Genomic DNA, 57,671 nt, shown 5'->3' with positions numbered 1-57,671 from the left:
TGAAATGCCTTCTGATAACTACCATCCTAACATGACGCTTTATTATGGAGTTGAAACTAAAAATGGAATTGGCGATGTTAACTGGTTATTAGGAGATTCTCTTGGGTATGATGACACAATATCTTATGATAGTATTATTTATTGTGATACAGTATATTACACTTCTCAAGAATTTGATACGTTATATGCTCCATTTCCACCAAACTGGCAAAATAACTACCCTAACCTAGATCCTAACATGCTATGGTACGATGTTGATTCTACCAACAATAATGGAGTCTTTGATACAATCTCGGTGACATTTGCAACAGGAAACACTTCTACATCTTTCTACTTAGACTGTAACAACCAAACGCAAACACCAGACGAAGGATATGATTTTGACTTTGGTAGTTTAGGATGGATTAACTGTGATTTCTTATACTTACCAACTGGTAACACTTATGGTTTAGATGTTATTACTCCTACTGATTTTACTGGAGCTAACACTGAAATTTACTTACATTTCTCATCAATTAACTCTGTAGCAGAAATGGAATACAGTGGTAGCAACTTATTTGAAACACATTATAGTGGAATACCAGTTGGAATGCAATTAACTATTGTTGCAATATCTGAATTGAATGGTACTTATTATTCATCGTTCACTCCAATAACAATGAGTGCTAACCATTCTGAAACAATAACAATGAATGCAACCACCATAGCCGATATTCAAAATGCAATTAACAATTTATAAATTATAATCATTTATAAACGTTAAGTTAATAATCAAAAAAAGGGGAATGAATTATCATTCCCCTTTTATTTTACCTCATTTTCGTTTTATTAAGCCATTGAGTGATAAACATTCTGAACATCTTCGTCTTCTTCAAATTTTTCAATCAACTTTTCGATTTCTTCAGTTTGTTCTTCGTTTAACTCTACCGTGTTCATTGGTATTCTTTCATAGCCAGATTCAACAACTTCAATTCCCATGGCATCTAAACCTTTTTGAATATTACCAAATTCAGTAAAGTCTCCATAAATCATGATGTGCTCATCTTCAACAAAGATCTCTTCAATACCATAATCTATCATTTCTAACTCCAATTCCTCTACATCATGTTCTCCTTTATCTATTTTAAAATGACATTTTCGTTCAAATAAAAACTCAACAGATCCACTGGTTCCTAAATTTCCTCCATTCCTATTAAAGTACATTCTTATGTTAGCAACAGTTCTCGTATTATTATCTGTTGCACATTCTACAAAAATTGCAATTCCGTAAGGTCCATACCCTTCAAAAGTCACTTCTTTGTAATCGGAAGTATCTTTATCTGTTGCTTTCTTTATTGCTCTTTCAATATTCTCTTTAGGAACACTGGCAGCTTTAGCATTCTGAAGTGCCATTCTTAAACGAAGGTTATTGTCTGGACTAGCTCCGCCTTCTTTGACTGCCATTGTGATTTCCTTACCTATCTTAGTAAATGTTTTGGCCATTTGAGCCCAACGCTTCATTTTACGACCTTTTCTAAATTCAAATGCTCTTCCCATATTTTATTCGTTTAATACCTCAAAAGTATATAATATTGTACTTTTCTACAAGTGAAACTTTAAGAGGTGTTCTACAATAGTTTTTTATAGATTTTAATGTATTCCTTTGCCGCAATATTCCAATCAAAACGTTTAGCGCTCTCCATTAAAGTTCTTCTCTTTATTAAGTCATGATTATTAATTGTCATTTTTACAATTTCAGCCATCTTGTTGGCATCAAATGATTCAAAATAACTAGCTACTTCTCCTCCTATTTCGGGTAGTGAAGTTAAAGGCGCTAATACTAAAGGCTTTCCAAAATTCATCGCTTCAACGACAGGTAAACCAAACCCCTCATTTTTTGAGGGAAAAACAAATGCTGCACAATTTTTATACAACCATATTTTTTCTGACTCATCAATTTCTCCACATAAAAAAATGCGTTCTCCCAGACCAAATTCATGAATTAATTTCGAGATTTTATCGGCATAAGCTGTTGTTTTCTTTCCACAGATATATAACTTCAGCTCTGGAAGGTGTTGCATCATCTCAACCAAAACATGAAAATTTTTCTTTTCTCCTACAATTCCTATGGTAAATAAAAATGGGGAATCATCTTTTATCCAAGCTGGTCGAACAGCCGTTTGTTCAAGAGCGATAGCTACACCATTATAAATGACTTCGGTAATACAATTCTTAGGAATTTTTAAATATTTCTCAGCTACTTCCTTGGTATAATTAGAGATATATGCCACAGCATCTGATTGTTGAACATGTTTTTGAAGTCGCTGCAGCATCTTCTCCCTCTTTCTTCCTTGGTATTGATCTAAAAAGTTTAAATCGTGGATGGTTAGCACCCTTTTTATGTTTTTATCTTTAGGAAAATAAACGGCTTCTTGATGGAAAGAATGCCATATAGTAGTCTTTACTGCAACTTTTGTTAGCTTATGAATAGATTTCCACTCAATTTTTTCTACTTGCTGATATTCAGGGTACAACGCTTTTGGCAAATAAACTCCTATAAAACCATGTTCTGTCTGAGCTAGTAAACTCCTACTGAGATGCATACAGAATTGTCCCAAGCCACTATTGGGCCTCTTCAGTTTTTCTAAATCTAAAAATATTTTAGCCATACTTTCACTAAAAATAACTAAGCTAAACGACAAAATTAATTCCTTTCCTTTTTTTTATCCCCAATAGAATATGAATAAACCATAAGATTTTATATTTTTGTAAGTATCATTTTTTTTAGAAAAGGTGTAACCTTATTTTTATTCATGCGTATTGCTACTCCGCCATATTAAAAATTGATTTGAAAGCAATTGAAGAACATATATTTGAATTACTACACAAACATGATTGTGTAACACTTCCAAATTTTGGAGGTTTTGTTGGGCAATATACTGGAGCTCAATTTGAAGAAAGTAGCAATACTTTTCTCCCTCCTTCTAAACAAATCAGGTTTAACAAGCACTTAACAAATGATGATGGGCTATTAACCCATGACGTCGCCAATCATAGAGCGATCAATTATGCTAATGCGAGTGAGTCTATTAAAAACTACATTGAAACGCTAAAAAAGAAATTAGCTACAGCTCAACGAGTTGAAATTCCTAAATTGGGGGTTTTGTACATTGACCATGATCAAAGTATCAAGTTTGTAGCTGATGGGCATAATTTTTCAACTCATCATTTTGGTTTACCGGCAATCAAGCCAACAACGATTCAGAAAGAAACAATTAAGGTTGTTGAGTTAACCCCTGAGACGACAGAAAATAAGGAAGCTGAAGCGACTCCTATTGTTCCGATTTCTAAAGCACCACGTAAAGGGAATTATTGGTGGGCTGCTACCATTTTACTTCCTATTTTATTCTATAGTGCTTGGATTCCAATGAAAACTGATTTATTAAAAGACCATAATCAATTTCATTATTCTGATTTAAATCCTTTTACTTTTCAAAAGAACAAAAAATATAAAGTTCAAGAGATACAAGCAGTTGAGTCAAACACTACGGAAACAAAAAACTTTTATACCCCAACTATACAAAAAGTTAATCTTGATGATTCAACCTATTTATGGGTAGATAATAGACCTGAAGTTCCAGCTGCTAAAAGAGAAACGACTTATGTGGAACCTCCCAAAGTAGAAGAAACAAAAAATGTAAAATTGGTTGTTAGTTACCACCTTATTGGCGGTTGTTTTGGAAAAGAAGAAAATGCAAGAAACCTCGTTAACCAGATGAAAGAGCTGGGGTATCAAGCACAAATATTAGATCAGAACAAAGGATTATTTAGAGTTTCCATAGGTCAATTTAGTAAAAGAAAAACGGCCAAAAAGCAAAAGGAAGTGTTAAAATCCAACTTTGATATCAGCTCTTGGATTTTAAAGAAATAAGCTTTTGATCAATTCGCCTTATTATCAAATTATGATTCCATTTTCACCACCAAGAATAGACGATAAAACAATAGCAAGCGTTACTGAAGCTTTAAAGAGCGGATGGATAACAACAGGACCCAAAACCAAAAAGTTTGAAGAAGAAATAGCTCAATATGTTGGAGGAGATGCTGTGGTTGCTTTAAATTCGGCTACTGCTGGCTTACAACTTATCTTACACTGGTTAGGAATAAAAGAAGGAGATGAAGTAATTGTTCCTGCATACACTTATTGTGCTACAGCAAATGTCGTTAAACATACCGGAGCTACTCCAGTTATGGTTGATGTTAACACTTCTGATTTCAATATTAACGTTGAAGCTGTAAAGAAAGCCATTACTCCTAGAACCAAAGCTATTATTCCGGTTGATATTGGTGGTTTACCAGTTGATTATGATGCACTTTTTGCAGTTGTAAAAAGTAAAGAAATCAACCAATTATTTACACCATCTTCTCCTACTCAACAACAGATGGGAAGAATTACAATCGTTTCTGATTCAGCGCACTCTATAGGAGCAAGTTATAAAAATAAAAAAGCTGGAATGTTAGCTGACCTTTCCTCTTTTTCTTTTCATGCCGTTAAAAACCTAACAACTGCCGAGGGTGGAGCTGTTGTTTTTAATGTTGCTGATAAATTTAACCATAGTGACTTACAAAAAAAGTTTAAAACCAGTTCATTACATGGTCAAACTAAGGATGCTTTCAGTAAAATGCAAGTTGGAGCTTGGCGCTATGATATTGTAGAAGCAGGGTTTAAATGTAACATGACCGATTTACAGGCTGCTATTGGTCTTGTTGAATTAGGACGATATGAAGAGACGTTAGCCAAAAGGAAATACATTTTTGATTATTATTCCAACCGTTTTAAGCACTATCAATGGGCTAATATTCCTGTTTATGAGACTGATGATAAAATAAGTTCATACCATTTATATTTATTAAGAATAATTGATTGTAGTGAAACACAAAGAAATGAAATCATTCAAAAAATAAGTGAGAAAGAAGTGGCTGTAAATGTACATTACCTTCCTTTACCTATGCTTTCTTTTTATAAAAACCTTAATTATAAAATAGAAAATTACCCAAATGCTTACAATAACTATAAAGGAGAAATCTCTCTTCCTGTTTGGTATAATTTAACCGACGAACAATTGGATATTGTAGCAACAACAGTAATCAATGCTGTGGAAGAAGTTCTTGCGATCTAATTGATATTCATTTTGAAGAACATGATCAAATAAATTTTTATTCTATTCAAAAAACGTATCTTTCCATCATGATAAATTCATCTATTCAACATCAGACCCCTTTACTTCCATCAGAGTTAATTTTAAATCCCGATGGTAGTATTTACCACTTAAATTTAAGACCTGAGGATATCGCAGATGATATTATTGTGGTTGGAGATCAACATAGAGTTAAGAGAATTTCAAGCTTTTTTGACAAAATTGATGTTATCAAAGAAAAAAGAGAGTTTGTTACTCACACTGGATGGTACAAAGGTAAAAGGATTACAGCTTTATCAACAGGAATTGGATGCGATAATATTGATATTGTAATTAATGAACTAGATGCAATTGTTAACATTGATTTGGAAACAAGAATCATAAAAGAAAACCCACGTAAACTAAATATAATCCGTTTAGGAACGAGTGGTGCATTACAAGCAGATATCCCTGTAGATTCATTTGTAATCTCTTCATACGGACTTGGATTTGACGGATTAGCTCAATTCTATGCTACTAACTTTGAAAAAGATGAAATTGCTTTACAACAAGCTTTTATTGAACAAGTACAATGGAAAGATGAATTAAATCAACCCTACTTTGCTAAAGCTAATAGCGAACTTGTTGAACGCATAGAAGAAGGGATGATTAAAGGAATAACAGCCACAGCCAATGGTTTTTATGGACCTCAAGGGAGAAGCTTACGTTTAACTCCTAACGTTCCTGACTTAAATGAGCGTTTAAACCAATTTAGTTTTGAAGGGCATCGAATTACAAATTTCGAGATGGAAACGTCGGCTTTATATGCTCTTGGCGGAATGTTAGGTCACAACACAGCAACTGTATGTGCTATTATTGCTAATAGGTTTACGAAAACATTTAGTGAAGACTATAAACAAACTGTAGACCGATTAATTCAGGTTTTATTGGATCGATTAAGTTAAAGGCCCAATGGTATTCAACTCAATAGAATTTCTATTATTTGCTATACTCTTTTTTTTGTTATGGCCTGTATTTAGAAAAAAGGATCATAGTAGGTGGTTTTTTATTACAGCTGCTAGTTTTTTATTTTATGGCTGGTGGGATTGGAGGTTTTTATTTTTGATCATAGGTAGTGGATTAATTGATTTTGTTTTAGGATACTTTATTACTCAAAAGCCTCAATCAAAAAAAACTTTTCTCTTTTTATCTGTTTTTGGAAATTTATTATCCCTTTCTGTTTTTAAATACTCACACTTTTTTGCTCAGGTAATAGAGGATTTTATATCTATTTTTAATTTTGACATTGATCTAATTGCTAAAATCCCTGACTTTGCGTTAATTACTCCGGTTGGAATTAGCTTCTATACTTTTCAATCCTTAAGCTATACTGTAGACATTTATAGAGGCCGACTAAAACCGACCAAAAACCTACTCCATTTTTTCAGTTACTTATCAATGTTCCCTCAACTTGTAGCCGGACCAATTGTTAGAGCAAAAGATTTCCTTTATCAACTAAAATCATATCGAATTCCTACTGAAATTGAAAAGTGGAATGCCATGAAACTCATCTGCTTTGGTTTATTTCAAAAAATGGTCATTGCAGATAACTTATCCTTTTTTATTGACTCAGCTTATGAGGGAAAAAGCAGCTATGATAATGCCATTTATTGGTGGACAGTAAGTATAGCCTTTGCTTTTCAAATTTATTCAGACTTTAGTGGTTATAGTTTAATAGCTAGAGGTTTAGCCAAATTAATGGGGTATCATTTTAAAGCCAACTTTAATCATCCTTATCTGGCTAAAAGCCTTAAAGAATTTTGGTCGAAATGGCATATTTCATTATCAACATGGTTTCGTGACTATGTCTATATTCCTATGGGTGGATCTCGTAATGGAATGAAAAATGCGTTGATAGCACTTACTACAACAATGTTATTATCTGGGATATGGCATGGAGCAAACTATACCTTTATTGTATGGGCCCTGATTCATATTCTTTTTTTAACACTAGAGCGCCTAACCAAATGGAATAAAAAATGGATTACTAACCCTACAATTTTACTATTTCTTACCTTTATACAAGTTACCATAGCCTGGGTATATTTTAGGTCTGATAATATTTCTCAAGCGAATAGTATTATTATGAAACTCTTTCGTTTTGACTCATTTGATCTTAGATTTTTTAATGCCTATTTTGATAACCTTATTTTTTTATTTCTAGCTATAATTATTGAGTTTTTCATCAAACTAAAACAATCTAATTACACCATAAAAAAACTATACTATCAAAATAATCTCGATGTTATTTCAGTAACTTTAGCTATTTTAGCCATACTCTTATTTAGAGGTGCTGGCCAACAATTTATATATTTCCAATTTTGATTAATTTTCTAAAAAATAAAATTTTTATTGCTTTAAGCTTAAGTTTATTGATGTATGTAGGTCTAAAAATGATCCTACCTCAACCTTTTAATAATAAAGAATTAATCAAAGCTTTTTGGATTAATAAAACACACGCTAGTGTTTCCCACAATATTGTTGTAGCAGGAGACTCTAGAATCTACCGAGGTGTTTCTATTGCTAAAATTACGGAAAACACTAATCAAGACCTAACAGGAGTTAACTTAGGCTATTCAAGTGGCGGTTTTAGTCAAGAGTACATTCAGTTTATTACATCAAGACTAAAGTCTGAAGCAGATGCTCCAAAATTTTTAATACTTGGTATAACCCCTGTATCCCTTACAGAAGAATTTGCTAAAAATAAAAGTTACAACAGTTATAAAAACATTTCTGCCTTAGAACGCTACAAATATCTCTATTTTGACCAACTTTTCTCTTATACTGCTACCTATAGTCCATTAGAATTGGTGAGTTCTAAAGAAAAATTAAAAGATGTTCAAAACTATCAAGAAACCTACAAAAAATCTGGATGGGTTAAATCATACAAACTAAAAGCTGATTCTACTCATGCCATTCCGAGTTATACTAAAACATTTACTAAATATACTGTTAGCAACGCAATTACGGATAATCTTTTTCAAGAATTAGATTCATTACAACAAACTGGAATCAATATCATCGCTTTCAGACCACCTACTTCTCAAGGAATCCACCAGCTTGAAGACTCTTTGAGTGGCTATGATGAAAAACACATTAAAACATTGTGTCAAAAGTATAACATTCATTGGTTGGAACTTAACCGCTCTGATTATATTAGCTATGATGGTAGTCATTTACATTACCTATCCGCTGAAAAACTATCTGAACAAATAGCAGTTGAAATTAACCAAATTTTAAATATAAAGGCCATATGAAGCAGCTATTCTACTTAATTATAATATTAACCACCAATTTAACTGCTCAAAATTCCATTGAAAGATCCATCAGTCAATTAGTGAACGATCCTGCATTAAAGCATGCTTCTATCAGCTTTTTAGTAAAAGATATTGATAAAGATACGGTAATTGCATCACACAACCCTAGCAACAGTTTGGTTCCGGCTTCTACGATGAAAATAGTTACAACCGCTACTGCACTTCAACTTTTAGGTTCATATAATCGTTTTAAAACTTATTTACAATACGATGGTTTTATCGATTCAAATTGTACGCTACATGGTAACATTTATATAAAAGGTGGCGGAGATCCAACTTTAGGAAGTCGATTTGTGAAAAACAACTATTTAATTGAAGAGTGGAGTCACGCAATTGCTAACCTTGGTATTACCAAGATTGATGGAAAGGTTATAGGAGACGCATCCTATTTTAGTTATGAATATGTGCCTTCTACCTGGAGTTGGGGTGATATGGGAAACTATTATGGAACTGGAATATCAGGCTTAAGTATTTTTGACAATACAACACATTTTTATTTTAATTCAGGTGAAAATAAGGGAGATTCTACAACCATTGATTGTGTAGAACCTTATACGCCAGATTTAGAAATAAAAAATACTGTTAGATCATGGACGACCAAAAAAGATGAAGCCTACATTTATGGAGCTCCTTATGATGGGCTACGCATTGTTAAAGGAAATATCCCTTTAAATAAAGAAAACTTTGATGTAAGAGGATCTATGCATGAACCAGCATATACAGCTGCTTTCGAACTTGAATCGAGTTTGTGGAGAAATGGAATTCCAGTGCTTCAACCTGCAACAACAACAAGAAGAATGGCGTTTAATAATGAATTAATTAATAAAGAACGGACCTATTTTGACACCCTAAAATCTCCTAGCGTTTCAAAAATTGTTTATTGGACCAACCTAATTAGTAATAATTTATTTGCCGAGCATCTTTTGAAACACATTGGTGTAAAAAAATATAAGAATGGTAGTGTCTATTCTTCTACATTGGCTGTAACTAACTATTGGAAAAGAAAAGGAATTTTAACTACAGGGTTTTACATGAATGACGGAAGTGGTTTGTCTCGCTATAACGCCGTTTCTGCTGAACATTTAGTGGGGATTCTGACTTACATGAAAAAGAAAAGTAAATTTAGCAAAAGCTTTTATAGCTCTCTACCAATAGCTGGGAAAACAGGCACTTTAAAATCAATTGGAAGAAAAACAAAAATACAAGGCAACTTAAGGGCCAAAAGTGGTACAATGACCCGTGTTAAAAGTTATGCAGGCTATGTAAAAAGTGCTTCAGGGAAAAATTTATGCTTCGCTATTATTGTTAACAACCACACTTGTAATGGCTTTCAAATCAAGAAAAAAATGGAAAAAATAATGGTTTCTTTAGGAAATTATTATTAACCCTCCCCCCCTATTCAATATTTTGTTACGTATAGGTTAATAAGACGAGTTATTATAACAACTAAAACTTATTATTATGAAAATCTTTACACTAACCGCAACACTCTTTTTGAGTTTAATTACATTTACCTTATGGGGTCAGTGTAATGCCAGCTTTAATGCAAATTTAGATAGTAACGGAATTGTTACTGTTGTTAACACATCAAATATGGGGGCGACTTTTGACTTTGGGGCAAATACACTTCCTATATATGTTCCAACTGGAAATAGTGCTAGTTTTACCTATACTGCTAATGGTTTATATCATATTTGTGCTACTGTTGTAGATTCCAATCAAACTCCAGCTTGTTTTGATACCTATTGTGACTCTATTCAAGTAACAACTTTAGGAAACCCTTGTAATATATCAAGTAACTTTAATTACAGCATTTCACCAATTACACAACCACTTAGCTATGACTTTTCTCCTGTGAACTCTACGGGGATCGTTGCTTACTCTTGGTCTTTTGGTGACGGTTCTGTTGGATCTACTTCTAGTTCTCCTGTACATACTTATGCACAACCTGGAACATATACGGTATGCTTAATTGCTACTGCTGCGAATGGATGTTTAGACACTACCTGTTTAAGTGTTCCTGTAAGCAATAACCCATGTAATGTAAGTGCTGCTTTTAATGCAACAATGTCAAACAATGATTCCTTATCTTATACTTTTAATCTGATAGATTCAATTTCTGGATGTAATATTTCTTGGGATTTTGGAGATGGCGCTACTGGACAAGGTGACTTGGTTACTCATACTTTCTCTCAAGCTGGTACATATACTGTATGTGCAACAATATGGAACTGTACCAATAACTGCTCAGACACTGTATGCCAAGCTATAATTGTAAATGGAAACGGTAATACACCATGTAATCTTAATGCTTATTTCCAATGGTATCAATTGTATGACTCATTAAATGGAAGTTGGTTAAATACAGTATATGTAGTTAATTATTCTTCTGTAAACTCAAACATTAACTATTTATGGGATTTTGGAGATGGTGCTACTTCAACAGCAACATACCCATCTCATACGTACAACAACGTAGGAACTTATACTGTTTGTGTTACCATCACTGAAACACAAGGTGGAATGACTTGTACCGAAACTCATTGCGACACTATTGTAGTTCAGACAAAAGCAAGTGGTTTTACGCTTAATGTCATTGCTCAAGATGCAGTTGGAATTGAAGAAGAGCACAGTAGCATTGAATTAGGAAGTATTTACCCTAATCCAACAGCTGACAATGCTTCAATTACGATAAAAGCTTCAGAAAATTCTAATCTTTCAATTAGTATAGTGGACCTATCTGGTAAGATTATTTCTCAAGAAATGGTTAACATTAGTGCAGGAGAGCATACGATTCAACTCAATACAACGAACTTAACTCAAGGAATGTACTTTGTCTCTATTTCAAATGAAGATAATGCAAAAACAAATCTTAGGTTAATAAAAAAATAAAGATTAAGCTTTGAAAATTCATTAAAAGAGGCAACTTTTGTTGCCTCTTTCATAAAGCCTTTGAAGAACGAAAAGCTCATAAAATCCGTAATAAAAAAAAAACGAAAAGCTCAATTAGAGTTTTATCGTTTGTATTTTGGGTACTTAATGAGTGTAGCTTTTAAATATTATAAAAACGAAGAAGATGCTGCTGCATCTGTCAATACGGCTTTCTTAAAAATTTTTGATAACTTAGATAAATATAATTTTTCAACGCCTATTGAAGCTTGGATGAGAAGAATTACCATCAATCACATTATTGATGAGTTTAGAAAAAATAAAAAACATAAGGAAACCTTTACAGAAGAGCAAGAAGGCAGCTACAGGCAAGAAACCATTGAAATTAATGAAATAGAACAAGAAATAGAACAAGAAGTTGTCGAACAAATACTTCAACAACTTCCTAATGCAACCAAACATGTCTTCTGCTTATATGCTATTGACGGATATAGTCATAAAGAAATTACAACACTACTAAACATTTCTTATGAGACCTCAAAATGGCATGTTAAAGCAGCTAGAAAAAAACTAAAAGAATTATTAAGTAAACACCATAGTTTAATTGGGTGAAAGAACAAAACGACATAGATCAACTTTTTAAAAGTAAACTTAATCAAAAGTCTTTTGAACTTAAGGATAGCTATTTAGCTGACTTTGAGCAAAAACTTGACGCACATAATAAAAAAGGAAAAGGTGCTTTCTGGTTTATTTTTGGAGCTTTGGTAGCTTTTACATGTCTTTATGATTTTTCTATTTTACCACAATTTAATCACCAATCGCACTATATTGTTGAAGAACTCAAAGAAATCGACTTTCAAACAGTTGAACATGAAAGTACAACGCTTTCTATTATTACTGCATCTAAACATTTAGAAACTTCAACAACCTCTACTAATGAATTAAACACCGCAAAGGAAACTGTTGTCAAAAAGACTCCATCTCCTTATCAAACAACGGCTCTAAACAATGGCTCTAACAGCACTACCCAACGAACTAAAAAACACCTGCTCAACAAAAAGGCGGAAAAAGTAACATCCAAAAAATCTATAATGTCAGATGGGCTTTCTAATTCTGTAACTAAAAAAGAAAATGCCAATGGAATTTCAACCACTGCTTTAGACACCTTACCTATTTTGCATAAAAGTATCACCCCAGCTACTTCAACTCCAGATGTTTATTTAGATGACACTATTCGAAGACAAGTAGTTATTATAGACACCATTGTAAAAAGAGATACGGTTGTAATTAATGATACAATTAAGCACAGAATTAGACTCTTTAAAAAAAAAAGATAAACTTTAATGGAGGCATCCATTACTCTACTAAAAGCTTAAACAGTGCAAACACTAACTACCTGAATATAAGGAAACAACAAGAAAACCCTATATTTACACCTAATATTAACTTCTTATACAGTCATTATTTAGACCAAAATTTTAACCTTTCTTCTGGTTTATCATTCCATCAATTTGGTGAACAAACAGATTATAGCCTAATACATAAATTTGATGTTGATACCACGCTTACTTTTGTTTCAGATTCAGTGAGGATTTTATCATGGGATTCTATCAACCACGTTGTTTATGTTACCTACGACACTTACTCAATAGACACTACTTTAGTTGATAGTACTCTTCTTGAAGCTCAATTAAAAAACAGACATTCTTATATAACACTCCCTCTCTTAATAGGGTATGATTTTATATTAAAAAAATGGAATATTAATCTGCAAACAGGTATTGGAGTTAGTTTTTTAGTAAAAAGTAAAGCCAGTTATATCAATTATGAACTATCTAATTTCATAAACACACCGCCTAAAAAAGTACTTTTTAACTATTTCTTCTCTCCTAATATTGGTTATCAAATCGCTGATAGATTACAGCTCAACTTCAATCCTCAACTGGTCATTAACACCCAAAATAGCATCAACTATAAAGATAGTCGACAACGCTATACTAACTGGGGAATCAACTTTGGAATTTGTTATTCATTCCATGAACACTAAACCTTAAAACTTGGTTATTAACAAGATATAAACCAATAAACAGAATTCTGTTTATAAGTGTTCTAAATAGTTCCTCATATTTTTAACGAAAGCAATTAACTTTGTTGTTTAGTTTCAATTAAATTATTGTTATACCACATCAAATAAAAGCTCATGGAAATCACCTATTTTGGACATGCTTGTTTTCAGATTGACATAAATGGAACAAAAATTCTTTTTGACCCATTTATTTCTCCAAACGAACTTGCTAAAGATATCGTCATCGATTCAATTAATCCTGATTATATTTTGGTCTCCCATGGTCATGAAGACCATGTCGCTGATGTGGAAAAAATAGCCCAACAATCGGGTGCGACTGTAGTTTCCAACTTTGAAATAACAACATGGTTCAATCAAAAAGGGATTGAAAAAACACATCCCATGAATCATGGGGGGAGTTGGGAGTTCCCTTTTGGAAAAGTTAAATACGTTGCTGCTGTACACAGTAGTACACTTCCCGATGGTAGTAATGGAGGCAATGCAGGAGGTTTTGTAATAGAAACTAAAGCTGGTAATTTTTATTATGCTGGCGATACTGCCTTAACTATGGATATGAAATTAATTCCTTTATTTACGGAGTTAGATTTTGCCATTTTACCTATTGGAGACAATTTTACAATGGGCGTTGATGAAGCTGTGATGGCTGCTAATTTTATTTCATGTGATAAAATTATTGGAATGCACTATGACACTTTTGGGTATATAAAAATTGATCATGAAAAGGCCAAAGAAAAATTCCATCACAACGATAGTGAATTAATTTTATTAGAAATCGGACAAACAAAAGAGATATAATGGGAAAAGTAATTGCAATTGCCAATCAAAAAGGAGGAGTAGGAAAAACAACTACATCAATCAATTTAGCTGCCAGTCTTGGAGTACTTGATAAGAAAACCTTAATTATCGATGCTGATCCTCAAGCCAACTCTACATCAGGTGTTGGGTTTGACCCGCAAACAATTGAAAACAGTATCTATCACTCTCTTGTAAATGGTAGTGAGCCTAATATTTTAGAGACCAACAATCCCAATCTTTATATTTTACCAGCTCATATTGATTTAGTTGGGGCTGAAATAGAAATGATTAATTTAGATGATAGAGAATTCATCATGAAAAATATCATTGATCAATTTAAAGATCAATTCGATTATATTATCATTGACTGTTCCCCTTCTCTAGGATTAATTACATTAAATGCTTTGACAGCTTCTGATTCTGTAATTATTCCTATTCAATGCGAATACTTTGCTTTAGAAGGTCTAGGAAAACTACTCAATACCATTAAAATTGTACAACAACGTTTAAATACAGCTTTAGAGATTGAAGGTTTATTATTGACCATGTACGACTCTAGGTTAAACTTATCTAACCAAGTTGTAGAAGATGTTAATTTACACTTCCAGCAGTTAGTGTTTAAAACCATTATACATAGAAATATTAAATTAAGTGAAGCTCCTAGCTTTGGCGCAACAGTTATCATGCATGATGCCAGCAGTAAAGGAGCTATAAACTATTTAAATTTAGCGCAAGAAGTTATTGAAAAAAATGAAGTAACTACAGCAATAGAAGAATAATAGATTCCAATTCTATAGATAAAAATTATGGCAGCAAAAAAGTCAGCACTAGGGAAAGGGTTAAGCGCCTTATTAGACAATACAACACCACCTTCAGCGGGTGAAAAACCAACACAAAAACCTCCTGTTGCAAAAGAAGTAAAACCCATTGTAGGCGGAATTGCAAAAATACCTATATCACAGATTGAAGCTAACCCTTTTCAGCCTCGAACCAACTTCGATAAAGAGGCTATAGAAGAATTAGCAGCCTCTATTAAAGAACATGGAATTATTCAACCAATTACTGTTAGAAAATTAGGAGCCAATAAGTATCAAATAATTTCTGGAGAAAGGAGATTTAGAGCTTCTCAAATAGCAGGATTAGAACAAGTTCCTGTTTATGTTCGTATTGCTAATGACCAAACTCTTTTAGAGATGGCTATTATCGAGAACATTCAACGAGAGGATTTAAACGCCCTAGAAATAGCTATCAGCTACCAACGACTGATTGACGAATGTGAGATTACTCAGGAAAAAGTTGGTGAACGTGTTGGAAAAAGTAGAGCTTCTGTTACCAATTATTTACGTTTGCTCAACTTACCTACAGAAATTCAAATTGGAGTTAGGGATAAGCAAATCAGTATGGGACATGCCCGTGCTTTATTAAGTTTTGAAGCTGATGAAGAAAAAATAAAAGTCTATCGTCAAATAATCGACCATAAACTTTCGGTTAGAGCCGTTGAAGAAATAGCTAAAAATAAAAAAGATGCCATTTCTTATGCTCAAAAACCTAAGAAAAACAAATTGACATTAAGAGAGAAAAGACTACAAGAAGATTTAAGTTTTCACTTTAACAGTAAGATTAAAATTGCCAAAAAAGAAGATGGTAAAGGGGTCATTTCTATTCCTTTTACAAATGAGGAACATCTTGAAAAAATATTAGCACTATTAGACAAGTAAAACGATATATCGTCATTGCAGTATGCTTTCTATTCATAATTTCTGCTTATAGTCAAGAAAAAAAAGAGGATCGTCTAGAAACAACTCTAGAAATAGAGCATATTGATTCACTGCATTCTCCAAAAAAAGCAACAATTTTATCAAGCATACTGCCTGGTAGTGGGCAGCTGTATAACAATAAATATCGTCAACAAGGCAAACGATCTAAATTATGGTGGAAACTTCCAATTATATATGGAGGATTAGGAGCTAGTATCTACTCAACGATTCAATATCACAGCTTTTTTAAAGAGATTTTAGATGAACGAAAAGCAAGATTAGACCCTAATTATACCTTTCAAGTACTTCCTAACTATACCAGCACTCAACTTTATTCTATACAAGAAAGTTATAGAAAAAATAGAGATTACTCCATTATTGGCGGACTAGCAATCTATGTCTTAAATATTATTGATGCTAATGTAGAAGGACACCTTATTCACTTTGACGCAAGTGACAAACTCTCTTTAAATATTCTTCCCAATTATTCTATCGCCAATAATACAACTCAATTTGGAGCAAAGATCACACTAAGGTTAAAATAAGTCGGCCTTTTCTATGCCTGACTATAAAAGTCCCTCTATTGAGTAACTTATCAACCGTTTTCATTAGAATTGTAAATAAAAAAGCTTCTTTTCTCCGTTTCTTTTCAATTTAGTTTCAATATCTTTGCCTATTAGCTCGTAAGTAAATCTATGAAAGAAAACTTTGATAAAGAAAATTACAATCAGGAACTCATTCGAAAAGCAGAACAAATGCTTAATGAGAAAGATGCAGTATTTCACGATATCGAGGAATTTGAAGAAGTAGCTGAGTTTTATTTGGAAGATTTACAATTAGAGCAAACGTTTGCAATTGTAAAAAAAGGATTGGAGCAGTATCCTAACTCCCCTAACCTTTTAATGATATTGTGTGAGTATGAATTTTTAAGTGGTCGTCAAGACAAAGCGTTAAAAACGATGAAAAATATTATCGAAGTTCACCCATACAATATTGATTACTTGCTTGAATACGCTAATCTAAACGCAAGAAGTGGCAACTCTAATGAAGCCATTCGATTATATGAGCAATCATTAAAACATGACTTAGAAGATCGAGAGTCGGTTTTAATGGACATTGTTTTTGAATGTCAAAGAATTCAAGATTTTCAAAAAGCGCTCAACTATTTAAAAGAAGCACTTGAGTTATCTCCTGATAATGAAATGATTTTATTTGAAATGGGAATTTCATATAGTGAATTAAGTCTAGAGGAAGAGGCCATTCAATTTTTCAAAGATTATTTGGATTACAACCCCTATTCTTACGTCGCTTGGTTTAATTTAGGGAGCATGTATGCTAAACAAGGGAAGAATAAAAAAGCTTTATTTGCCTTTGATTATAGTATTGTTACCAACGAACATTTTCCTGCTTCTTACTATGGAAAAGCTAATGCCTATATTCAACTAACGGAATATAAAAAGGCAATAAAAGTATTAAACAGTACCTTTGTATTAGAACAACCGCATGCTTTTGTTTATTGTATGATTGGTGAATGTCATGAAAAATTAGAGGACTATACCAAAGCGCTTACTTTTTACGAAAAAAGCTTAGAACTTGACAATGACTTTGCTGATGCATGGATGGGAATTGGCGTTGTAAAAGACTTAACGGATAAAAGTAAAGAGGCCATAAAGTTTATGGAAAAAGGAATTGAAAAAGATCCCACCAACTCTGAATTTTGGTACCTATATGCTGAACTTTTAAGTAAATTAGACTTAAAAGATGATGCTAAATTAGCGTTTACCAAAGTCACGGAATTGGATCCTAACAATACTGATGCATGGTTAGATTATAGCAATTTACTTTACGAAAACCAATTGGTGAATGAAGCCACTTCGATTATTGAGAAAGCGCTAAAAGAAAACTCAAACAATGAAGATTTACGTTACCGTCTAGTAGCTTATTTAGTTCAAAAAGGAGATTTAGAAAATGCAAAGAAAAATCTAATTTTAGCACTGAAAGAAAATTACGAAGCACATAAACAACTATTAGAATTCTACCCTGAGATTAACAAAATAAATGAAATTATAGAGCTAATACAACAACATAAATAATTAGTTCTTCTGTAAAAACACGACTATGAATTTTAATTTACCAAATATCCCAGATAGAGGAGAAAAGCCAAGAGAAGCTGGTGTTACCATGATGATGGATAAAGGACTAAGCTTAAGAGAAACAGAGGATTTTATTTCTAGTTCTGGTCATATAACAGATATTGTTAAGTTTGGTTTTGGAACATCTTATGTTACCAACGACTTACAAGAAAAGATTAAATTATATCAAGAAGCAAATATTCGCCCTTACTTTGGAGGTACGCTATTTGAAGCTTTTATCGCAAGAGATATGTTTGACGACTATAGAAGGCTAATTGACAAGTATGGCTTAAGTCTAATGGAAGTTTCCGACGGTTCTATCGTTATTCCTCATGAAGAGAAATGCGAATACATCAACACCTTAACCAAACAAGGTACGGTAATGAGTGAAGTTGGCTCTAAAGAAGCTGGTATTATTATTAGTCCAGCTAAATGGATCAAAATGATGACCAACGAATTAGAAGCTGGTTCATGGAAAGTAATTGCTGAAGGGAGAGAAAGTGGCTCTGTTGGTATTTTTAGACCAAATGGGCAACCCCATACGCGTTTAATTAATAAAATTATCGCTAAGGTAAAACCAGAGCAAATTCTTTGGGAAGCTCCGGCAAAAAAGCAACAAGTTTGGTTCATTAAATTGTTTGGTCCAAATGTAAACTTAGGAAACATTGCCTATAATGAAATGATTCCTTTGGAGTGTTTACGTTTAGGATTAAGAGGAGATACATTCTTTGATTATTTACCAAAAGAAATTGTTGAAGCTCGAAAACAACCAGATGAGGCTTACCAAACAGCTAAAGCTTAATATTTTTAAAACCCACTATGATAAGAGCAGCATTTTAGATTCATTTTAAATGCTGCTTTTTTTATTTATTTTTTTTACTTACATGATGTTCTTCCTTTGGTTAACCGCATTAATCTTCCTGTTCTTAGTTATCTTTTCTTTAGGTTACTTAAAATTTAAACGACTAGTTCAACAAGAAACAACAATGCTGCTCAATCATAACATCACTATTGATCATATCATATCTGAACATGACCTTAAACAACTTCCAGTACCTATCAAAAATTGGTTAAGGACCTCTGGTACTGTTGGTTCTAAACATATTAATAAAGGTAAGATAACTCAAAAAATAAAAATGAGAATGCGCCCAGAACAAAAAGAATGGGTTTTAGGTAAGGCGATTCAATATACAATGATCAATTCCCCAAGTTTTATTTGGAATGTGACTGTTAAACTTAACAAAATTCTAGGCTTTCAAGGCCGCGACAAGTTTGAAAATGGAAAAGGAGAAATGTTGATAAAAATTAATTCGCTCGTCAATGTTGTAAATGAGCAGGGAGAAAAAATAAATGAAGGAGCTTTACAACGTTATTTAGGTGAAATGGTATGGTTTCCATCTCTAGCACTTAGTCCATTTATCAGTTGGCAAACAATTGATCATTATACCGCTAAGGCGACAATGAGCTATAAAGGTGTTACAGGTTCTGGCACGTTTTATTTTAATCAAGACTATCAAGTGACTCAATTTAAAGCTTTGCGTTTCAAAGACAACACCAATGATGCCCAAAGAATCGAATGGTTAATTGATGTTCAGAATTATCATACTTTTGATGCGGGTATTGAAGTTCCATCTACAATCAGCTCAACTTGGAAGTTAAATGAACAAAATTGGACATGGCTACACCTGGAAGTTACCGATTTAAAGTATAATTAGGGATTGTTAAATAACTAAACCAGCAATCAAAACATCATCAATTTGATCTCCATCCCCCATCCAATTCATAAACGTTTGATTTAAAATCTGGTATTGTTCTTTCTCAGACTTAGCGTGAATATCAATTAATAAAGGTTTCAGTCTTTTAGACATGAACTTTTTGTAGCGCTCTCCACCAAATTGATCGACATAACCATCTGTTGTTAAGTAGATCGCATCCTCTTTTTGCAATTGAACATTATGTTGGGTAAAAGGCTTTAATTGATGTAAATAGCCAATAGGCTGTTTGTCTGCTCTTATTTCTGTTAAAGTATACGCTCCCGAAGTGATGTTTTTATATTCTTTAAGTTGCTCACTTTGCGCTGTTGTTTTCCTAATAATATAAAGGGGATTATTAGCTCCAGACCATTGCATTTCTAAAGTCTCTAAGTTAATTCGAAGTAAAGTAATATCCATCCCCTCTTTCATTGCAAACTCATCTGTTTCATGAACAAGTTCATGAATAACTTTGGTTCGTAACTTACCTAAAAGTTCATTAGTCTCTATTTCAGGATGATCTAGCATAATCTCATCTAAAAATGCAACGCCTAACATACTCAACATCGCTCCTGGAACCCCATGACCTGTGCAATCCCCTACTGCTAGGTAAATAAAATTTTGATTTTTACTTCCCCAATAAAAGTCACCACTTACAATATCTCTTGGTTTATCCAACATCACAGTTGTCTTAAAGAGACTTCTCCATTCGGCATAATCATCTTTAAAAACAAATGCTCTTTGAATCCTTTTGGCATATTTTATACTGTCATCAATTTCACGATTTTTTAATTCTAGTATTTTCTTTTGATTAACAACTTTTTCATTAACATTTAATAACGCCTCATTTTTTTGCTCGACTAACCTATTAGCTTTAGACAATTCTAATGTTCTCCTTTGAACTTTTAATTCTAAAACTCGCATTAGCTTTATTCTTCTTGCGTTGATCCAATAGACAGTTCCTACAAATAATGTTATAATTAATAAAACAAAAATTATGAGTGCGGAAGATGTTTTCCAAAACGGTTTTTTGACAATAATTTTAATTTTAATTTCTTTTTCACTGCAAGAGTCTTCCAGACAGACTTTAAGCCTAAAAACATAATTACCATCTATAATTGATTGATACCTCGCTAACAATTTATCGTAAGCAACAGTATTCCAATGTTTATCAAACCCCTCTAATTTATACTGATAGGTTACCTCTTTAGGATTAGTCAAATAAATAGACTGAAACTTAAACTCTAATTGATAATCTGAATAGGGTAACTCAATAATAGAATCATAAGCAATAATGCTATCATCAATAGCCATACCTTTATAAATTACAGGTGGAAATTGTTTTTGAGTGGATAATACTCCATTGTCTATTTTTATTAAGCCATTCTCTGTCCCTATCCATAATTTATTATCTGCAGAGAGTTGATACGCTGTTGTATTCACCCCTTTTAACAACGGATTGTCTTTTTTGTTGAATTGATCAAAGGTTTTATTTTCTAAATTCAATCGAGATAAACCATCTTTATGCCCCATCCAAATCTGATGATTAATATCTTCTACGACAAAATAAACATAATTAGAGAGTATCCCCGAGTTCTGAGTTCTGTATTGATTAAACTCCCCATTTTTTAAGATAAAAATACCATCCCCCATTGTCGAAAAAATAATTTCCTTATCTGCCGTTTCAAATATTTGAGATAACTCGAAGCTTTCGAATCCTTCTAAATCTTTATACAAAGTAAACTCACCATCCTTGTATGAATAGATGGGACTAACTGGAGAATCAAACCAAAAACGACCTTTAGAGTCTAAATAAATATATTCAATAACATTATGAACTAAACCTTCATTTGTTCCTATATGCAACTCTTTTCCATCTGTAAAAGATTTGATATACAAACCTGTATTGGTTCCTAAGTACAATTTATCATTGGTGTTTAAAATATAGTTAATAGACTTTGGAACGAACTGTTGATCATCAAAGTTAAATGCAGTTAATACTCCATTTTCAAGGTAAAATAAGCCATGACTCTCGGTTCCGATCCATAAACGGTTGTCTTTCGCCAAAATAGACTTTACCCGATCATTATAAAAACCAGTGTTCTCATTATAATTGATAATTGTATCAACTCTTATAATTGAAAAACCTTTATCGGTTCCCACAACCAAATCTCCTTTATAGTTGGTTACACATAAAATATTTTCATTGGTAAGGCCAGTAGACTCATCATACCATAATGTTTTTTTAGAGGTAAACACAGAAATTCCATCTCCATAATAACCAATCCAAAGGTTTTGCTCATGATCATAAAACAAACTTTGTATAAAATTACTGAGCAAACCATTTTGAACATTATAATTGATAAAATTATAGGCTTGTAATCGTTGATCAATAAATTTAATCTCAAACAGCCCTTGCCCTAAAGTGGAAATTACAAGCTTATCTTTCACAAAGGCTAAATCTGTAATTTTTGTAGTGATTCCTATTTTGTTTAAATCAACAGTGTTGACTAAACGTAATTTATCATTGAGTTGGTAGATGTATAACTTTCCATTCAATTCGAAAACAAAGTTATTAGAGGTTGGGTTGGTCTTTAATAGTTTAATGTACTCGAATTCGGTTTCAGGAAGCAGTTGAAATCTCTTGTTATTTTTAAAATAAATTCCATCTTGAGAAAGGTATATAATTTTTCCATTCTTTAATTTTACTCGCTCCCTTAACTTTAATTCAGACAATTCATTGATTGAGTATTCAAAAGAGTTGGAAGTAGAATCATAATATCCTTCTTTGAATTCAGTCGTTAAAATCGAAAGACCATCTTTATTTTCAAAGATCGAAGACACAACATCGGTATCATAATGTTCAGCTTCAAGTCCTTTAAAGCTTTTTTTTAACTTGGTTAAGCCATTTTCATAATAAGTTAGCCATATTTCGTTATTAGCTGCGATATGTATTTTGGATACAAAATTATCCTTTAACAAAGAATACTTATCCAACAACCTAAAGCTTACCCCATCATAAATCAACAATCCTTTTGATGTTGCCGCATACAATACTCCATCAGCATCTTGGGCAAAGTCATAAATATACTTTGCTTTTACCTTTTCTTTTTCAAAGTTTCTGAAATTATATTTCTGCCCCAAAAAAGAATAAGAGTACAATAATAATATGATAACTAAGCCATATCTCACTAATCAAATTTATAATTTACATCAATTTTATATTTGTATTTAGGTACTCCTCCTATCGGCGTTGAAAAAAACGGAACTGCTTCTTCATATTGATTTAAGAAAAATATGACCATATCGTTGTAATCTTCCGTCTTTTTGATGAGTTGAAAATCTATACTAGTATTTTTTTCTCCCTCATCAATTTTATGTAAACTTTTCATCCAACCTCCATTTCCACTTTCTTTCACATAATGCAATTTCTTGGTCACAGAAGTTAAGCGCATATCCACATCATTATCAGCATCAAAATTATGCTGCTCTATACTCACCACTTTTTTATTAATAAATGGATAGACATGTGCTGTTTCCTTTACTCCTGGCTTTAATCTAAAACACATTTCATAAGTAAATGCATTCCCTCCTTCAATCGGAATATTAGCATCAGACTTATAACTTAAAGCGTATTCATAAGCATTTCCATCATTACCATTAAGTCCTTTACAAATGACCTTAAAAACATATCCTTTCATTTCTTTAGAATACTCGCCCTCTTTTGGATTTATTGGTCCGAAACTATACCACTGTTGATCATACTTTGCTTCATTAGAAAAAACTTTACGATCAATAATCACTCCTTTATCATAATTTTTTTGAGGATTTATTGACCTGGCTTCTTTTGTTGAATAAGCACCTTTTCCTCCATAAATAGTATAGACTGTTCTTGTATCAAACACTCCATTAGGAGTATCTAACTCTCCTCCAGTGCTTGGATCGTAAACCCTAATGTAAACTGGTCTGTTTTCTGTCTGAGGAACGACAAAAAAATGGATTTGCACATGATCGTCATCTCCCCAAGAAGGAGTACTCCCCTGACCAAACGTTAATAAATAGGCTATATTTTCAAACTTCGATGGTGTTACTTGTGCATGATAACCTTGCAAAATCAAACCAATAGCAACTAATAGTGGGATATACTTTTTCATTTTTTAGACTTTAATAACTGAAATTCAACTCTTCTATTTAATTTTCTCCCTTTCGGGTTATCTGCTCCTGAAGCAGTTGTATTAGGAGCTGCTGGTGTTGTTTCTCCAAAGTTTTGAACTTCTACAACTCTATTCTTCTCTACTCCATGCTTCAACAAATACTTCATCACTGAAGCTGATCTTCTTGCTGAAAGCTTCTCATTGTAGCTATCAGACCCCATAGCATCTGTGTGTCCTTTAACAATAATATAAGCATATCTATGCGCTTTCAGCTTTTCGATATTTTGATCTAATATTTTTCTAGCTTGTAGTGTTAAATAAGATTTATCAAAATTAAAATAAACCGGATCTAATTGAAAACCTAAACCAGCTGTTAACATTGAATCTATCGCAGCATCAGATAACAACCCGTTATTTAAAGAGTCTAATTGATTACCAGCTGCTTCAACAGCTTTTTGATAATCTTCTGCGGAAACAATTCTAATGGAATCGACTTGGCAATAAGTTTCGAACAGCGCTAAACTATCATCAAAAGCTACTACCTGAATTTTAACCTCATGCCATCCTAGTTTATCAAAGGTATAATCCAAAATTGTCGTATCTTTTTCCTGATCAACAGCATCAATATTCCAAAATATATTTCTTATCTCCTTATTTTTTAATGATGTGACAGAAGCATCTAACTTCTGGAGTTTATTAACTTCTCCTACACTGTCTAATTTGACTCCAACAAAGTTGACATTCTCAATTTTAATTTCTTCAATTTCTTCTTTCTGTTCTAATTTTCCTGAAAGCTTATCAATAATATCCAATGAGATGTGGTAAGTTCCTGGATACTTGAATGCATGCGAAACCTTTTCCCCATATTTAATGTTACCATCTTCAAAATTCCATTTATAATCTAACGCTACTCCCCTTTTGTCAATACTATTCGATAAATCAAAGCTTACAGTAAATGGTTTATTTTGGTACGGTTCACAATCAAAAGTTGGTTTCGTAAAATCTTGTAAATAATACAAGTCCATCGCTCCTTTACCTCCTAGTCGATTAGAAGAAAGATACCCTTTATTCTCCTCTTTATTTATCGACAAGTAAATATCATCACTTGCGGAATTAATAGGCATTCCTAAATTTATTGGAGCAGACCATTTCCCGTCTGTCATCGTAGATTTGAATAAATCATAAGCTCCATAACCTTTATGGCCTTTAGATGCAAAATATAATGTTTTTCCATCTTCACTCAAAAAAGGGCTATCCTCATTATCTTCAGTATTGATTACATCATCCAATAAAACAGCTTCAGACCACTTATTATCTTTCCCTAATACTGATTGATACAAATCCAAGCCTCCTTTTCCTTTTTTATCTCGAGCACTAAAAATAAATGTTTTTCCATCTTTTGAAAAAACTCCATGAGGTTGGTAATTTGAAAAGTTAATAGACTCATCAAATAACTCTGGCTTAGAAAAAGCTCCATTTTCATATGTTGAAAACCATAATTTATTTTCTCGATATAAAACAATTGTATCTTCAGTAAAACTCTTACTAACAAACGCATTATGTTTCTTACGAATCTCTTTCAATTCATTTGCAGAAAGCTTTTTACCAGTAGAGTCCTGACTTAAATCAAGGATATATTCATTTTCAAAATAACGATTATCTTTATATCGCTTTTCTTTTGCAGCATCTTTATACCGAGTGGTGTATAATAATTTCTTTGATTTTTCAAGATAAACAGATGCGTATTCGCTTTTAGATGTATTGGTCTTACTTCCTAAATTTTTGACTAAAATAGAAGCTTCCTTTTCTTTTTTCAATTCGGCAGCAATGGCATATTCACACTGTTTGATTTTATTTTCAACATTTCCTTTTAACAGCTCAGCAAAACTATTCTTTGCAAGCCCCTTGTCGATAAACAATTGATAATTTTTTACTGCCGCTTCAAACTGATTTGAAGCATGTAAACAATTAGCATAATCTAGATAGGTTTCAAAAATGGTATCTTTTTGGGGATAATCTATCGTTTTCTTTAAATGATATTCAGCGCTATCATAAAAATTGTAATGCTCTAAATAAATTCTTCCCAATTCATAATTAGCTATATAATGATTTTCATCCTTATCCAATATAGATTTAAAAGCGCTAACAGCTTTATCATAATCCCCAAAATAATAGGCTTTTTGGGCTTTTTTTATTTCTTTATTTGTTACTTTTTCTTGTCCAAAAAACAAAAAAGTACTACAAAAACTTAAAATAAATACAATGTGTTTTAATTGCATTAGTCTCTTTATTTTTTCCTGTTACTATTTTTTCTTCATTCTTAGGGGCATATATAACCTGCAAATATAAAAAAAACTCATTCTTTTAAATATTTATTAACAACTATATAAGAAACAATATTGCAAAGCTAAAAAACACCTTTTTTAAAGCATTTTAACAGCACCTCTTTTATATTATGTTTATTTTAGCAGATTCATTAAAATGAACATAAATTCTATGAATAAAATAACTTCACTTTTCAATATAAAACATCCTATAATTCAAGGAGGAATGATCTGGTGTAGCGGTTGGGAATTAGCTAGTGCCGTTTCTAATGCTGGAGGGTTAGGAATCATTGGTTCTGGCTCTATGTATCCAGAAATTTTAAGGAGCCATATCGAAAAATGTAAAGCTGCAACAGACCGACCTTTTGCTGTAAACTTACCGATGCTTTACCCTGATATTGATCAACACATTGAAACGATTATCGAACTTCAAGTCCCTATTGTTTTTACTTCTGCGGGTAATCCCAAAACATGGACATCAAAGCTGAAAGAACATGGAATTATTGTTGTTCATGTGGTTTCAAGCGTCAAATTTGCATTAAAAGCTGAACAAGCTGGAGTAGATGCTATTGTAGCTGAAGGTTTTGAAGCAGGTGGGCATAATGGGAAAGACGAAACAACGACTATGGTTTTAATACCTATGGTGAGAGATGCTGTAAAAATCCCTGTAATAGCAGCGGGAGGAATTGCCAATGGTAGAGGAATGTTAGCGGCAATGGCTTTAGGTGCTGATGCTGTTCAAATTGGTTCTCGTTTTGTAGCTAGTGATGAAGCATCTGCTCATATTAATTTTAAAAATGAAATTATCAAAGCTTCCGAAGGGTCCACTCAGCTAACGCTAAAAGAACTAACTCCTGTAAGGTTATTAAAAAATGATTTTTATAACAAAGTAGAAGAAATATACCTCAAGGGAGGCAGTAGCGAAGAATTAAAAGAATTATTAGGCAGAGGTCGAGCTAAAAAAGGAATGTTTGAGGGAGATTTAATTGAAGGAGAACTCGAAATTGGACAAGTAGCAGGAATGATTAATCAGATTAAACCAGCTGGAGAAATTATTGATGAAATCATGCTTGAATATACCAACGTCAGAAAAGAAATAGTATTAGGGGGTAAATATTGTTTATAAAAATTAGGTAGCATGATAAAATTCGAAAAATTCACTTTAGATAATGGGCTTCGAGTAATTGTTCATGAGGACAAATCTACTCCAATTGTTGCTGTAAACTTAGTTTATGATGTTGGAGCAAGGGATGAGAGCCCCAATAAAACTGGATTTGCTCACCTCTTTGAACATCTGATGTTTGGTGGATCAAAAAATATAGAAAACTTTGATGAACCCCTACAAAATGCTGGTGGACAAAACAATGCTTTTACCTCCAATGATATAACTAATTATTACTGCACTCTACCTGTGCAAAATATAGAGACTGCACTTTGGCTGGAATCTGACCGATTAGACGGTCTGGCCTTTACTCCAAAAAGTTTGGAAGTACAAAGAAATGTTGTTATTGAAGAATTTAAACAACGGTACTTGAATCAACCTTATGGAGATGTATGGTTATTATTACGACCACTTGCTTATCAAGAACACCCTTATCAATGGGCTACAATTGGAAAAGAAATTCGACATATTGAAGAGGCTACAATGGAAGATGTTCAATCATTTTTCTACAAACACTATGGTCCGCAAAATGTCGTATTAAGCATTGCTGGAGATATTTCTGCTCCAAAAGCAAAAACATTGGTTGAAAAATGGTTTGGTACTATTGATACCAGAACAAGATACCATCGAAACCTTCCTAAAGAGCCTGTTCAAAAGGAGTTAAGAACACTTACGGTAGAAAGAGATGTTCCTTCTGATGCTATTTATTTAGCTTTTAAGATGGGCAATAGAAAAGAGCAGTCTTATTACACTGCCGATGTTATTTCTGATATTCTTTCTCGTGGAGAATCTTCTCGTTTGTATAAAAAACTGATCAAAGAGTCCCCCTCTTTTACTGATATCAATGCGTACATAACAGGGAGCTTAGATGAAGGGCTTTTTATTATAAGCGGAAAACCTATAAAAGGGATTTCTCTAGAAGAAGCTTACCAATTGATTACCGCAGAATTAGCGCTTCTTCAACAGGAAAAATGCAATAAAGAAGAGCTTACAATGGTAAAAAACAAAATAGAATCAACCACTATTTTTAGTGAAATGAGTGTCTTAAATAAAGCTATGGGACTTGGTTTTTATGAGTTATTAGGAGATGCTAATATGATTAATTTTGAAGAAGAAAAGTATCATCAAGTAACTGCTGATGCCATCTTAGAAGAAGCAAAAACACTTTTTCTAGAAACGAATTGTTCTGTTCTGTTTTATAAATCAAAAAATAACTAAATATGTTGGATAGAACTATCGCTCCATCTACCCATAAAATTTCAAGTATCCCTTTCCCTGAACCTGAAAAAAAAGTACTTTCTAACGGTATTCCTGTTCATGGATTTAATATTGGTAGTCAAGAAGTTGTACAAATTGAATTGGTACTAAAATCTGGGCAAAAACATGACCATAAACCTTTAGCCGTTAGTGCAATGGCGAACTTAGTAGGAGAAGCTTCTCAAAAATATTCACCAGGAAAAATCATTGAACTCATTGATTATTATGGTGCTTTTTATGAGTCATCGTGTGATGGTGATAAAATTTATTTTGCGCTCTTCACACTGACCAAGCATTTAGACCAAGTTTTACCCATTTTTGCTGAAGCTATTTTGAACCCAACTTTCCCTGAAAGAGAAACTAACATTTATTTAAAAAACTCCCAACAAAACTTTCTCACGAGTAAAGAAAAAACAAGTTTTATTTGTAGAAAAAACTTTAACGCTCTACTCTTTAAAGATCATCCTTATGGGAGGATGATAAATGAAGATGATTATGATTTAGTGCATCAACAAGATTTAATCAATTACCACACTCAATACCTCAATGCCCAAAACTGTGAGTTTTTCATTTCAGGAAAATACGAGGATTCACTATACCAACAATTAGACTCCTATTTTTCTGAAATTCCTTCTAGTAACTTCCTACCTCAACAATTTGACCAAGTGATTCGCAATGATGGAGGGAAACATTTTATAACCAAAAAAGACGCCATTCAATCAGGAATAAGAATTGGAAAAGTATTGGATGTCAATTTTGGAAGTGAAGACTTTTTTAAATTAAAGGTACTCAACACCATTTTTGGTGGTTATTTTGGCTCTCGATTAATGAGTAATATTAGAGAGGACAAAGGTTATACCTATGGAATTGGTTCTGGTATAGCTGCTTTTGAAGATGCTTCTTATTTCTTTATTTCAACAGAAGTTGGAAAAGCCGTTACTGCTGATGCTGTAGCAGAGATTTATAAAGAACTTAATATTATTACTTCAGAAAAAGTTGCCATAAAGGAACTCGACACCGTTAAAAATTATATGCTAGGAAGTTTATTAAAAGAATCTGATGGAGTATTTTCCATCGCGGATCGTTTTAAAGGGGTTTACTTCAAAGGAGAAAGTTTTGATTTTTACAATAGATACATGAATACGATCAATCAGGTAACTCCCTCAGAATTGCTAGAAACAGCCCAGAAGCATTTCAACACCACAAACTTATTAGAAGTAATTGCTGGGGACAAGCATTCAAACGAATAGATAAATTTTACAAATTCCAATTCAACTTTAAACAACTTCATTATCTTTGGTATATTCTTATGGAAAATAATAGTTCAACACCACAAATTTCAATCGTAATTCCACTTTTAAACGAAGCTGAATCGCTCCCAGAATTAAGTGAATGGATTCATCGAGTTTGTACAACCAACAACTTCACCTATGAAGCTATTTTTATTGATGACGGAAGTACTGACAACTCATGGGAAATTATTACGCAACTAAAAGAGAAGAATACGAACATTAGAGGGATTTCTTTTAGAAGAAATTATGGCAAATCTGCTGCTTTAAATGTTGGGTTTGAAGCTACATTAGGAGATGTAATCATAACTATGGATGCGGATTTACAAGATAGTCCTGACGAAATCCCTGAGTTGTATACAATGATTACTGAAGAAGGTTTTGATTTAGTTTCTGGATGGAAGAAAAAACGCTATGATCCACTTTCTAAAACTATACCTACCAAGTTATTTAATGGTGCTACCAGAGCTATGAGTGGGATTAAATTAAATGACTTTAATTGTGGATTAAAAGCCTACAAAAGAGATGTTGTAAAAAGCATTGAGGTTTATGGAGAAATGCACCGTTATATTCCTGTAATAGCAAAATTGGCTGGTTTTTCAAAAATAGGAGAAAAAGTTGTCCAACACCAAGAACGAAAGTATGGTGTTACAAAATTTGGATTAGAGCGTTTCATCAATGGATTCTTGGATCTATTTAGTATCACTTTTATCGGTAAATTTGGTAAGCGTCCCATGCATTTCTTTGGAACGATAGGCACTTTAATGTTCTTTATTGGTGCACTATTTTCTCTATACATTGGAATTGACAAATTGTTTTTTGACACGAATGGTACTTTACTTGCTAATCGAACAGGCTTTTATATTGCGTTAACTGCTATGATTATTGGGTTTCAATTATTTTTAGCTGGGTTTTTAGGTGAAATGATTGCTAGAAATTCTTCCAACCGAAATAGTTACCTTATAAAAAGTAAGTTATAACAAGCTCAGAATTCCTCTCAATTCATCAAGCTACTTATAAAAGTTTTTGGTAAATGCTGAGGAATTTTCTTTATTTAAAAGCATGACTTTGTATACTCCGTAAATAAAGCCTACTCCGTATGAAAAAAGCTGTAAATAACTTGTATAAACAGACACAGCCCCAATAACTATATTGCTATTCTTTACAGTAGAATCAACAAATAGTAAAAGCATATGAAAGATAAGGAAAGCCAAAAAATAAGAGGATACTCCAACGCTTAACAACAATAATGTAAGTACACCAAAGACAAACAAAGTAGGAAAAGTATGTACTATTTTTAAAGAATTTGGATGCTTCTTTTGTAAGTTTATTCTAGCCATTCCTGAGTTAAAAACTTGCTTAAAAAAAGATTTAGAAGTTGATCTTCTTTTATGATATACATAAGCTTCCTTTAATAATTTTGTTGTAAAATTATTTTTAATGATTCTGATACTCATATCAATATCTTCTCCAAAACGCATTTTTCCAAAACCTTGAGTGACCTCATACACCTGTTTAGAATACCCCATATTAAAACTTCGAGGAAAGAATTTATCAGCCTTTTCTCCTCCTCCCCTAATTCCACCGGTAGTAAAAAAAGAGGTCATTGAATAATTGATTGCTTTTTGAAAAACTGAAAAACTTTCATGTGCCCTATCTGGACCTCCATAGGCATCTACATATTGCGTCGTTAAAGCATCTAAAACTGTTTCAACATAATGTTCGGGAAGTATACAATCAGAATCCAAAAACACCAAATAATTTCCACTGGCTTTATCACTACCGTAATTACGACTTTGTCCTGGCCCAGAATTCGTTTTAAAATAATAACTGATGCTTAGCTTTTCTACATAACTCTTAACTATTGACTCACTGGTAATAGCTGACCCGTCTTCGACAATAACGACTTCAAAATTCTTATTCGTTTGAAGCACTAAACTTTCTAATAACTCATTGACCTCATCTGGTCGATTATAGACAGGAATTATTAATGAAAGCTTAATTGAGTCAACAGAATCATTCATTTATCTAAGGTTTAATAAAGACAAATGTAAATAAATCCTATGTAAAAAAGTACATTGCGATCAATTATCTTATCACAGTAACGCTTCCTTTATAATCGTGTTTAACATCATATAAATCCACAATCTTGACGACATACACATAAACAGCTGTTTTATCCATTCTACCATTTACATATCCATCCCAAGTATCATCTAAGTTAAACCCTTCATAAAGCAATTTACCCCATTTATCGTAGATGTACATTTCTTGCTCTTTAATTCCATAACCATCAACCATAAACTCATCATTTATTCCATCTGCATTTGGCGTGATAGAATTAGGAATAAACACTTCAAATACTGGATCTATACGCAATGATTTTGATATTGAATCTGTACATCCATAACCATTTTCAACTCTCAAATCTATCGTATAATAACCTGAATCAGCGTAACGATGGTTTGGATGTTGGTCTCCATAAACCGTTCCATCACCAACATTCCAATCCCAAACACTAGCTCCTATTGATTGATCTGTAAAGTCTATTAAAGTATTATACACATTGGTTTCATCTGGATTAAACACAAAATCAGGGTAAGGTATTGGACGTACAATCACAACATTATCATTATAAATAGAGTCTTTACAACCATAGTTAGAAGTTACTACAAGAGCAGCTCCATAATATTCATTATCTGTATGGCTATCACTTGTAAAGGTAGAAGAGCTGTTCTCATTCGTATCCTCTTCGCCATTATCAAAATACCAATGATAAGTTAAAGTATAATTCCCTGGGTTATGATCTATTGTAGAGGTATTTATAAATTGTACTGTCACAGGAGAACAACCAGCCGAATCTGCTGTCACAAAACTTGCTACAGGATTACTATGTACAATCACTACAAGTTCTGCCGTATCTTTACAATTATGATTTGTAGTTACAATAATTTGAGCATTGTAACTTCCTGGAGCATTATAAGTATGGATTGCAGAAGGGCCAGAAGCTGTTAGTCCATCTCCAAAATCCCATGCAGATTGTGGCAATACTTCCTCTGTACTAAAAACTTGAGTTGATACCGTTGATAAGTCTTGAAATTCAGTTGGAGTATTTAAACAAACATCTGTTGGTGTAAAATTCGCAACTGGCTTTGGATAAACTTCTAAAGCAACGGTATTGGTGTCTCGACATAATTCGTTTGTTGTTACAACTAATTGTATTTGATATATTCCTTCAGCTGCAAAATCATGTGTTGGTGATTGGTTAGTAGATGTATTCCCATCACCAAAACTCCAATCCCAGTTCACTAAAGTTGATGTTGTATTTGAATAATCGGTAAAATCAAATGTTTCGTATACACAATTATTACTTACTGTAAATTGAGCTGAAGGTTCATCATAAATATCAACATTTATTGTTGTATCATGGATACATCCATTTGACGATGTTGCCTCAAGATTAACCGCATAAGTTCCTTCTGTACTATACAAATGAGTTGGTGTTTCCACACTTAATATTGCATTATCTCCAAAGTTCCATACATAGGTCATGTTATCATTACTTGGAATTGTCGTATTGTTTACAAAATGTACACTATCATATTCACAGACATTTGGCATCGTAAAATTAACTACTGGCATACCATATACTTCAATCTGATTGGTTATTGTATCTCTACAACCATTCATTGTTTCTATCATTAATGTTACGTCGTATAACCCATGACTTCCGTATTGATTTGAGGGATTTTGGTTCGTAGATGTATTTCCGTCATCAAAATTCCAATCCCAAGCTACAATATTATTATTCAATGCAACTGTTGAGTTATCTGTAAAATCCGTAGCTGTTCCAAAGCAAACAGTAGTGTTGCTAAACGCTGCTTCAGGTTTTGGAAAGACATTAACTGCATTCACTACAGAATCTAAACAGCCATCAGCTGTTTCAACCATTAATTCAACATAATAGGTTCCTCCTAAAGTCCATGCATTAGCACCATTTTGAGTTGTAAAATCAACATTTCCATTATCATCAATATCCCAATTCCAATTCGTTATTGTTGCTCCACCAGCCACAGTAGAAGCATCTGTTAATGTAGCTGGGAAAAATGGGCATTCTTCAGTTGATGTGAAAGCTGCAACTGGAAGAGGCTTAACCTCTATATTAGCAACGGTATCATCTTCACAACCATTCACATCTGTTACTTTTAAATGCACAGGGTAAAATCCAAATCCAGGATATACATAAGAAGTATTTTGCGCATAATCATCTACAGTTGCATCATTTTGGTAATCCCATTCCCATAATGAAATAGAAGAAGCTGTTGTTGTTTGGTCCGTTAGCATTGTTGCTTCATTTAAACATTCTGTCGATGACGAAAATTCAGCAATTGGCAAGCTATAGACATTTACAGGGTTTACAACGGTATCTTTACAACCAACACTTGTTGTGATAATCAGTGTTGCATTATAGCTTCCATCATTGGCATAAGTATTTGATGGATTTTGAATATTATCCGTGTTTCCATCTCCCAAATCCCATTCCCAAGTTGAAATATTACCAACTAAGACAGTAGATAAATCAGTGAAGTTTGTCACATCATTATGACATACAGTTGTTGAGCTAAAAGCTGCAACTGGTTTAGGATATACCACGATGGTATTAACTATCGAGTCTACACAACCATCTGATGACATCACCATCAACTCTACATCATAAGCACCACCAGTATTCCAAGTATTTGCTCCATTTTGAGTATTTGTTTCTACCGAACCATCATTTCCTAAGTCCCAATTCCACTGAGAAATTGTACCACCACCTGGTATAGTAGAAGCGTCTGTTAATGTTGTTGCAAATGTTGGGCAGACCATTGTAGAATTGAACGCAGCAACTGGTAATGGATGAACAGTAATATTTACAACAGTATCGTCTACACATCCATTAGCATCAGTAATGGTTAATTCTGCTGGATATGTCCCAAAAGCAGGATAAGTATATGATGGATTTTGACTGGTATTATCTATGGTATTATCATTCTGAAAATCCCAATCCCAATTGGTTATATTTACTGATGCTGTTGAATTATCTGTAAAATTAGTTGCATCATTCTGACATTCTGTTGTGCTTATATAACTAGCAACAGGTTTTTCATATACGATTTGGGTACCAGTTATAGAATCTCGACATCCAGCAGCTGTAACAACTGTTAAATTAACAGGATAGCTTCCATCTCCAGGATATAAATGAGCAGGATTAGCAGTGTTTCCTGTTGCTCCATCTCCAAATTCCCATTCCCAAGCAGCAATAGTCCCTGTGGTGACTGTCGAGGTGCTCGTAAAATTAATGGCATCATACTCACATTCGGGAGTACTCGTATAACTTGCTACAGGTTTAGGGTTAATCGTAATCGTAGATGTAGATGTTTGGGTACATCCATCCGTAGTTGTTACTTGCAAATTCACAGTATAGTTTCCACTATTTTGAAATAAATGCACAGGGTTCATATCTGTTGATGTACTACCATCTCCAAAATCCCATAAAACACTTTGTATGGTGACACCTGGAGTTGCTTGAGCTTGAAAACTTGTTGTATCCCCTAAACATTGGACTAATGGATCAGCACCATTCTGTCCATTGTGAAACATGTTTACATAATTAAAGTTGGGACCTGCAGAAGGCAGAACTGTAATCGTAAAAGTTGTAGATGCACAAAGATAATCCACAGTAATATTCGCCACTTGTGTAGTATTTGAAGGAGCAGGAGTAAAAGCAGGTATATTACCTGAACCTGTTGCAGGTACTCCAATAGCTGGATTATCGTTAGACCAGATATAAGTTCCTCCAGGCGGATTCCCAGGAGGGAAAGTAACTCCAGGAGACTGACTACCACTACAAACAAAAGATGCAGGAATAGTAATTGGCGGTTGATTCAATGGAGCAACAACAAAGTTCGTTGTTTGTGCAGGAAACATTCCACAACCATCGTCTGTAAATGCTGAATTTCCTGAGAGGATTCGAATACTTGCTGTAGCATTAGTTGGAATACCAGGAAAATCATATACTACCCAATCATTATAAGTATTGGCTCTGCCAGGACAAGATCCAAAAACTGTTGGAGGCGATGCACAGTTGGGTAATTGAGCAAATGGTATGTTTTGTAAATTCGCCACAGGAGAACCTGTACTTGTTGTTGTTGTTCCATTTACAGTTACCTGCAATGTCATCGTAGTTGAATTGGGATTCGCATTTCCATGCCAATGTTCTACATACAACCTCAACAAACCATCACAACTAATACAATACGCCACCTGAACCGAGTGAGCATAAGATGATAAATTAAATAGTGTTGAGATGAGTAACAGTAGTAGTAGTATTTTTCTTTTCATAGGTAGGTAGATATATTTAAATTTTTCCCCAAATAAGCTTTTAACGTCGCCTAACCGTAATTTAACGCGCTAACAAGCAATTATTTAACGTTGATGAAATGGGTTGGTTGCCAAAAGTTAAAAAAAAGTTAAACATTTATTTCAAACAAATGACTATTTGTCTTCAAAAATATTAAATATTGTTAAAAAACAACTACCTAAACATAGGTAGAAGCAACATATTCATAAACTTTAGAGTTATATCTAATTGTTTCGACTAACTTTGTAAACTGATTTCAAAAATGAATTTATGACTTTAGGAAGAAGAATTAAATACTACATGATTGGGGCCATAATGGGTGGGTTACTTTCATTTTTTATATTCAACGGAAGAGGATGTGGTTGGCTTCCAGGAAATAGAGTTCTTCAAACTATAAAAACAAGCAAAATTGTTACTTCAAAACAAGATAAATGTCTTCTAGAGTGCAATGATATTAATGCTAACGCGATTTATCAACTGATAGAAAATGGAGCTGTCAATTTTGGAGAAAGTGATACTGAAAACAAAAATTATAGTATCTCTAATGATAGCTTAAGGTTGTCATTTCAACTGAACTTAAAAGATTCTTTGGCTGTTACAATTATCAACAATATTCCTAATCAAAATAATTGTGATTGTGCTACCATTCCTAATCATGAATATGTAACACTTTATCAACCAAATGCCATGGTTTTAGAGCGTTTAAAAAACCTCACCTTATCCATTAAAGAAAAGGTGCAATGTGAGTTAGCTTGTTTTGACCTAAACGAAAATGACGTTAAAAACATTTTTGAGGAAGGCGAAATCTTATTTGAACAGAGTTATCCTAACCGTACTCCTAATCCAATCTATTATATCAAGCATTCGAAAAATGGTATTGAATACCTCTATTGGATAGAACAAGGAGCTACAAAATCCAGACTAATTCACGTTGTCAATTACAATAAAAACAACTTAAAAGAAGGAGAACCACTAAGTACTTTATTTGAACAATCTCTAAAAATTAGAGCTTGTGATTGTTATTAAAAAAGGGAGGTATTTAACCTCCCTTTTTAATTTTTATTTTCGAACTCTTTGTCTTACTTCACTCAACAAAACATTTTTTAGCAATTCCCCATCTCTAAACACTTCTTCTAAAGCTCCCTCGCTTTCCTCATCCCATGAGACTTGATCCACTAATTGATATGCCCCATTATTCAATTCTACTTTTAATAATCCTTTAGCAGACTTTTTAGTACCATCGTCAGTAACTGGATCTTTAAAAATCTCTCTTCCTTTCCCATCTACCTCTCCATAAGTGGCTTTCATAGCAAAACCAAAAGTATCGCGAGTGTTGTATTGATATGTATAGGAACCTATTCCTAAAACCACATTTGTTGAAGCAAATCCTTTATCTTTTAATCGTTTGCAAATCTGCTCAGCTCTTTCGAGAGTAATACTATCACCATAAATTGCTCCTATATGACTATCCAATTCCTTATACCCTTTTCCATTCTCTTTTCCTCCAAATATTTCCCATAGTAATTCAATAACTCCTTTTTGTTCAACTTCATTTTCACTGTTAGGGTTTCCACAAATAATATCAACTGGATCTCCACTATCAGGTCTTATCACTACTTTACCATCTCTTGCTAAAACTTCATTTTTTAAATTGGGCAAATACACTGTCAAAACTTTCCATAAATCCCAAGTATCAGAGACAATAGAAACAATTCCTTTTGGATACACGTCAGTAATTAGACGCTTAAATGTTTCTTCTTCTCCCTCATTTGTTCCCATACACATTACAGAATGTTCTGTTGCTGCTACTGAACCTCCGATTAATTCCTTGTCAGAATCAGCATTATAATATTGTTCTAAAAAGTCGATTGAAGGGATAGTATCAGTTCCTGCAAAACTTAATAAGTGTCCTGCTGCACTCATCATAGCAGCTTCCAATCCAGCCATTCCTCTCATTGAAAAATCGTGCCCTTGCCAATCGACAAATTCTTCTATCGAAGAGGTTTCATTAGCATATTTATCAAGTATTTTTCTATATTGTTTTGCAATTGTAGCTGAATTACACGGCATCCAAACTGTTGTTGAAACTATTGTTTCAAAATAATTGGTCAACCAAAAAAAACGAGGTAAGGTGTTATACATTGTAAACATTGGCACCCTTATAGGCACAGATACGCCTTCTGGTAAAGCTTTTATTACCATTGGAATATAACCTAAGTCATGTAATTCCTCAATATGCTTTATCCCTACTGAATTCTCTCCTAAATAATTATTGATTCTTTTTTGATAAATATTACAAACCTTTTCTTTAGGTTGACTAAAAAAGTTTCGGTTAAACTCTTCAATAACATACTTTTTAATGAAATATTGGAGTCCAAAAAAAACGACTTCGTTTACTCCATCAATTCTACTTTTTCGCGGTGTCCAATTCGAATAAACTAAAGTTGTTTGTTCAGGATATTGTCTGCGATGGTCAACTTTATAGCCATCTGTATATAACATTGGATTCATAACTATTTATTTTTTAATTGGTTAATTAATTTATTTACTATTTTATATTCAGATGTTTTTATATTATCACCTATCAATACATCTACTATTTTTATTTTTCCTTGAATTTGAGAATTAAACCTTTCTCTCCTATTGGTCTATATAATGTTTTTGTTTTCATATTAATTCCTCCCTTTTTCTTTTGGATATAGTTGATATACAAAATCACTTTGCACAAAAGCTTTTGTGTCTATATCTAACATAGTTAACTTCCCTTTAAATGCAGCTGCTGTATCTATATTCCAAACATTAGCTTTGTTTATGGGCTCTAAACTATTTAACTCAGTTGTTGGAGTATGTCCTATATATATTTCTTTGAAAAGTTTTAAACGTTTAGGGTATTGTTTTGAATCATAAGCTATTCTGCTATCTAAAGCTACAGCCGTCTCCCATAATGTCCTATCCCAAGAGTAATTACTCTTATATATCTCTTTCTCAGGCCCATGCATTGATGAAAAACCAGCATGAATAAACAATCTATTTTCAGTATCAATAAAATAATCTTTCATTTCTTCAAAAAACGAGATATGCTTACTCTTGTCCATAATCATTTCATAACTCTTTACAGTTGATTCTCCTCCATGTTGTAACCAAATCGAGTTAGCTTCACCAGTCTTGAGCCATTGGTAACACCACTCATCATGGTTACCTCTTATAAAAATGCATCGATTTTTTTTAGAAAACTGAATTAAAAACTCTATAGTTTGAGCTGATTCACTCCACCCATCAACTAAATCTCCCAAAAAAATATAATTCAATTTATAGTTTTTGTTTGTCTGCTCTAATAATTGCTTCAAAGCTCTTAAACCTCCATGTACATCTCCTATAACAACTGTTTTATTTATCATGTCATTCATTTTTTAAAACTAATATATTTCTCAGGCACTTCACTTGTTAACCAAACTCCATTTTTAGATTTAAAGAATCGAAATCCATTTTTACTCATTTCTCCAGATCTTATCGATAAAATAATTGGCTTTCCTCTTCTTGCCCCTACAATTTCAGCTGTTTCTCGATCTTGACTTAAATGAACATGATTTCTCTTCATTTTTTTTAATCCATCTCTTTGAATTAGCCCTATATACTTTTCGACTGTACCATGATAGAGATACGCTGGAGGACTTAACTCCTCTAAGTCTAAATCAACGGGAATAGAGTGGCCTTGATTTGCTCTAATTAATGAAAAATCATCATTAAAAGAAAACCTCTGTTTATTGTTGGTATCAACTATCTCTTTTAATGCTTCTATATCAATCTTAAAACTTGATTTATCTATTAATTCTTGAACTTTAGCCCAACCTTTATGGTCTAAACTTAGTCCTATTTTTTCAGGTTTATGTCTTAACACTAAACTTAAAAACTTACTTATTTTCTTTTTTTCTTGTTCTGTCATCTTAATTATTTTTTTTGTATCATAATATGAACCCCCTTTTGAAAATGATTAACAAATCTTCTAATATATAGATTAAGTTATCGACTAATTAGGAACAAAACTTAGACCTATTCACTGTTATATCACAGCATAAAATGAGGGTAATACTTAACTCTCCCCTATAATATTGATGTTATTTAATCATAACAACTTACTAATTTTTATCTGCTTGATTAAACGCTCCCCATCAATTTCCTTAAATGAGTTGGTTACAAATATTTTTGAGTAATATTCACTTAAAGCATCAAAGCCTTTGCTGAATATTCCATGACTTACTGCTAAATATAATTTACCTGCATTTTTCTTTTTTAATTCTTTTGCTAACCCTAAAAAAGTTCCTCCACCGTCACAAATATCATCTACAACTAAACAATCTCTCCCCTCTAAATCTTCTCTATAAACTTGAAAACCTGATAACTTTCCTGTTTTTACATCTCGAGATTTTGATGCTTCTACAACCTCATATTCTCCTAAATAACTCGCCACTTTATAAATCTTTTTTAACGCACCTCCATCTGGTGAAATCAACAGTGTTTCACCTGCTAATTCTTTCATAACATTGGCTATAAATGAATGGTTATTGTAATTAACACAATTGTTCAATAAAGCTGGGGTAACTTCAGAATGTGCATCATATACAAATACTTTATTCACTCCAGAATTATTTAAAATTTCAGTATAAACTTTTACAGACAGAGCCTCCCCTTTTACCATTAATCGGTCTTGACGAGCAGCTGGAAAATATGGTATAAATACATCTATTTTTTCTACATCAGCTCTCTTTAAAGCATCAATAGCTAATAACAACAAACCAAAATCATTGAATGAATTCACTCTTTGTGTTATCATGACACTTTCTACATCAGTTAAATCTGTCTGAATTTTTAGATGCGGCTCACCACCTGAAAAGGTAAAGGATTCAAAAAGAATTTCTTTTTTTGTTGGATAAGGATTAAATGTTTTTGTCAAATTCAAAATCATATTTGCGTAATTTTAACACAAATATAAACGAAAGATTTTTATACACAAATTATTTTGCGTAATAATTACGCATATTTAATCTCAAAATGGAATCCATGCTCAACTAAAGCATCATACTTAGACTTATTAAACTTAAAAAGCTTACCAGGTCTACCACTCCCCTCTTGGCGAACTTTATTGGTTTCTTCTAAAATTTCAAAACTCAATATCTTCTTACGAAAATTTCGCCTATCAATATTTCTTCCAGAGATTGTTTTATAGAGGTTTTCTAATGCAGAAAAAGGAAATAAAGTCGGTAATAGATCGAATCCTATAGGCTGATAATGGATTTTATTTCTTAAACGTGCTAAACCATCAACAACTATTTGATTATGATCAAAAGCAAGATTAGGTACATTATCAATTTTAAACCATTTTGCTTCTATTGCATCTGTAGAAGCTTCTAATTTCATTCCATCAGGATTGACTAAAGCCATATATGCAACAGATATAACCCTCCCTCTTTGGTCTCTTTCAACATCATCCCCATAGGTATATAACTGCTCCATATAGTCAACAGAAATACCTGCTTCTTCCTTCAACTCTCTCCTTACAGCATCTTTTAAAGGCTCTTTATTTAAAACCAAACCTCCTGGAAGCACCCATTTATCCTTATAAACTCCATATTTTTGCTTAACTAAAAGTACAGCTAATTGATTCTTTTCATAGCTAAAAACTACAGCATCTACTGCTATTTTAATGTTTTGATCAACACTCATTTTTGCGTGGTATTTACACAAAAATATAAAATTCTCTTTTAACTATCGCTTAAACACCCAACCTTCCTCTGAAGTTGTTTTTAAATAAGCTACAGCTTCTTCCCTTGATTGAAAGCTGCCTAAACAAGCATAATAATTCCCATTCTTAGAATTATAATAGATAAATGCAGCTGCATTGATTCTTTTGAGCTGTTTTACTCTGGTTTCTGCATTTTTTTGCCCTTGAAAACTACCACTTACAATAATAAAAGGTAAGTCATCTGTTATTGGTACATTGGATATTTCTGGTTTAACTTCATTAGAAACATTATTGCTTTTTTCCTCTTTCTCAACTGATTTTCTTTGAGCTTCTTTGGGTAAAGTATAAACCCAACTTTCAACGGGCTGATTATTAGCATACGCTTTTGCTTCCTCAATGGAATAGAAAGCTCCTATATAAGCATAGTTTCTTCCATTTTGAGCATTATAATACAAATTTGCTTTAACACCTTTCCGCTTTAACTCAGCGACTCTTCTTCTTGCTCCAGAACTGGTTGAAAATGATCCTGAAACCAAGATATACTTTCCATTAATTAACTTATTTTCTATCGGTTTAGAGGACTTAGGAATTCTGACTTTTATCTTTTTTAACCGTGCTTCTTCTTCCTCTTTTTTCAACGCTGCTAGCATCGCTTCTTGCTCAGTAATATTTACCGCTACACTGTCATAATAAGTATCATGAAAAACCATAATCTTACCGCTATAACATGCCGTCCATATATTTTTAGTTGCATCATCAAATGTAATCCCGATAGGTTTGCTTTTAGTCTTTGATTTAGCAATAATCTTCATGGTAGCAGTTTCCAACTTTGTGACTTCATTACTTCCATAATTTACTACATATAAGAATTTACCATCTTTAGAAAGGTCCATAGATCTTGGTAATCTACCTGTAGACTTTTTTATTATTTTTTTTGTCTTTAAATCAACTTTTGCTATTCTTCCTTCACCATTTAAACTGACATATAATGTATTATTGTCGGGCGATAGACACAAATGCCGTGGATGACTTCCTACATCAGAAATCCAATCTAATGTATAATCAAATAAATTGAGTTTAGCAATTTTTGTACTTCCCATAATAGCAATATATGCTATGGAGCTCGTTTTATTAATTACAATTCCTCTTGGAAAACGTCCTAAAGAAATTCTTTTCACCTCCTTATTCAAACGGGTATCAATAACACTTACATCACCACTACTCCAATTGGTAACCAAAACTTTTTCATTATTAGGTGTTGCAGCTAAATATTTAGGTACAGCTCCAACTACAATAACCTTTTCTATTTCAAAAGTCGAAGTATTAATCTTATAGACATAACTACTATCATATTTCGTTGCTGAATTACAAGCGTCACATCCAGGCTTAGAAAATTCCTTTGCACTTCCACCGGTCATTTCATAATTAGAAACCCAAGCATATTTTCCTCCATGGGTGAAAACACATTCTACTGGTGCACCTTTGTAAACACTTTTGTGGTGTAGATGACCATAATCACTTAATTTAACTTGATCAGGAATTGTCTTCACCAAATCATAATTTCTGTTGTACACTGTAACGGTATGCTTGTACATCATGTTTTGTGCAAAAAACAAGCCTTTTCCATTCGCTACAACTGATTTTGGGGCTATTCTTCCAGTAATTGTCGTGAGTAAATCTAACTTTTTACCATGAATATATACAATAGAGTCTTTCTCTTGAGAAAAGACATATAGTGGTAACATTAACGATATCAGTAATATTCTATACAAACAGAAAATTTTTATTCAACAACACAAAAATGCATTAATCCAAATAAATATTGAATGTTAAATAAAATTTTACTTCATAATCAAATGTTTAAAACACCGCTTTTAATTTAGGAAACGAATAAGATCCTCTGCAGATTGTTCAGCAATTTCTTCCATAGCTACATGCCCAACATTTTCATAAATAATGGTTCTACAATCTTTGATATCTTTCTGAAATTTTGCTGCATGTTCTACACTTAACCAATTATCTTGCTCTCCCCACATAATTAGCACAGGTATTTCAAGTTGATAAAGGTTATGGGTATTTTGAACAAAATAGGAATTGGCTATTTTTACAAAGGCTTCCATATTCCCTTCTCTATGAAACAAATCAAAATAACGTTCAACAATATCCTCTGTTACCTTAGTTTGATCGAAAAAAACCTGCCTTACAAACCTTCTAACCACAGCCTTGGGTACGTAATTAAATACATTTCTCAGAACTGGCGTTTGAGCAATGACAAACGGTAAAGGAAAATTCCGGTCATTAATATAACCTGCAGAATCAATCAAAACCATTTTAGTGACCCTTTTAGGATACTTTAAGGCGAATTCCCATGATAGCCATCCCCCTAATGAGTTTCCAACAATGACGCATTGCTCTATAGATAAAACTTCTAAAAATTCGTTTAAAAAATCAGCATATTTGTCTATAGCGTATGCATTTTTAGGGTGTGGCCCAGTTAAACCAAAACCAGGCAGGTCAAAACGAATAACTTTATAGTTCTCTTTAAGGATTTCTGTCCAAGCATCATAAGTATGCAACGATGAAAATGTTCCATGGACTAATAAAATAGGAGCTCCCTCCCCCTCAATTCTGTAGTGTACATTTACACCATCTATATCAATAAAATTAGAATACTCGTCTGTATATTTTTCTATCAATTTTTCCAACGTCATAATACCTACTTCACCTATTTTTTTTTATGGATAAAATACAACCAATAAAAAGTAAATAATTCTCAAATTTGGTGGGATAAGATTTCACTAAGTTAGAAATTAATTGGTAAATCCAAAAAAAATAATATCTTTATAATTCTAAAACAATCACTAACACAACTATTTTACACATAATATGAACTTTAAATTCGTTCTGTTTTTCTCATTATTTTTTATTGGGATTGTAGGTTTTTCACAAGATAGACTGGAAGGACTTGTTGACACTACAACACAGAAATATGCTAAAAATGCTTACTATTTAGAGCTGGCAGGTAAAGGATTTTACTACTCTGTTAATTATGAAAGAAGCCTTTTTAGCTTAAGTGAAAAAACAAGTATCAAAGCCAGTGTAGGTTTTTCTGCTTTTCCTGGATTAACACACGTTAGAAAATCTTATGATTTCTCCATGCCTATTGCTATTGTACTTCAACAGCACTTAAAGAATAATCATCACCTTTCATTAAGCACAGGATCCACCTACTTTAATTATCTCATTAACGACATTGAAATTACCAATGACAACCTCAACATTCAGCCTGTTGGGGTTCGCCTAAAACCGATTAATGAGTGGTTTGGACACATTAGCTTAGACTACAGGTACAATAACCCTTCCAGTGGACTTTTATTAAAAGGAGGAATTACCCCTTTATTTTTTGATAAAATGCAAAATTTTCAAGGGATGAAAACAGCTCAACTAAGTGCTAATATAGCTGTAGGATATACTTTTTAACACCTTACATCACAACACTACACAATTATGAAAAATAAATTCATTCAATTAGGAACTTTAGGCCTATTAGCCTTAACAATAGTCACTGCTGAATCTTGTAGAAAAGAAGATCCTCCAGCAGAAACAATTAGTACAGGAAACGCTAATACCAACAACAATGGGAACGGGTCTGGAAACAACAATGGAGGAAACAACAATACCGTTAATGGGTGTACTGATATCGACTCTCCTTTATACAATGCTTCTGCAAACACTGACGATGGTAGCTGTCAATATGCTTACACTTCTGGATATGAAATTACCTACCATTTAGCAGATGATGGAGGAAGTGATTGGGATTATGGTTTTGGTAATTCAACTCGAGCTGATTTAATTTTAAAAATTAAAGAACAAGGTTCAAGTAATTATTTATTTGAAGGAGATGAAATCACTAATCAAGATCCTACAGCTCCAGCTACTTGGGCTGCACCTTCTGCAACCAAACTATTGAATAAAACCTATGAGTGGGAATTGTACGATTATGATGCCACCAGTTCTGATGACTTAATTTCTTCTGGGACATTTAACCCTATTACATTAGCAAGTAATGGAAGTATTGTTACTACAGCTGGAGGAAGTCAATTAAAAATCACCTATACCTTACAATAATGAAAAATGCAGTAATAAATTTCATCTCTGCTTCTCTTCTTGTTGGAGCAGTTTCTTTAGCCAGTTCTTGTAAAAAGGAAGACGACACTGATGGGAATGGTAACAGTGGAAATACGACAACAGAAATTATTGGATGCACCGATTATAACGCTGCTAATTTTAATGTTGACGCTACAACTTCTAATAACTCACTATGTACATACATGAAAACAACCATGTATGAAATCACTTATCATGCTGAATTTAATGAAGATGGTAACGATTGGGATAACTTAATCAATACCAAAGCTGATTTAATCTTTAGAATTAAAGAACAAGGAGCAAACGATTGGTTATTTGAAGGAGCTGTAAAAAACAACCATAATCACAACGATCCAGCTCAATGGTCAGCAACGAATGCCGAAGTCTTAAAGAATAAAAATTATGAATGGGAATTGGTTGATGACGAAACATTAACCGGAGATGAATTGATGGCCAGTGGCACTTTTAACCCTAAAGATTTAGCCAATAGTGATAATGAAGTTATCACAACCTATACTGACGCTAATGGGCTAGAGACTCAATTAAAAATTTATTACTTCATTCAATAAATACTGTTTATGAATAAATCAACAATTATCAACCTACTGTCAATCACTGCGCTAAGTGGTGCCGTTTTATTTGCTGGAGCATGTAAAAAAAGTGAAGAACCTGAACCAACAGTAGTACCTAAAGTTAAAGGCTGTACAGATATCGATTCTCCTTTATATAATGCCGATGCTGAAGAAAGTGATGGATCATGTACTTATGCAAGGGTTACCAAATACGAAATCACTTACCACCCAGAAATGGATGGAAGCAGTAACTGGGATCCAACAGTCTATACTGATGCCGACTTAATTTTAAGAATTAAGGAACAAGGAACTAGTAACTGGAGTTTTGAAAGTTCTACAATAGAAGACCAAGCTCACAATGTTCCTGCTGAATGGACTGCTCCATCTCCATTAAAGCTATTAAACAAAACCTATGAATGGGAGTTATATGATGATGATAATGGAACTGCAGATGATTTTATTAGCAGTGGAACTTTTAACCCTATCACCTTAGCAGACTTAGACAATAATACAATTACAACTGTTAGTGGTGGTAGCCAGCTAAAAATCTATTTTAATTTACAATAAAACACTTTATGACATTCAAAGTTTTAACATTATTCTTGGTATTGATTTCTCTACTAGCTTGTAGAAAGGTTGAGGAACCTCATTTAAATAGAGCAACCAAAAATGGTGGTTGTTATGACGTTGACTCGCCATTTTATGATGCTACAATTGATTATGATGATCAATCCTGTGTGTATGCCTATACAGAACGTTATGAAATCAGTTATCATCCTGAAGAAGATGGAGGGAGTGATTGGGATTTTCTAACCTTTACCAATGCAGACTTAATTTTAAGAATAAAGGAGCAAGGGGCAGCAGATTGGCTATTTGAAAGTTCTACTAAAGAAGACCAAGACCATAACGTACCTGCTGTATGGACTGCTCCAGAAGCAATCAAATTATTAAACAAAACATACGAATGGGAATTATATGATTCTGATATTGGTACTGCTGATGATTTTATTGCTAGCGGTACTTTTAATGCCATTGGTAAAGCTAGAAACGGAGAAGAAGATGGACAATTAGAAGTTACTGATAATAATGGTACGACTCAATTGGTTATCTATTACTCTTTAAAAGAAGAAATCTAGAGTCATCAATTATAGATTTAGAAAGCCAAAATATTTATCATTATATTTTGGCTTTTTTGTGGATTAAAATCAAATGTCAAAATCGAAAATTAAAATATTCATTTCCCCCTTAGACTGGGGGCTTGGACACACGACAAGATGTATACCTCTTATAAAAGCGCTTCAAAATTTGGGAGGATTAATTTGGCTTGGAGTTAACAAAGAGCAAAAACAGCTTTTAATGAATGAAGTTCAACAAGTTGAATATATTGATTTTAAAGGCTACAACATATCTTACCCCACTTCCGGTAAAATGGCTCTTAAAATGGGAGTGCAAATCCCCAAAATAATTAGAAACATTCATTCAGAAAATAGACAACTCAAAAAATTGATAAACAAATACCAATTTGATTTAATTATTTCTGATAATCGTTTTGGCTTATACGCTTCAAAAGTTCCCTCAATATATATTACCCATCAAATTAATATTCAAGCTCCACTAGGAATTGATCGTCTACTCTACCAATTACATCAGCAATACATTAGCAAATACGACCAATGCTGGATTCCTGACTCTTCTAATCGACAGTTTTCTCTAGCTGGTAAATTAAGTCAAGTCAACAGTAAACACAAAAAATATCAATACATTGGAGCACTTTCTAGGTTTTCTGCTCCTATTGTTTCCTTAAAAAGCGAGTATAAATACCTCGCTATTATTTCTGGCCCTGAACCTCAAAGGTCTCTCTTTGAACAAGAGGTTATCAGCTATTTTAACAAAATCGATGAAAAATGTGCTATAATAGGGGGAACACCATTAAAAAAAGCACAAATAAAATTGCATAATATAGATTATTTTCCTCATCTACCCTCTACGCTATTTCTTGAATTAGTGAGTTTATCCGAAAAAATAATATGTAGGCCTGGTTACTCTTCTATTATGGATCTATCCATTTTACAAAAGCCAGTATTTTTTGTCCCTACAAATGGACAAACAGAACAGGAGTATCTTGCAAAATATTATTTCCAAAATTACAACATTGGTTATTGTTCTCAGGAGCAATTGCAAGAGTTAATCCATGACTCCCAATTTAAACATTTACCCTACCAAGTCGATTCCAATCTAAAAGAACAATTAAAGTCAAGCTTAAATTCTTTAGGTTTTTCATTCTAATTTTAGAGCAAAACTTTAACTTCGTACTACAAATGATAAAAACACAAAACATAAAAAAGTTTTTTGGAGCATTAGAAGTATTAAAAGGCGTTGACATTGAGATCCAAAAAGGGGAAATTGTTTCTATTGTTGGTTCTTCTGGTGCTGGAAAAACTACTTTTCTGCAAATATTGGGAACTTTAGATATTCCCGACAGTGGTCAAATTATTTTTGAACAGCAAGAGTTATCTCAATTGAATAAAAAAGAGCTAGCGAATTTTAGAAATCAAAATATTGGCTTTATTTTTCAATTTCATCATTTACTACCTGAATTTACAGCACTTGAAAACGTCTGTATACCTGCTTTTTTAGCTAAAAAAAATAAAAAAGAAACTCAAGAAAAGGCCCTAGCACTTCTTAAACGCCTAGGACTAGAACAACGAGCTGACCATAAACCTAGTCAACTTTCTGGTGGAGAGCAACAACGAGTAAGTGTTGCAAGAGCATTAATCAACGACCCTCAACTTATTTTAGCTGATGAACCTAGTGGAAACTTAGATTCTAAAAATGCTAGAGAACTACATCAGTTATTCTTCGATTTAAGGAATGAGTTTAATCAAACCTTTGTAATTGTAACACATAATGAAGAGTTAGCTGAAATGGCAGATAGAAAATTAACCATGAAAGATGGTAAAATTATAGAATAAAAAAGCACCAACAATCATTGATTAGTTGGTGCTTTACATATAATTATTAATTCAGCGCTTACTTTCCATCTAAAGAGCCAAATACTTTCTTTAGAATATCTGAAACCCTAGCGATAGGATCTTTTCTTATTTTCCCTTCTTCTTCTTCTACCAATGTAAACAGTCCAGTAATTGCTCGATCAGTAACGTATTGATTCAAATCTGTATTTACCTTTGGCTTTCCTGTAAGAATAGTTGTTTTATTATAGGCATTAGTCAATGGAGACCAATATTTAGTTAATTGTACTTTATCGGTTGCTTCTGCCACTTTCGGACTAAATGCCGTTACCAGCTTTGAAGTTGTATTATCTCTTAAATATTGTGTCGCAGCGCCATCACCACCATTTAAAATAGCAAATCCATCTGCAATAGACATATTTTTAATGGCATCTACAAAAATAGGTGCAGCGGTTTTAGAAGCTTCCTCTGCTGCTCTATTTAATGTTAGTTCAAATTTATCAACCTGTCCATTTAAACCTAATTCGAGTGCTTTATCTTTTACAACAATCGCTTCCTCTGGAAAAGGTAATTTTATTTTAGCATTATTCATAAAACCATCTACCATAGATGCCTTATCTGCTCCATTTTTAATTCCAACTGATAATGCTTCTTTTAATCCTGAAATTACTTCTGCATTAGTTAAAGCTGGGACAGCAGCTGTTCCTCCCTCTGTAGTAACCCCTTCTGCGACTGTTTGAGCTACATCTGTTAATGTATCACAAGAATTTAAAACAACTCCTAATGACAACACTGAAATACCAAACCATATCTTTTTCATAATCCTTATCTTTTTTTATTGATGTAAACATAACAAATAATTTGCCACAATATTATTTCTTAATCAAATTATAACAAAAACAGCTTATTTTTCAAAGGGATTCCCCCTTATTTATCTATCTGTTTTTCCTACCTTTGCAAGAGATTTCAATACGTATTAAAATGGCAACTATATTAGATGGTAAAAAAGTTTCTTTAGACATTCAAGATGAACTAAAAGAAGAAGTAATAAAAAGAAAAGAAAAAGGTAAAAAAACACCTCATTTAGCGGCTATTTTAGTTGGCGATGATGGAGCGAGTGTTACTTATGTCAATGCCAAAGTTAAAGCATGCGAACGAATTGGTTTTAATTCAACACTTGTTAAACTACCAGAAATCACAACTGAAAAAGAGTTAATTTCAGAAATTCATAAACTAAATGATGACATCAATGTTGATGGTTTTATCGTACAACTTCCATTACCCAAACACATTAACGAGCAAAAAATAATTCAGTCGATTAATCCCAAAAAAGATGTAGATGGATTTCACCCACAAAATGTTGGAAGAATGGCATTAGGTCTAAAAACATTCTTACCTGCCACTCCCAATGGTATTCTCGAAATTATAAAGCGTTATAAGGTTGATACAGTAGGAAAACATTGTGTGGTAATTGGTCGTAGTCATATTGTTGGTTCACCTATGAGTATTTTAATGGGACGTAATTATTATCCTGGTAATGCAACAGTAACATTAACACATAGTAGAACCAAAAACTTAAAAGAATTATGCCTTCAAGCTGACATTATTATCATTGCTCTTGGAAAACCAGAGTTCTTAACTGCTGATATGGTTAAAGATGATGTGGTAATTATTGATGTAGGAATTACAAGAATTCCAGACGAAAATAAAAAGAATGGGTATCGACTAGTTGGTGATGTTAAGTTTGATGAAGTTGAAAAGAAAGCATCCTATATTACCCCTGTTCCAGGTGGAGTTGGACCAATGACGATATCTTCCTTATTAATGAACACTATGAATGCAACAAAATTAAACAAGTAGCTAACTTTATTTTGTAAATAAAAATTAATCTTATATATTTGCAGACCGAATTTATAAGAACATTAGAACAACAAGCATAACCGAAAGGTAAAATAGATTTTAAAATGAGCAAAAGAACGTTTCAACCATCGAACAGAAAGAGAAAAAACAAGCACGGATTTAGATCAAGAATGGCGACTAAAAACGGAAGAAAAGTGATTAACGCAAGAAGAAGAAAAGGAAGAAAGAAAGTAAGTGTTTCTTGTGAGCCACGTGCTAAAAGATAATTAAGTAATTGAATATTACATCAAAAAGCTGTTACCGTTTGGTAACAGCTTTTTTTATTGAATCAACTTTCTTAAAAGTTCTCGCTATTTTATTCTTTTAAAAGCTGTAGACTATTCCTCCTCCAGCAAATAATATGACATCTCCCATTGCTATATCTATATTCTGATACTCCTTATAGCTATAAAAATCTAAATTTATCCCCAATCTTTTATTCCAATAATAAGTCATTCCTACATTTACAAAAATAGATGGCACTATTGGAGAATATTCCTGAAGTCTATGTATATGCTTCCATTCATCTCCTACCTTATTTTTATTAACCAACTTCGAATATACACTCCCTATGGAAACATGCGGCTTAAAATTGTTACTTAATGGCACTACATATTTGCAATAAATGGAATGATGAAAAAATACAGGAGAACTTTTATATTCCCATGGATACGTTCCACTGACATACGTTTTATGTTTCGATTTCCACACCCCAACACCAATACCAGCTATAATATTCGGTTTACTTCTCAATATACTTCTCTCATACCCTAATGTCCATGGACTATAGGTACTCCCTAAAAATTGTAGTGAAAATTTATTAAGACTTTGAGTAATTCCAGTTTGACTGCCTAGTAAAAGAACAAAAAATAAAATCAATAACCTTTTCATATAGCACTAACGTACTAAATCCAATAAGTTGCCCCATTATTTACGCTTAACTTTCTTAAGTTTTAATTCTCTAAAATTAAAATCAGGGTTGGGAATATCAATTCTCATCTCCTCTACTTCTCCCATTTCATCAATAATAAAACTACATTTTCCCTTTCTTAATGACGGGACTTTTTTCATTTCTATCTGAAAGGTGTTATAGTGCCAATGTGTCAAATACCCTTTAAATATAGAAGTCTTTGTAAACTGAACAACCAACTTATCATGACTAATTTTAACTTCAACATCTCCATAAACTTCTGAATGGTACATCCCTGTATATTTTTCCAATGGTAAAGTTGTTGTTGTATTAGGGACTCTTTTCTGCTCATTGGCATAATCCAACCTTTTGGTTCTATCTTCCCTACTGGTCTTAAACTCCAAAAACATATCTGCCCAATCATGTTTTTTATCCACTCCTATATACTCGTCTAATATTGTATACATTAAAGCATAGGGTAAAGAATTAGAATTGTTAGTTAAGATTACAAATCCAAAATCTAACTCAGGCACAAAAACAGTTCTAGAGATCATTCCATCAGCACCGCCTCCATGCATAAAAATTTGGTACCCTTTATAATCCATCATTTCTACCCCTAAACCATAAGCATCAAAGTGCTTTGAAGGCCATATTGCTTGACTTCCCTTTCCTATTCTCTTATTAATATGTGGAACTCTTGTTTCTAACAATTCTGTTTCATTAATGATACGTTTTCCTATATATTCTCCATTATTCAATTGAAGTTGGAGCCAATTACACATATCTCTAGCAGAAGAATTCATACAACCAGCTGCACCTATATTATCCCAATTCAAATAACCAATATTAAAATTCTTCCCTCCTATTTCATTATGTGGCATTGCCACATTTCCCAACTCTTTTAGGTCTTCTATAGAAAAATAAGTACGGGTCATACCTAAAGGTTTTAAAAATCGCTCATGAATAAAATCTTCCCAAGAGGTATCGCTAACTGCCTTAAACGTTTCACCAGCTGCGATATACATAATATTAGAATATCCAAATTGAGTCCTAAAATCGTATCTTGGCTTTAGATATTTAGCTCGTTTTATCACTTCTTTCCTCGTATAACTAGAGCCATACCAAATTAAATCACCACTAAAAGTCTCTAAGCCACTTCTATGGCATAACAAATCACGAATGGTCATAGCATGCGTCACATAAGGATCATACAATTGAAAATAAGGTAAATAATCTTCCACCTTATCATCCCAATCTATTCTACCTTCAGCTACCAATAAGCTCAATGCAGTAGCTGTAAACGTTTTGGTGTTCGAAGCTATAGCAAACACTGTATTGCCATCAACTTTTCTCGGATTCGTTACATCTGTAACTCCATACCCTTTTAACAATACAACAGAATCGTTCTTTACAATACCAACAGACATCCCTGGAATATTCCAAGATTCGATGCTTTTCTCAAAAATAGAATCTAATCTAATTTCCGACCCTTGAGACCAAATAAAATTTGGCAAAACAAGTAAAATTAAAATAATATGCTTCATTTTCAAACATTTGATTTTTAAGGAATTACACCAATCAAATGTAGTCTTTTTTAGCTTATCCTAGCGATTTTTTATAAAAATCAATCGCCTTTCTTACACTTCCATATTTTATTAATAATGTTTTTGCCGTCTTATAATCTACATCTGCTCCTTGTGCAACCATCTTTGTACCTCTATCTACGAGTTTATCATTACTTAGTTGCATATCTACCATTTTATTCCCTTTCACCTTCCCTAATTTTATCATTACAGTAGTAGAGATCATGTTTAAGACCATTTTTTGAGCAGTTCCAGATTTCATTCTTGTGCTCCCTGTAACGAACTCTGGTCCAACTTCTGGACAAACAGGAAAATCAGCTAATAAATCAATAGGACTATTAGGGTTGCAAGTTATGCTTCCCGTAAGAATATTATTTGATTTACAGGCTTCCATAGCTCCAATAACATAAGGAGTAGTCCCTGAAGCAGCAATTCCAATAACAACATCATTCGTTGAAATATTGTATGCTTTTAGATCCTCCCATCCTTGATTGACACTATCTTCAGCAAACTCAACTGCTTTTCGAATGGCTTTATCGCCTCCAGCAATTAATCCAACAACAAGACCATGGTCCACACCAAAAGTTGGAGGGCATTCTGAAGCATCAACAACTCCTAACCTTCCACTTGTCCCTGCTCCCATATAGAACAATCTTCCACCACCTCTCATTTTCTTTACAATCGCATTAACCAATTTTTCAATTTTTAGCTTTTCTTTTTCAACTGCAAATGCGACTGTTTGGTCTTCTTTATTGATGTTTTCTATTAATTCAATTGTAGACATTTTGTCTAAGTCTTGATAATTTGAGGATTGCTCAGTTACTTTTTTAAATTCCATAATGAAATTTACAAATGAAAAGCATTCGTTTAGCGCTACAGCAAAAAGACTTCTCCTAATTGGTTTGTTCAAAAACTTTTGAGATTAACACTTCAACAGGCTTATTCTGTGGAGTAAAACGATTGTTATTATTTCCCCCTGCATTACTATGGTTGGGATGCCACTTCCATAAGAATCCACCATTGAACCATGCTTCTCCCCAAAAACGACAAAACAATGCTTTATAAGCGTTTTCTTGCGCTTGATTATTGAAAGTTGTATTACTGCTTTCTGTCCAAGGTTCTTGTCCTGTATAATCAATATTTCGGTATCCAAATTCTGTAAAAACAACTTTCTTATTGATCGATTCACACAAGTCCTTAATCATATCGTAATCGTTTTCCCAACCATTATAACAATCCTCAACTGATGGGGTCTGTTGTGTAGCTACTGGAAAATAAGCATCAATACCAATAAAGTCTAATTGATCCCAAAAAGTAACATTTTGATAATTATCCCAATTGGCCGCATAAGTAATAGGACCAGAATAAACTAAACGAACTGAATCTATTAAAGCATTCCAAAATAAGGGGCGATTAACTACGACTTGTTTCATTTCAACTCCAATACAAAAAGCCTCAACCTCCATGGAGTCGGCTACAAAAGCAAAATCTAAAATATAATTCATATAAGAATTTTCAAATGTTTGCCACTCAGCTTCAGTTTGATAGTTGATCGCACCTACCCAAGTCCCCATAGCCCAGATATGTGGCTTTAACATGACTTTCAATCCTTCTTGATGGCACAAATTGATAATATCAATAACTCCCTCTCGTGTTTCACCATACCATTGAAAATTACTATTATACTGTACCGAATCATCTCCATTTTGAATAAAAGCAAACGGCATTGTTGCAATCCAGGTAGCGTTGATGTTTTTGATTGGTTTAACATGAGTAGTATCAATTGCATAACTCACATTTTCAAAACTAACCCCATTCATCTCAGTATAAGAATATTGACAACCTTGGTTTTCAAAACTACAGTTATTATTACTGTCTGTAATCAACTGATTAGCTGTCTGCTTAGCACAACTAAAAAATAGAAACAATACAAAAGTGAAATAAGATAAGATCTTCATAAAGAGCAACTAATTTAACTCTTTAGTAGTATAAAAATCAAATCCTTACTAATAAATTTATCATTTTTGTAACCAAAAACTTATTTGGAGTTATATAATCAAACTATAAGTATTTCGTGAATATTTCTAAAAAATATCATCATACAAAACAACAATTAACCACTGAGTTAGCTATCATTAAAGCTGCTCAGAAAAACCCTAAATACTTTGAAAGTTTATACCACAAATATTATGAACAAATTTACAGGTATTGCTACCAGAGAGTTGCGACTGAAGAAATTGCTGATGACTTAACTAGTCAAGTTTTTTTAAAAGCACTGACCAACATCAAAAAGTATGAATACAAAGGTGTTCCATTTGGTAGTTGGTTATATCGAATTGCAATGAGTGTCGTTTACCAATCATTTAAAGATCAAAAAGCGGAACAAACAATTAACATTGATTCTTTAGCTTTTAAACCTTTCTTAATTGATGAAGCTCATGAAGAAGTTTTCTCAGAAGAAGAAAAAACCAAACTAAAAAAGGCCATTTTATCTTTAAAAAAAGAGGAAATTTCAATTATTGAATTAAGGTATTTTGAAAACCGAAGCTTCAAAGAAATAGCTGAAATTTTAAACATTAAAGAAAATAATGCCAAGGTAAAAGCACATCGAATACTAGGTAAATTAAAAACAAAGTTTGCAGTATGAAAATTAATTACGATAGACCCCAACTAGAGCCTTCAAAAATCAATCAAAAGAAAGATTTTAATGAAATCATGCGTCTGCAAAAAGCTATGAAACCGTTTTACCAACAAAACTGGTTCTTTATCTCTGTTTCGTTAGTATCTATAGCAGTTTTAACATTTGTATTCGCCCCAAAAACAACTTTAAAATCAAGTGACTCATCTACAATAGCTATAAAAAAGAAAGACTCTACCCACATTAACAAAACGCCTGTTCCATTTAAAGAAGAAACATCATGCATAAATAAACCTTTAAAGAACCTCCAAATACCATTTAAAACATTTTTAATACTTCCCCAAAAAGCGCAACAAATCCACTACAATGGAGCAACGCTAACTATTCCTAAAAATGCATTTGTTTACTCTGATGGCACAACTGTAAGAGATACTGTAGCATTAGAACTTAGTGTGTACAATGACCCCGTTGATTTTCTTATTAGCGGTATACCAATGGAATATGATAGTGCGGGAATGACTTATACTTTTGAGTCTGGAGGCATGCTTCAACTAAAAGGTAATACCTTAAACAACCTCCCAATTGCTATTAATAAAACAACTCCATTAGCTATCGCATTTAACGCTTCTATAAGCTCTCCAGATTTTAATTTTTATCACTTAGATACGATTTCTAAAAAATG

52 protein-coding genes and 1 pseudogene (2 of these 53 cut by a window edge) are annotated in these 57,671 nt (G+C 33.0%); 33 read left to right on the top strand and 20 right to left on the bottom strand.

The genetic code is table 11. From position 1 onward, the window contains the following. A protein-coding gene (locus N4A35_09525; GenBank protein ID MCT4581644.1) for a hypothetical protein crosses the window boundary here: on the top strand, window positions 1–739 show its 3' portion. It extends 506 nt beyond the left edge of the window; the window shows 739 of its 1,245 coding nt (coding positions 507–1,245); its start codon lies off the left edge, out of view; the stop codon is at window positions 737–739. Between the two features lie 89 nt (window positions 740–828). Here the strand turns inward: N4A35_09525 and N4A35_09520 are convergent, their stop codons facing one another. Together N4A35_09520 and N4A35_09515 are read right to left on the bottom strand one after the other, a co-directional pair. After that, window positions 829–1,536 (bottom strand): YebC/PmpR family DNA-binding transcriptional regulator, encoded by a 708-nt coding sequence (locus N4A35_09520; protein MCT4581643.1) that lies wholly within the window; start codon window positions 1,534–1,536, stop codon window positions 829–831. A 71-nt stretch (window positions 1,537–1,607) separates the two neighbouring features. Continuing rightward, on the bottom strand, window positions 1,608–2,648 hold the full coding sequence (locus N4A35_09515) for a glycosyltransferase family 4 protein (GenBank protein ID MCT4581642.1): 1,041 nt from the start codon (window positions 2,646–2,648) through the stop codon (window positions 1,608–1,610). 179 nt (window positions 2,649–2,827) lie between these two features. Between N4A35_09515 and N4A35_09510 the strand changes: the two genes are divergently transcribed. The 16 genes from N4A35_09510 to N4A35_09435 all read left to right on the top strand — a co-directional run bounded on the left by N4A35_09510 (window position 2,828) and on the right by N4A35_09435 (window position 19,904). Next, a complete protein-coding gene (locus tag N4A35_09510; protein ID MCT4581641.1) occupies window positions 2,828–3,910 on the top strand; it encodes an SPOR domain-containing protein in 1,083 nt (360 codons plus the stop codon). Window positions 3,911–3,941: 31 nt separating this feature from the next. Beyond that, the gene (locus tag N4A35_09505; protein ID MCT4581640.1) at window positions 3,942–5,156 is read left to right on the top strand and encodes a DegT/DnrJ/EryC1/StrS aminotransferase family protein; all 1,215 of its coding nucleotides are present in this window, start codon (window positions 3,942–3,944) and stop codon (window positions 5,154–5,156) included. A 68-nt stretch (window positions 5,157–5,224) separates the two neighbouring features. After that, on the top strand, window positions 5,225–6,118 hold the full coding sequence (locus N4A35_09500) for a nucleoside phosphorylase (GenBank protein MCT4581639.1): 894 nt from the start codon (window positions 5,225–5,227) through the stop codon (window positions 6,116–6,118). Window positions 6,119–6,125: 7 nt separating this feature from the next. Next, complete coding sequence (locus N4A35_09495; GenBank protein MCT4581638.1) at window positions 6,126–7,538, top strand: MBOAT family protein; 1,413 nt, start codon at window positions 6,126–6,128, stop codon at window positions 7,536–7,538. Between the two features lie 68 nt (window positions 7,539–7,606). After that, window positions 7,607–8,470 (top strand): hypothetical protein, encoded by an 864-nt coding sequence (locus N4A35_09490; protein ID MCT4581637.1) that lies wholly within the window; start codon window positions 7,607–7,609, stop codon window positions 8,468–8,470. Beyond that, window positions 8,467–9,915, top strand: a complete 1,449-nt coding sequence (dacB, locus tag N4A35_09485) for a D-alanyl-D-alanine carboxypeptidase/D-alanyl-D-alanine-endopeptidase (GenBank protein MCT4581636.1) — start codon at window positions 8,467–8,469, stop codon at window positions 9,913–9,915. The genes N4A35_09490 and dacB overlap by 4 nt, the downstream gene beginning before the upstream one ends. Window positions 9,916–9,991: 76 nt before the next feature. Beyond that, window positions 9,992–11,422, top strand: coding sequence for a PKD domain-containing protein (locus N4A35_09480; protein ID MCT4581635.1), 1,431 nt, complete (start codon window positions 9,992–9,994; stop codon window positions 11,420–11,422). Between the two features lie 60 nt (window positions 11,423–11,482). Continuing rightward, window positions 11,483–12,031, top strand: a complete 549-nt coding sequence (locus N4A35_09475; GenBank protein MCT4581634.1) for a sigma-70 family RNA polymerase sigma factor — start codon at window positions 11,483–11,485, stop codon at window positions 12,029–12,031. Beyond that, window positions 12,028–12,756: a hypothetical protein gene (locus N4A35_09470; protein ID MCT4581633.1), complete on the top strand. Its 729-nt coding sequence runs from the start codon at window positions 12,028–12,030 to the stop codon at window positions 12,754–12,756. Before N4A35_09475 ends, N4A35_09470 begins: the two co-directional genes overlap by 4 nt. Before the next feature lie 14 nt (window positions 12,757–12,770). Continuing rightward, window positions 12,771–13,466, top strand: a complete 696-nt coding sequence (locus tag N4A35_09465) for an outer membrane beta-barrel protein (GenBank protein MCT4581632.1) — start codon at window positions 12,771–12,773, stop codon at window positions 13,464–13,466. A gap of 153 nt (window positions 13,467–13,619) precedes the next feature. Next, window positions 13,620–14,300, top strand: a complete 681-nt coding sequence (locus tag N4A35_09460; protein MCT4581631.1) for a metal-dependent hydrolase — start codon at window positions 13,620–13,622, stop codon at window positions 14,298–14,300. Then, on the top strand, window positions 14,300–15,079 hold the full coding sequence (locus tag N4A35_09455; protein ID MCT4581630.1) for an AAA family ATPase: 780 nt from the start codon (window positions 14,300–14,302) through the stop codon (window positions 15,077–15,079). Before N4A35_09460 ends, N4A35_09455 begins: the two co-directional genes overlap by 1 nt. A gap of 27 nt (window positions 15,080–15,106) precedes the next feature. Beyond that, complete coding sequence (locus N4A35_09450; GenBank protein ID MCT4581629.1) at window positions 15,107–16,018, top strand: ParB/RepB/Spo0J family partition protein; 912 nt, start codon at window positions 15,107–15,109, stop codon at window positions 16,016–16,018. 734 nt (window positions 16,019–16,752) lie between these two features. Next, on the top strand, window positions 16,753–18,150 hold the full coding sequence (locus tag N4A35_09445) for a tetratricopeptide repeat protein (protein ID MCT4581628.1): 1,398 nt from the start codon (window positions 16,753–16,755) through the stop codon (window positions 18,148–18,150). Window positions 18,151–18,175: 25 nt separating this feature from the next. Next, window positions 18,176–18,991 carry a phosphosulfolactate synthase gene (locus N4A35_09440; protein ID MCT4581627.1) on the top strand — a complete coding sequence of 272 codons (816 nt, stop codon included), beginning with the start codon at window positions 18,176–18,178 and terminating at the stop codon, window positions 18,989–18,991. A gap of 82 nt (window positions 18,992–19,073) precedes the next feature. After that, window positions 19,074–19,904, top strand: a complete 831-nt coding sequence (locus N4A35_09435) for a hypothetical protein (GenBank protein MCT4581626.1) — start codon at window positions 19,074–19,076, stop codon at window positions 19,902–19,904. 6 nt (window positions 19,905–19,910) lie between these two features. Here N4A35_09435 and N4A35_09430 read toward each other — a convergent pair whose 3' ends face one another. From N4A35_09430 to N4A35_09420, 3 genes are read right to left on the bottom strand one after another with little or no spacing between them, the layout of a single operon-like run. Then, window positions 19,911–23,132 carry a SpoIIE family protein phosphatase gene (locus tag N4A35_09430; protein MCT4581625.1) on the bottom strand — a complete coding sequence of 1,074 codons (3,222 nt, stop codon included), beginning with the start codon at window positions 23,130–23,132 and terminating at the stop codon, window positions 19,911–19,913. Beyond that, entirely contained in the window at window positions 23,132–24,094 is a 963-nt protein-coding gene (locus tag N4A35_09425) for a hypothetical protein (GenBank protein ID MCT4581624.1), read from the bottom strand. Before N4A35_09425 ends, N4A35_09430 begins: the two co-directional genes overlap by 1 nt. Continuing rightward, window positions 24,091–26,373, bottom strand: coding sequence for an OmpA family protein (locus tag N4A35_09420; GenBank protein MCT4581623.1), 2,283 nt, complete (start codon window positions 26,371–26,373; stop codon window positions 24,091–24,093). Before N4A35_09420 ends, N4A35_09425 begins: the two co-directional genes overlap by 4 nt. A gap of 217 nt (window positions 26,374–26,590) precedes the next feature. Here N4A35_09420 and N4A35_09415 point away from each other — a divergent pair, with 217 nt between their 5' ends. From N4A35_09415 to N4A35_09400, 4 genes are read left to right on the top strand one after another with little or no spacing between them, the layout of a single operon-like run. Beyond that, on the top strand, window positions 26,591–27,544 hold the full coding sequence (locus tag N4A35_09415; protein ID MCT4581622.1) for a nitronate monooxygenase: 954 nt from the start codon (window positions 26,591–26,593) through the stop codon (window positions 27,542–27,544). A 12-nt stretch (window positions 27,545–27,556) separates the two neighbouring features. Next, window positions 27,557–28,798, top strand: coding sequence for an insulinase family protein (locus tag N4A35_09410; protein ID MCT4581621.1), 1,242 nt, complete (start codon window positions 27,557–27,559; stop codon window positions 28,796–28,798). Window positions 28,799–28,800: 2 nt separating this feature from the next. After that, entirely contained in the window at window positions 28,801–30,087 is a 1,287-nt protein-coding gene (locus N4A35_09405; GenBank protein MCT4581620.1) for an insulinase family protein, read from the top strand. Between the two features lie 59 nt (window positions 30,088–30,146). Next, window positions 30,147–31,106 carry a glycosyltransferase family 2 protein gene (locus tag N4A35_09400; protein ID MCT4581619.1) on the top strand — a complete coding sequence of 320 codons (960 nt, stop codon included), beginning with the start codon at window positions 30,147–30,149 and terminating at the stop codon, window positions 31,104–31,106. 30 nt (window positions 31,107–31,136) lie between these two features. Here the strand turns inward: N4A35_09400 and N4A35_09395 are convergent, their stop codons facing one another. The 3 genes and pseudogenes from N4A35_09395 to N4A35_09385 form a co-directional block, all read right to left on the bottom strand. Further along, window positions 31,137–32,150, bottom strand: a complete 1,014-nt coding sequence (locus N4A35_09395; protein ID MCT4581618.1) for a glycosyltransferase — start codon at window positions 32,148–32,150, stop codon at window positions 31,137–31,139. Window positions 32,151–32,214: 64 nt separating this feature from the next. After that, window positions 32,215–35,526 (bottom strand): PKD domain-containing protein, encoded by a 3,312-nt coding sequence (locus tag N4A35_09390; protein ID MCT4581617.1) that lies wholly within the window; start codon window positions 35,524–35,526, stop codon window positions 32,215–32,217. 9 nt (window positions 35,527–35,535) lie between these two features. Further along, a pseudogene (locus tag N4A35_09385) lies at window positions 35,536–35,769 on the bottom strand (PKD domain-containing protein). A gap of 1,030 nt (window positions 35,770–36,799) precedes the next feature. Between N4A35_09385 and N4A35_09380 the strand changes: the two are divergent. Then, entirely contained in the window at window positions 36,800–37,555 is a 756-nt protein-coding gene (locus N4A35_09380; GenBank protein ID MCT4581616.1) for a hypothetical protein, read from the top strand. 33 nt (window positions 37,556–37,588) lie between these two features. On the opposite strand, the gene N4A35_09375 is transcribed toward N4A35_09380, so the two are convergent. The 7 genes from N4A35_09375 to N4A35_09345 form a co-directional block, all read right to left on the bottom strand. Then, window positions 37,589–39,040 (bottom strand): nicotinate phosphoribosyltransferase, encoded by a 1,452-nt coding sequence (locus N4A35_09375; protein ID MCT4581615.1) that lies wholly within the window; start codon window positions 39,038–39,040, stop codon window positions 37,589–37,591. Window positions 39,041–39,201: 161 nt separating this feature from the next. Then, window positions 39,202–39,924: a metallophosphoesterase gene (locus tag N4A35_09370; GenBank protein MCT4581614.1), complete on the bottom strand. Its 723-nt coding sequence runs from the start codon at window positions 39,922–39,924 to the stop codon at window positions 39,202–39,204. Between the two features lie 8 nt (window positions 39,925–39,932). Further along, a complete protein-coding gene (locus tag N4A35_09365) occupies window positions 39,933–40,472 on the bottom strand; it encodes an RNA 2'-phosphotransferase (GenBank protein ID MCT4581613.1) in 540 nt (179 codons plus the stop codon). A gap of 180 nt (window positions 40,473–40,652) precedes the next feature. After that, window positions 40,653–41,492, bottom strand: a complete 840-nt coding sequence (prs, locus tag N4A35_09360; GenBank protein MCT4581612.1) for a ribose-phosphate diphosphokinase — start codon at window positions 41,490–41,492, stop codon at window positions 40,653–40,655. A 65-nt stretch (window positions 41,493–41,557) separates the two neighbouring features. Continuing rightward, entirely contained in the window at window positions 41,558–42,250 is a 693-nt protein-coding gene (locus tag N4A35_09355) for an NUDIX hydrolase (GenBank protein ID MCT4581611.1), read from the bottom strand. A gap of 42 nt (window positions 42,251–42,292) precedes the next feature. Beyond that, complete coding sequence (locus N4A35_09350) at window positions 42,293–44,041, bottom strand: SPOR domain-containing protein (GenBank protein ID MCT4581610.1); 1,749 nt, start codon at window positions 44,039–44,041, stop codon at window positions 42,293–42,295. Window positions 44,042–44,143: 102 nt separating this feature from the next. After that, window positions 44,144–44,980: an alpha/beta hydrolase gene (locus N4A35_09345; protein ID MCT4581609.1), complete on the bottom strand. Its 837-nt coding sequence runs from the start codon at window positions 44,978–44,980 to the stop codon at window positions 44,144–44,146. Window positions 44,981–45,155: 175 nt separating this feature from the next. Between N4A35_09345 and N4A35_09340 the strand changes: the two genes are divergently transcribed. The 7 genes from N4A35_09340 to N4A35_09310 all read left to right on the top strand — a co-directional run bounded on the left by N4A35_09340 (window position 45,156) and on the right by N4A35_09310 (window position 49,962). Continuing rightward, window positions 45,156–45,749, top strand: coding sequence for a hypothetical protein (locus tag N4A35_09340; protein MCT4581608.1), 594 nt, complete (start codon window positions 45,156–45,158; stop codon window positions 45,747–45,749). A 27-nt stretch (window positions 45,750–45,776) separates the two neighbouring features. Next, on the top strand, window positions 45,777–46,397 hold the full coding sequence (locus tag N4A35_09335) for a hypothetical protein (protein MCT4581607.1): 621 nt from the start codon (window positions 45,777–45,779) through the stop codon (window positions 46,395–46,397). Then, window positions 46,397–46,987, top strand: coding sequence for a hypothetical protein (locus tag N4A35_09330; protein ID MCT4581606.1), 591 nt, complete (start codon window positions 46,397–46,399; stop codon window positions 46,985–46,987). The genes N4A35_09335 and N4A35_09330 overlap by 1 nt, the downstream gene beginning before the upstream one ends. 9 nt (window positions 46,988–46,996) lie before the next feature. Then, entirely contained in the window at window positions 46,997–47,557 is a 561-nt protein-coding gene (locus N4A35_09325) for a hypothetical protein (GenBank protein ID MCT4581605.1), read from the top strand. Window positions 47,558–47,565: 8 nt separating this feature from the next. Further along, the gene (locus N4A35_09320) at window positions 47,566–48,126 is read left to right on the top strand and encodes a hypothetical protein (GenBank protein ID MCT4581604.1); all 561 of its coding nucleotides are present in this window, start codon (window positions 47,566–47,568) and stop codon (window positions 48,124–48,126) included. A gap of 73 nt (window positions 48,127–48,199) precedes the next feature. After that, on the top strand, window positions 48,200–49,276 hold the full coding sequence (locus N4A35_09315) for a hypothetical protein (GenBank protein ID MCT4581603.1): 1,077 nt from the start codon (window positions 48,200–48,202) through the stop codon (window positions 49,274–49,276). A 32-nt stretch (window positions 49,277–49,308) separates the two neighbouring features. Next, window positions 49,309–49,962, top strand: a complete 654-nt coding sequence (locus N4A35_09310; GenBank protein MCT4581602.1) for an ABC transporter ATP-binding protein — start codon at window positions 49,309–49,311, stop codon at window positions 49,960–49,962. A gap of 58 nt (window positions 49,963–50,020) precedes the next feature. Here the strand turns inward: N4A35_09310 and N4A35_09305 are convergent, their stop codons facing one another. Next, the gene (locus N4A35_09305) at window positions 50,021–50,779 is read right to left on the bottom strand and encodes a DUF4197 domain-containing protein (GenBank protein MCT4581601.1); all 759 of its coding nucleotides are present in this window, start codon (window positions 50,777–50,779) and stop codon (window positions 50,021–50,023) included. A gap of 161 nt (window positions 50,780–50,940) precedes the next feature. Here N4A35_09305 and folD point away from each other — a divergent pair, with 161 nt between their 5' ends. Then, complete coding sequence (gene folD / locus N4A35_09300; GenBank protein MCT4581600.1) at window positions 50,941–51,819, top strand: bifunctional methylenetetrahydrofolate dehydrogenase/methenyltetrahydrofolate cyclohydrolase FolD; 879 nt, start codon at window positions 50,941–50,943, stop codon at window positions 51,817–51,819. Between the two features lie 104 nt (window positions 51,820–51,923). Next, on the top strand, window positions 51,924–52,085 hold the full coding sequence (gene rpmH / locus N4A35_09295) for a 50S ribosomal protein L34 (GenBank protein MCT4581599.1): 162 nt from the start codon (window positions 51,924–51,926) through the stop codon (window positions 52,083–52,085). A 97-nt stretch (window positions 52,086–52,182) separates the two neighbouring features. Here the strand turns inward: rpmH and N4A35_09290 are convergent, their stop codons facing one another. Genes N4A35_09290 through N4A35_09275 form a run of 4 tightly spaced genes read right to left on the bottom strand, consistent with a single transcriptional unit; the run spans window position 52,183 to window position 56,309 of the window. Further along, window positions 52,183–52,749, bottom strand: a complete 567-nt coding sequence (locus tag N4A35_09290) for a hypothetical protein (protein ID MCT4581598.1) — start codon at window positions 52,747–52,749, stop codon at window positions 52,183–52,185. Between the two features lie 36 nt (window positions 52,750–52,785). Beyond that, entirely contained in the window at window positions 52,786–54,312 is a 1,527-nt protein-coding gene (locus N4A35_09285) for a serine hydrolase (GenBank protein ID MCT4581597.1), read from the bottom strand. Between the two features lie 55 nt (window positions 54,313–54,367). Then, complete coding sequence (gene murQ, locus N4A35_09280; GenBank protein ID MCT4581596.1) at window positions 54,368–55,189, bottom strand: N-acetylmuramic acid 6-phosphate etherase; 822 nt, start codon at window positions 55,187–55,189, stop codon at window positions 54,368–54,370. 55 nt (window positions 55,190–55,244) lie between these two features. Further along, window positions 55,245–56,309 carry a glycoside hydrolase gene (locus tag N4A35_09275; protein ID MCT4581595.1) on the bottom strand — a complete coding sequence of 355 codons (1,065 nt, stop codon included), beginning with the start codon at window positions 56,307–56,309 and terminating at the stop codon, window positions 55,245–55,247. Between the two features lie 116 nt (window positions 56,310–56,425). Between N4A35_09275 and N4A35_09270 the strand changes: the two genes are divergently transcribed. Together N4A35_09270 and N4A35_09265 are read left to right on the top strand one after the other, a co-directional pair. Next, window positions 56,426–56,998, top strand: a complete 573-nt coding sequence (locus tag N4A35_09270) for a sigma-70 family RNA polymerase sigma factor (protein MCT4581594.1) — start codon at window positions 56,426–56,428, stop codon at window positions 56,996–56,998. Then, window positions 56,995–57,671, top strand: the start of a protein-coding gene (locus tag N4A35_09265; protein MCT4581593.1) for a hypothetical protein. 1,009 nt of this gene lie beyond the right edge of the window; the window shows 677 of its 1,686 coding nt (coding positions 1–677); its start codon is at window positions 56,995–56,997; its stop codon lies off the right edge, out of view. Before N4A35_09270 ends, N4A35_09265 begins: the two co-directional genes overlap by 4 nt.

It is taken from the genome of Flavobacteriales bacterium, assembly GCA_025210295.1.
In the GTDB taxonomy this organism is placed as follows: Bacteria; Bacteroidota; Bacteroidia; order Flavobacteriales_D; family Parvicellaceae; genus S010-51.
The sequence above is the reverse complement of the archived record's forward strand: the minus strand, read 5'-3'. Positions and strand labels throughout refer to the sequence as shown.

Excerpts from the sequence above, each read along its gene's own strand:
- N4A35_09520 (MCT4581643.1), bottom strand. The coding sequence starts at position 1,536 with ATGGGAAGAGCATTTGAATTTAGAAAAGGTCGTAAAATGAAGCGTTGG.
- N4A35_09515 (MCT4581642.1), bottom strand. The coding sequence starts at position 2,648 with ATGGCTAAAATATTTTTAGATTTAGAAAAACTGAAGAGGCCCAATAGT.
- N4A35_09505 (MCT4581640.1), top strand. The coding sequence starts at position 3,942 with ATGATTCCATTTTCACCACCAAGAATAGACGATAAAACAATAGCAAGC.
- N4A35_09500 (MCT4581639.1), top strand. The coding sequence starts at position 5,225 with ATGATAAATTCATCTATTCAACATCAGACCCCTTTACTTCCATCAGAG.
- N4A35_09495 (MCT4581638.1), top strand. The coding sequence starts at position 6,126 with ATGGTATTCAACTCAATAGAATTTCTATTATTTGCTATACTCTTTTTT.
- N4A35_09490 (MCT4581637.1), top strand. The coding sequence starts at position 7,607 with ATGATCCTACCTCAACCTTTTAATAATAAAGAATTAATCAAAGCTTTT.
- dacB (MCT4581636.1), top strand. The coding sequence starts at position 8,467 with ATGAAGCAGCTATTCTACTTAATTATAATATTAACCACCAATTTAACT.
- N4A35_09480 (MCT4581635.1), top strand. The coding sequence starts at position 9,992 with ATGAAAATCTTTACACTAACCGCAACACTCTTTTTGAGTTTAATTACA.
- N4A35_09460 (MCT4581631.1), top strand. The coding sequence starts at position 13,620 with ATGGAAATCACCTATTTTGGACATGCTTGTTTTCAGATTGACATAAAT.
- N4A35_09455 (MCT4581630.1), top strand. The coding sequence starts at position 14,300 with ATGGGAAAAGTAATTGCAATTGCCAATCAAAAAGGAGGAGTAGGAAAA.
- N4A35_09450 (MCT4581629.1), top strand. The coding sequence starts at position 15,107 with ATGGCAGCAAAAAAGTCAGCACTAGGGAAAGGGTTAAGCGCCTTATTA.
- N4A35_09445 (MCT4581628.1), top strand. The coding sequence starts at position 16,753 with ATGAAAGAAAACTTTGATAAAGAAAATTACAATCAGGAACTCATTCGA.
- N4A35_09440 (MCT4581627.1), top strand. The coding sequence starts at position 18,176 with ATGAATTTTAATTTACCAAATATCCCAGATAGAGGAGAAAAGCCAAGA.
- N4A35_09435 (MCT4581626.1), top strand. The coding sequence starts at position 19,074 with ATGATGTTCTTCCTTTGGTTAACCGCATTAATCTTCCTGTTCTTAGTT.
- N4A35_09425 (MCT4581624.1), bottom strand. The coding sequence starts at position 24,094 with ATGAAAAAGTATATCCCACTATTAGTTGCTATTGGTTTGATTTTGCAA.
- N4A35_09420 (MCT4581623.1), bottom strand. The coding sequence starts at position 26,373 with ATGCAATTAAAACACATTGTATTTATTTTAAGTTTTTGTAGTACTTTT.
- N4A35_09415 (MCT4581622.1), top strand. The coding sequence starts at position 26,591 with ATGAATAAAATAACTTCACTTTTCAATATAAAACATCCTATAATTCAA.
- N4A35_09410 (MCT4581621.1), top strand. The coding sequence starts at position 27,557 with ATGATAAAATTCGAAAAATTCACTTTAGATAATGGGCTTCGAGTAATT.
- N4A35_09405 (MCT4581620.1), top strand. The coding sequence starts at position 28,801 with ATGTTGGATAGAACTATCGCTCCATCTACCCATAAAATTTCAAGTATC.
- N4A35_09400 (MCT4581619.1), top strand. The coding sequence starts at position 30,147 with ATGGAAAATAATAGTTCAACACCACAAATTTCAATCGTAATTCCACTT.
- N4A35_09395 (MCT4581618.1), bottom strand. The coding sequence starts at position 32,150 with ATGAATGATTCTGTTGACTCAATTAAGCTTTCATTAATAATTCCTGTC.
- N4A35_09380 (MCT4581616.1), top strand. The coding sequence starts at position 36,800 with ATGACTTTAGGAAGAAGAATTAAATACTACATGATTGGGGCCATAATG.
- N4A35_09375 (MCT4581615.1), bottom strand. The coding sequence starts at position 39,040 with ATGAATCCAATGTTATATACAGATGGCTATAAAGTTGACCATCGCAGA.
- N4A35_09365 (MCT4581613.1), bottom strand. The coding sequence starts at position 40,472 with ATGACAGAACAAGAAAAAAAGAAAATAAGTAAGTTTTTAAGTTTAGTG.
- prs (MCT4581612.1), bottom strand. The coding sequence starts at position 41,492 with ATGATTTTGAATTTGACAAAAACATTTAATCCTTATCCAACAAAAAAA.
- N4A35_09355 (MCT4581611.1), bottom strand. The coding sequence starts at position 42,250 with ATGAGTGTTGATCAAAACATTAAAATAGCAGTAGATGCTGTAGTTTTT.
- N4A35_09345 (MCT4581609.1), bottom strand. The coding sequence starts at position 44,980 with ATGACGTTGGAAAAATTGATAGAAAAATATACAGACGAGTATTCTAAT.
- N4A35_09340 (MCT4581608.1), top strand. The coding sequence starts at position 45,156 with ATGAACTTTAAATTCGTTCTGTTTTTCTCATTATTTTTTATTGGGATT.
- N4A35_09335 (MCT4581607.1), top strand. The coding sequence starts at position 45,777 with ATGAAAAATAAATTCATTCAATTAGGAACTTTAGGCCTATTAGCCTTA.
- N4A35_09330 (MCT4581606.1), top strand. The coding sequence starts at position 46,397 with ATGAAAAATGCAGTAATAAATTTCATCTCTGCTTCTCTTCTTGTTGGA.
- N4A35_09325 (MCT4581605.1), top strand. The coding sequence starts at position 46,997 with ATGAATAAATCAACAATTATCAACCTACTGTCAATCACTGCGCTAAGT.
- N4A35_09320 (MCT4581604.1), top strand. The coding sequence starts at position 47,566 with ATGACATTCAAAGTTTTAACATTATTCTTGGTATTGATTTCTCTACTA.
- N4A35_09315 (MCT4581603.1), top strand. The coding sequence starts at position 48,200 with ATGTCAAAATCGAAAATTAAAATATTCATTTCCCCCTTAGACTGGGGG.
- N4A35_09310 (MCT4581602.1), top strand. The coding sequence starts at position 49,309 with ATGATAAAAACACAAAACATAAAAAAGTTTTTTGGAGCATTAGAAGTA.
- N4A35_09305 (MCT4581601.1), bottom strand. The coding sequence starts at position 50,779 with ATGAAAAAGATATGGTTTGGTATTTCAGTGTTGTCATTAGGAGTTGTT.
- folD (MCT4581600.1), top strand. The coding sequence starts at position 50,941 with ATGGCAACTATATTAGATGGTAAAAAAGTTTCTTTAGACATTCAAGAT.
- rpmH (MCT4581599.1), top strand. The coding sequence starts at position 51,924 with ATGAGCAAAAGAACGTTTCAACCATCGAACAGAAAGAGAAAAAACAAG.
- N4A35_09290 (MCT4581598.1), bottom strand. The coding sequence starts at position 52,749 with ATGAAAAGGTTATTGATTTTATTTTTTGTTCTTTTACTAGGCAGTCAA.
- N4A35_09285 (MCT4581597.1), bottom strand. The coding sequence starts at position 54,312 with ATGAAGCATATTATTTTAATTTTACTTGTTTTGCCAAATTTTATTTGG.
- murQ (MCT4581596.1), bottom strand. The coding sequence starts at position 55,189 with ATGGAATTTAAAAAAGTAACTGAGCAATCCTCAAATTATCAAGACTTA.
- N4A35_09275 (MCT4581595.1), bottom strand. The coding sequence starts at position 56,309 with ATGAAGATCTTATCTTATTTCACTTTTGTATTGTTTCTATTTTTTAGT.